A 56,414-nucleotide genomic window follows, 5' to 3' on the forward strand; every position below is an offset into this window, starting at 1 on the left:
GCTGAAGCAGAGGCCGGTCGACCAAAGGCAGCATTTCCTTTGGAATCGCCTTGGTCGCCGGCAGAAAGCGCGTACCGAGACCGGCGACGGGGAACACCACCTTGCGCACAGGCTTTCGCATTGGGGTTCTCTTGTGGTTGCTTGAGGAAATACTTCGAATATGGAGACGATTCGCAGGTTTGCAAAACGCTCGTCCAGCTTTCTGCCACAGGCAATTCGGTGACGCAACTCCCCTTCCGTAACCCGGCAAAAGGTTAGTTGCGCAGCAGCAAATCCTTCGCTTGGTTGATCTTGGCTGCCAAATAGGTGGACCCCCCATGATCTGGGTGCACTTTCATCATCAGCCGTCGGTGGGCGTCCTTTACCTGTTCGGGTGTGGCGCCGGGCGACAACCCCAAAATCTCATAGGCCTCGTCGCGGGTCATGGAACCGCCGCCACGACCACCGCCGCCGCCCGCCGAACCGGCATCGTTCGCGCGTCCGGCGGATTGCTCTTCAGCGGCTTGCCAGTCGGGATGGGCGCGGTCCAACCACGCCTCCAGCACGGAGGTCGATTGCGCATCGTCGCGCCGGCACTCGTCCAGCAGCGCCAGCAATTGCCCCAGGGTCAGCGACTCCAGCGTCCGCCCGCGCCACGGCCCGTGCAGCACCTCCCCCGCCATCGCCCCGGTGTCGTGCTGCAGCGTCATCCGCAGATAGAGCGTCTCGATCTGCGAGGTCTGTCCGCTGCCCGAGGAGGCTCCATAGGACGACGGGCGGAAGGCGTCGCGCAGCGTCCGCCAGCGCGTCAGCAGCGGAAAGGCCAATGCCCCCAGCATCATGGCGGTGCCGAGCCGTCCGGTCAGGGTCAGGACGACAACCGTCACGGCCGCGAGCGCGATGCCGCCATAACGCACCGCCGTGGCCAGCGTGCGCGGGTCCGCGGACACGAAGACACGGGCCAGCATGGCAAAGCCGGCCACCAGAGCGATGCCCAGGAGAAAAAACCCAAACATCCCGCTCTGCCCCATCTCTAGCCAAATCCTGCTTTATGATGCATGGCTTTGCCCCCCGCGTCCCCCCTGACCGCTCCCGAGCTGGCTGGTGAGCAGCCGCACCGCGTCGCCACGCCCGCGGCTGTAATGCTCCAGCGCCGCCCGGCCGCCCGCCGCATAGACGGCGACCGCGCTCAGCAGGTCCCGCAATTGCTGGGCGGACGAGCCGTCGAACGGGCAATAGGCGCCACCGCTCAGCCGCGCGATCGTCTGGAAGGCGCGTTTGGCAATCAGGTCCCCACGCTCGTGAAAGATGAAGACCGGGACGCCTAGCAGCCCCAACTGGCCCGCCTGATGGGCGAGCTGATCGACGTCCTCCTCCATGCAATCGCCGACGAAGACCAGCGCGTTGACCTTGCGGTCCCGCGTCTGCTTGATGCAGTGCCCCAGCACCCGCGCGATCTGGGTCTGGCCGGCCATACAGGACACCGCGGTCATCCGCCGCAGCAGGTCCTGCGCGTTGCCCACCCAGGGGCTGGCCTGGCACTCGCGGAACCCCCGGTAGTAGACGAGCTGGATGTCCAGTCCGCCCAGCGCGGAGGTCGCCTGAAACATCTCGCCCTGGATCTGGCAGGCGCGGTCCCAGGTCGGCTCGCGGCTGGCCGTGGCGTCCATGGCGAACATCAGACGCCCGCGCGGCCCCCCCGTCGCCCGAGGAAGGGCCGCCACACGGCTCAGGAAATCGTCCACCTCGGTCTGGGTGGACCGCTGCTGCGCCGGCAGATTGTCGCGTTCAGCCATCGCCCGTATCCCCTCGCCACGGTGATCTGTCATTCCGTAAAGATGGGCGGCGCGGCGGCATGGGTCCAGACTTGTCCAAGACTTGTCCACGGCGCCGCCCGTTGGGCAACAGAGCGTCCGCCGATGTGGTTCCGCGACGCGGGAGCCGCCGGCGGGCTTGCCCCTCTCCCCGCACCGTGCTTGGGTGGCGCCCATGAGCGACGCCGGTACCACCTTCACCCCCACCACGCTGCGCGCCCGAATCCTGCACGAGGACGAGGACGTCTTCATCATCGACAAGCCCGCCGGGCTGGCCGTGCACAAGGCCGGGCGGATCACCGACCATCTCGACCTCTACCTGCCTTTCCTGGCGGAGGGGGACGGCACGCCGCCGCGGCTGGCCCACCGGCTGGACCGCGACACGGCGGGCTGCCTTGTGCTCGGCCGGTCACTCTGGGCGCTGAAGCGGCTGGGCGACATGTTCGCCGCCGGCCATGTCGAGAAGACCTACTGGGCAATCAGCGAGGGCATCCCGGAGACGGCGGAGGGGGTCATCGACTTCCCGCTGCTGAAGCTGCTGATCCCCGGCGCCTGGAACATCGTGACGCACCCCACCGGCCAGCCCGCCGTCACCGAATACAAGGTGCTGGGAACCGGCAACGGGCGGGCATGGCTGGAGCTGCGGCCGCGGACCGGGCGCACCCACCAGCTCCGCGTCCACAGCGCGGCCATCGGCTGTCCGCTGGTGGGAGAGCCCTATTACGGTCCGGTGCGCGTGCCGCCGGGAAACCTGCATTTGCTGGCGCGGTCGGTCACCTTCACCATGGCTTTTGACCGCGAACCGGTCACCGCCGTGGCACTGCCTCCGCCGCACATGCGGGACGCGCTGATCGCCTGCGGCTGGACCGAACGAAGCGGGACGTAACAGTCAGCGCCCGACCTCGGTGACGCCGTCGGCCAGCCAGACCATCCGGCCAAGCTCCGCGTCGCCGCCACGCAGCGCCTTGCCCTTGGCGACCACCGTCCGTCCGGTGTTGTCCTGGATCGGCCCGCGGAAGACGGCGGCGTTGCCGTTGGCGAGCTGCATGCGCGCCGCGTCGGCGTGGGCCCGCGCCTCCACCCCCACCGCCGGACCATAGGCGGTGTTGCGGACGAAGCCCTGGTCGAAGCCGCCCTGGCGCAAATGCTTCCACGGCTTTCCCGCCGCAATCAGCGCGACGGTCTCGGCATAGGCCTTCTCCCAGGCCCATTCGGCTCCGGTCAGGAAGCCCTGCGGCGCGAAGGCCGACAGGTCGGTGTGCAGGCCGCAGCACAGGATGCCGTGGGCCTCCGCCACCTCGCAGACCGGGCGGGCCCCGTCGAGCTGGGCGGCCAGCACGTCGGCCCCGCCGTCGGCCAGGGCGCGGGCGGCCTCCGCGACTTGCCGCGGCGTCGCCGCCTCGCCGACGAAGACGACGCGCAGCGCGGTGGCGGAATCGGCGCGCCGGGCGCCCAGCGCGAAGGCGTTCACGCAACGCAGCACGTCCGGTGCGGGGTGGGAGGCGACGAGGCCGATCGTTTTGCCCCGGCTGGCGTAGCCGGCGACAAGGCCGGAGATGTGCTGAGCTTCCTCCAGATAGCCTTCAAAAAAACCGGTGTTGATCGGCAGCCGGTCGCGGTCCAGCGGCGCGCCGGAAAACAGGAACACCGTGTCGCGGTGGGCGTCGGCCTGGGCCAGCAGCCCCGGCAGGGCGTCGCCCGCGGCGGTGACGATGACGATCCGGCAGCCCTCGGGGCCGACCAGCTCCTCCGCCGTGGCGGCCAGCGTGCCGGCGGCGTGCTCCCGCTCCTCCAGCCGCAGGCCGGGCAGGCCGGTCAGGGCGCGGGCGGCCTCCGCATGGGCCTGGTTGAAGCCGAAATCCCCGCGGTCGCCGCAGTAGAGGACGCCGACTCCCAAGTCGGGCGATCCAAGGGCGGACGGTGACGAGGGTGCCGATTGCCCCAACGCCTGGGGCGCCGTCAGAAGCATGGCCGCGGCCCCGAACACCCGGAGGACATCCCGGCGGTTATGGGTCAATGTCTTCATGCCCGCCTCCCGATGACGGGGGACTATAACCTCCGGATGGCGGTCGAACCAAGCAATTCGCCTCAATTCCCGCGCCAGAGCCCGTCCGGAGCCTCAAAACGGCGCATTGCGCAGCGGAATTGGCGCCCCGTCCGGCCAATGCAGCAGATGGCTGGCGCAGCGGCGGCAATCGCTGCTGCCGAAGCCGGGAACCGGCACCGGCAGGCCGGACAGCGCCGCGACCAGGGCGCATTCGTTGCCACCGGGAACGATCCAGGCGCCGAGCATCCGGCCCGCCGCGGTCAGCCGGTCGATGTGCCAGCGCTCCGGCTTGCCATGGCGGAAATGGCGCCCGACCCGTGCCCGCAGCCCGCCCGGCCCCCGCGCGCTGCCGCAATAAAGATAACGGCCCGGTGTCAGTACACGCTCCGGCTTGCCGGGCAGGCGAAGCGGGAGTTCGCATTCCAGCGCGATCAGCAGCACATAGGCGCCGGGCTCGGGCGGCAGGGTGTCGGGACGGTCGTGGAATTGCGGATCGGGCGGCATGGCCACGCCAGTCTACCGCCGTCGAGGCGCCGGAGCACCGGTTGTTAATCGGACCTTTCGCCCCAGCGGCGCGCTCTGCTATCACGCCCGCATCATGTCCCTGCTCGACCCGCTGTTCCGCCAGCATCTCGACCGCCTCGACCGGCGCCACACGCGCCGCACCCTGCTGCCCGTGCGCCTGGAGGGGGCGGGGCGCATCCGGCGCGGCGGGCGGACGCTGCTGAACTTCTCCAGCAACGACTATCTCGGCTTGGCGTCCCACCCCCTGCTGGTGGAGCGCGCCGGCGACTGGGCGCGGCGCTGGGGTGCCGGGGCGACGGCGTCGCGCCTCGTCTGCGGCACGCTGGAGCTTCACGCGGAGGTTGAGGCGAAGCTCGCCCGGCTGAAGGGCACGGAGGCCGCGCTTCTGTTCAATTCCGGCTGGCAGGCCAACGCCGCCGTCCTGCCCGCCCTGTTCGACCGCGAACTTCTGGGCGCGGAGGCCCTGGCCTTCACCGACCGGCTGAACCACGCCAGCCTGCACCATGGCTGCGCCGCCGCCGGGGTGCGGCAGATCCGCTTCCGCCACAACGACCTCGACCATCTGGAAACCCTGCTGGCCCAGCGCGCGGGCGAGCCGGGCACGCGCTTCATCGTCACGGAAAGCGTCTTCAGCATGGACGGCGACCGCGCCGACGTGCCGGCGCTGGCCGCGCTGGCGGAGCGGCACGGCGCCTTCCTGTACCTCGACGAGGCGCACGCGACCGGCGTGCTCGGCCCGCGCGGGATGGGGCTGGCGGCGCTGGGCGGCGGGCGCGTGGACCTTGCCATGGGCACCTTCAGCAAGGCGCTGGGCGGCTTCGGCGCCTATGTGGCGGGGTCGAGAGCGCTCTGCGACTATCTGGTGAACCGCTGCGGCGGGCTGATCTACGCCACCGCCCTGCCGCCCGCCGTGCTGGGGGCGATGGACGCGGCGCTCGACCTCGTGCCGACGCTGGACGCGGAGCGTGCCCGGCTCCAGGCCATGGCCGAACGGCTGCGCGCCGCCTTCCACGGGCTGGGCATCGCCACGGCGGGGTCGAGTACGCAGATCGTCCCGGCCATCACCGGCGCGGAGGAGAACGCGCTGGCGCTCAGCCGGCGGCTGGAGGAGCGCGGCATCCTGGGCATCGCCATCCGCCCGCCGACCGTGCCGCCGGGCACCAGCCGCCTGCGCTTCGCCCTGTCCGCCGCCCACACGGACGCCGACCTGGAGACGTTGATGAGCGCGGTGGCCGACGCCTGGAGCCCGCGATGAACGCGCCGCTGTTCGTCCTCGTCCATGGCTGGGGCTTCGGCCCCACCATCTGGGACGGTGTGCGGGCCGCCCTTCCGGAGGGCAAGAGCGTGGCGATTGATCTGGGCTTCTACGGCCCGCCATCGATTCCCGCACTTCCCCGCGGGCGCCGCGTCATCGCGGTCGGCCATTCCTTCGGGGGGCTGTGGCTGCTGCACGAGCGGCCCTTCGCCTGGGACGGGCTGGTGCTGGTCAACGGCTTCCCCCGCTTCACCGAGGGCGACGGCTTCACCCCCGCCACGCCGCGCCGGCTGCTGGACCGCATGATCGCCCGCTACCACACCGCGCCGGAGGCGGTGACCGCCGACTTTCTGCGCCGCTGCGGCTGCGAGGTCCCACCGCCTGAGGGCCTGGATGCGGCCCGGCTGGGCGAGGCGCTGCGGGCGCTGCGCGACTGGGACGCCCGCGCTGCGCTCACCGGCCCGGTGCTGGCTCTGGCGGGCGGGCAGGACCCCATCGTCCCCCCGGCCATGACCGAACAGGCGTTTCGCGACCACTCTGTCCCTCGCCCCTCCGGGGAGAGGGGGGCGCCGAAGGCGCCGGGTGAGGGGGTTCTCGGGGAACCGGACGATCAGGCATTGCGCAATTCTCGGGAACCGGACGATCAGGCATTGCGCAACCCCCTCACCCTAACCCTCTCCCCAGAGGGGAGAGGGGATGGTGGATGCGGTCAGATTTCGGTCGAGTGGCACCCCGAAGGCGGGCATCTGCTGCCGCTGACCGCGCCGGGCTGGTGCGCGGAGCGGATCGCTGCCTTCGCCGCCGGACTGATGGCATGACCGCCGACCCGCGCAAGGCCGCCATCGCCGCCGCCTTCGGCAAGGCCGCCCCCCGCTACGAGGAACACGCCGCCGTGCAGCGCATCGCGGCGGAGCGTCTGGCGGAGCGCGTCGCCCGCCTGCCCTTGCCGCCCCGCCCCCGCGTGCTGGAGATCGGCTGCGGCACCGGCTTCCTCAGCTGCGCCCTGCGCGAGCGGATCGGCCCGGCCGACTGGCTGCTCACCGACCTGTCGCCGGACATGCTGGCGCGCTGCCGCGCCGCGCTGGGCGACCCGACCGATTCCGCGTTCCGGATCGTGGACGGGGAACAGCCGGACCTCGACGGTCCCTTCGACCTCATCGTCTCCAGCCTCGCCCTTCAATGGTTCCGCGACCCCGCTGCCGCCCTGGCGCGCTGGGCGGGGCTGCTGGCGCCGGACGGACGAATCGCCGTCGCCACGCTCGCCACCGACAGCTTCCGGGAGTGGCGGGAGGCCCACCACGCGCTGGGGCTTGAGGCCGGGATTCCCACCTACCCCACCCGCCACACCCTCGATCGGCTGTGGCCCGCCGGGGGCAGCGGATCGGTGGAGGAGGAGCGGCTGCTCCGCCGTCACGCCGACGGGCTGGAGTTCCTGGCCGAACTGAAGGGCATCGGCGCCCATCTGCCGGCGGAGGGCCGCCGCCCCCTGCCTCCGGGCGCCCTGCGCCGCGTGCTGCGCCGGCTGGAACGGCCGGAAGGACTGACCATGACCCATCACATCGCCTACGGCCTGTTCCGCAAGGACGGCGCCCAGCCCCGCGGGGTGTTCGTCACCGGCACCGACACCGGCGTCGGCAAGACGCTGGTCTCCGCCGTGCTCGCGCGGGCCTGGGACGCCGCCTATTGGAAGCCCTTGCAAACCGGCCTGAAGGACGAAGCCGGCGACACCCCCACGGTCACCGCCCTCGCCGCCCTGCCCGTGGAGCGCGTCCACCCCCCGGCCTACGCCCTGGCCGAGCCGCTGTCCCCCCACGCCGCGGCGGAGCTGGAGGGAGTCGCCATCGACCCCGACGCGCTGTCCTTGCTCGACACCGACCGTCCGCTGGTGGTGGAGGGGGCCGGCGGGCTGATGGTGCCGGTGACGGAGGACGTCTTCATCATCGACCTGATCGCCCGCTTCGGCCTGCCAGTGGTGCTGGTGGCGCGCAGCACGCTCGGCACCATCAACCACACGCTGCTCAGCCTGGAGGCGCTGCGGGCGCGCGGGCTGGCGGTGGCCGGGGTGGTGCTGAACGGCCCGCCCAACCCCGGCAACCGCGCCGCCATCGAGCGGTTCGGCAAGGTCCGCGTGCTGGCCGAAATCCCCACCCTGCCCCGCCTCGACGCCGAAACCGTCGCCGAAGCGGCGGCCCTCATTCCGTCCTTCGACAGCGTGTTTCCATGACCGACACCATCGTCCTCGACCACCGCCACGTCTGGCACCCCTTCACCCAGGCGCAGACCGCGCCGGAGCCGCTGGCCGTCACTCACGGCAAGGGAGTCAGCCTGTTCACCGAGGACGGGCGGGAAATCCTCGACCTCATCTCCTCCTGGTGGGTGAACCTGCACGGCCACGCCCACCCGGCCATCGCCGGGGCCATCGCGGAGCAGGCGCACCGGCTGGAGCAGGTGATCTTCGCCGACTTCACCCACAGCCCCGCCGCCCGCCTCGCCGCCCGGCTGGCGGAAGTGCTGCCGGGCGGCCTCGACCGCGTCTTCTACTCCGACAACGGCTCGACCGCGGTGGAGGTGGCGCTGAAGCTCGCCTGGCAGTACTGGCGCAACAAGGGCGAGGGCCAGCGCCGCCGCTTCCTCGCCTTCGAGGGCAGCTACCACGGCGACACCTTCGGCGCCATGGCGGCGGGAGTCGGCTCCGGCTTCTACGCGCCGTTCCAGGAGCTGCTGTTCGCCGTCGACCGCATGCCCTACCCGGCCACCTGGGACGGCGACCCGAAGGTCGAGGCCAAGGAGGAGGCGGCGCTGGACTGGCTCGACCGCTGGCTGGCCGCCAACGGGGCGGAGCTGGTCGCCGTCATCATCGAACCGCTGGTCCAGGGCGCGTCCGGCATGCGCTTCTGCCGTCCGGAGTTCCTGCGGGCCATGGCGGCGCGGGTGCGGGCGGCGGGCGGCCTGGTGATCTTCGACGAGGTGATGACCGGCTTTGGCCGCACCGGCGCCCTGTTCGCCAGCCAGAAGGCCGGGGTCGCACCGGACCTGATCTGCCTGTCCAAGGGGCTGACCGGCGGCTTCCTGCCGCTGTCGGTCACCGCCTGCGGCGCTTCGATCTACGAGGCGTTCCTCGGTGCCGGCTTCGACCGGGCTTTCGCCCACGGCCACAGCTTCACCGCCAACCCGCTGGGCTGCGCCGCCGCCCTGGCCTCGCTGGAGCTGACCACCTCGGCGGAGACCGCCGCCAACCTCGCGCGCATCGAGGAGCGGCACCGCGCCGCCATCGCCGACCTGTCCGGCCACCCCAAGCTGTCGCGCGGGCGCGTGCTGGGCACCATCGCCGCCATCGAGGTGACCGACGCGCAAGGCTACACCGCCGAGGTCGGGCAGACGCTGAAGCGCTTCTTCCTGGAGCGGGGATTGCTGCTGCGCCCGCTCGGCCCCGTGATATACCTGCTGCCGCCCTACTGCGTGACGGATGGGCAGCTGGACCGCGCCTACGCCGCGATCCGCGACGCCGCCGATACCCTTCTCTGATTCGCTTTTCCCCCGAGGACCGATCATGCCCGACACCGCCATGCAGACCGCGGACTCCGCCTCCACCACCATCGCCCGGCGCTGGACCCGCGAGGACATCCTGGCCCTGTTCGAGCTGCCCTTCATGGAGCTGCTGCACCGCGCCCACGAGACGCACCGCCAGCACCACGACCCGAACAAGGTCCAGCTCTCCACCCTGCTGAACATCAAGACCGGCGGCTGCCAGGAGGACTGCAAGTACTGCGCGCAGAGCGTGAAGTACGACACCGGCGTCGGGGCGGAGAAGCTGCTCGACCGCGCCCAGGTGCGCGCCGCCGCGGAGAAGGCCAAGCAGGCGGGCGCCGGCCGCTTCTGCATGGGCGCCGCGTGGCGCGAGCTGAAGGACCGCGACGTCGAGAAGCTGGCGAACATCGTCCGCGACGTGAAGGACCTGGGGCTGGAGGCCTGCATGACGCTGGGCATGCTGACCCGCCCGCAGGCCGACGCGCTGAAGGACGCCGGCCTCGACTACTACAACCACAACCTCGACACGTCGGAGGAGTTCTACGAGCAGATCGTCTCCACCCACAGCTACCGCGACCGGCTGGACACGCTGGCCAACGTCCGCGACGCCGGGCTGAAGGTCTGCTCCGGCGGCATCGTCGGGCTGGGAGAAAGCCGGGTGGACCGCGCCGGCCTGCTGGAGACCCTGGCGAACCTGTCGCCGCAGCCGGAGAGCGTGCCGATCAACAAGCTGGTCTCGGTCGCCGGCACTCCGCTGGGCGGCGTCGACGCTCTGGACGCCTTCGAGTTCATCCGCACCATCGCGGTCGCCCGCATCCTGATGCCGCGCTCCTACGTCCGTCTGTCGGCGGGCCGCCGCTCGCTCAGCGACGAGGGTCAGGCGCTCTGTTTCTACGCCGGCGCGAACTCCATCTTCTATGGGGACAAGCTGCTGACCACCGGCAACCCGGAGCATGAGGCCGACCGGCGGCTGTTCGACCGGCTGGGGCTGGAGGCCGACGGCGGCGCCCACTGACGCGCCGGCGTCCCCGGTCCCTGCGCCAAGAAAAGCCAGGGGAGGACGCCGAGCATGGACAACATCGCCGCCAAAGCACCCAAGACCAACTATACCTCGGCCGAGGTCGCGGCCCTGTCGCATCTCTACAGGGCCGAGATCTACCGCAGCACCGTCTGGCGCACCCGGCTGGACGCCACCACCAACTGGGCGGTGGTGACCACCGGGATCGCCCTGTCGCTGACCTTCAGCAGCGCCACCGCCTCCCCCCTGCCGCTGGTGCTGGTGGGGCTTCTGGTCGCCGTGTTCCTCTACATCGAGGCGCGGCGCTACCGCTTCTTCGATTTCTGGCGAATCCGCGCCCATGTGCTGGAGCTGTACTTTCTCGGCCCCATCCTGCGCGGCCAGGGCGACCAGTTCGCCCGGGGCTGGAACGAGACGCTGTTCCAGGACTACCAGCACCCCAACCTGCACATCACCTACCTGGAGGCTGTGGGCCGTCGGCTGCGGCGGAACTACGGCTGGATCTTCCTGATCCAGGTGGTGGCCTATCTGGGCAAGCTGATGATCCACCCGGTCCCGCTGTCGAGCCTGGGCGAGCTGTTCGCGCGGGCGACCATCGGGCCGGTGCCGGGGGAGATCGTCCTGCTCTGCGGCCTCGCCTTTCACGGCACCTGGATGGCCATCGCCTTCCGGACCTTCCGCAGCCGCCGCGGCGCCGACCGCGAACGTCCGCCCCCGCCGGCCACCGACGCCGTGCTCGATCTGGCGCGGGGGCCGTGAGAGCCATGGCAAATTTCCCTTTTCGCGCAAGGTATAAGGGGTAGTTTTCCGTCCGGCCTGCCCCTTTTGCGCGCCGTGGCATAAATGGGATCAGCACCGTCGCGCTCACGCTATGCAACGGATCGTCTTGTGTTCTCCTTCCGCGGGGGGCTAGAAGGGGCTCCATCGGATGCGGTTGCGCGGTCATACCAGAAGGACACCCGTTCGCCGGGCTGATCTTCACCGGTTCCCCGCACAGCCGACGGCCGGACGACCATAGAGGTGAACGAGGATTTCACGATGGCGAGCCAGGGCGAGAACAAGTGGGTTTACTGCTTCGGTGCCGATGCCACCGAAGGCCGGGCGGACATGAAGAACCTGCTCGGCGGCAAGGGAGCCAATCTGGCCGAGATGGCCAATCTGGGCCTCCCGGTTCCTCCGGGTTTCACCATCACGACTGGGGTCTGCACCTATTTCTATGCCAACGGCCGCAACTATCCGCCGGAGCTGAAGGCCCAGGTGGAAGCCGCGGTGAAGGGGCTGGAGCAGGCCATGGGCGCCACCTTCGGCGATCCGGCCAACCCGCTGCTGGTCTCGGTGCGCTCCGGCGCCCGCGCCTCCATGCCGGGCATGATGGACACGGTGCTGAATCTCGGGCTGAACGACGCGACCGCCGCCGGCCTCGCCAAGCGCTCGGGCGACGCCCGATTCGCCTACGACAGCTACCGCCGCTTCATCCAGATGTACTCGAACGTGGTGCTGGACGTTGACCACCACCACTTCGAGGAGATCCTGGACAACCACAAGCGCGACAAGAACCACAACCTCGACACCGACCTGAGCGCCGCCGACTGGCAGGCCGTCATCGAGGACTACAAGAAGGCCGTCGAGCACGAGCTCGGCAAGCCCTTCCCGCAGGATGTGCAGGAGCAGCTGTGGGGCGCCGTCGGCGCCGTGTTCGGCTCGTGGATGAACGCCCGCGCCATCACCTACCGCAAGCTGCACGACATCCCCGCCGACTGGGGCACCGCCGTCAACGTGCAGTGCATGGTGTTCGGCAACATGGGCAACGACTGCGCCACCGGCGTGGCCTTCACCCGCAACCCGTCCACCGGCGAGAACGCCTTCTACGGCGAATACCTCGTCAACGCCCAGGGTGAGGACGTGGTGGCCGGCATCCGCACGCCGCAGCACCTGACCATCGCCGGCAAGCAGGCCAACAAGTCCGACCTCCCCGCCATGGAAGAGGTCATGCCGGAGGTCTTCAACCAGCTGAACGAGGTCCGCCTCACGCTGGAGAAGCACTACCGCGACATGCAGGACATCGAGTTCACTGTCCAGCAGAACAAGCTGTTCATGCTGCAGACCCGCAACGGCAAGCGCACCGCCCCGGCGGCGCTGAAGATCGCCGTCGACCTCGCCGAGGAAGGGCTGATCGACAAGGCGGAGGCCGTGCGCCGCATCGATCCGGCCTCGCTCGACCAGCTCCTCCACCCGACGCTGGACCCGAAGGCGGAGCGCAAGGTCATCGCCAAGGGCCTGCCGGCGTCGCCGGGTGCCGCCTCGGGCAAGGTCGTCTTCACCGCCGACGAGGCGGAGACTCTGGCCGGCCAGGGCGAGGCGGTCATTCTCTGCCGCGTGGAGACCTCGCCTGAGGACATCCACGGCATGCACGCTGCCCGCGGCATCCTGACCACCCGCGGCGGCATGACCAGCCACGCCGCCGTGGTGGCCCGCGGCATGGGCCGCGCCTGCGTGTCGGGCGCCGGTGACCTGCGCGTGGACTACAAGTCCAAGATCATGTCGGTCCGCGGCGTCACCATCAAGGAAGGCGACATCGTCACCATCGACGGCTCGACCGGCGAGGTGATGCTGGGCCAAGTCCCGACGATCCAGCCGGAGCTGTCGGGCGACTTCGCCACGCTGATGGGCTGGGCCGACTCGCTGCGCCGCATGAAGATCCGCACCAACGCGGAGACCCCGCTGGACGCCCGCACCGCGCGGAAGTTCGGCGCGGAGGGCATCGGCCTGTCGCGCACCGAGCACATGTTCTTCGACCCGGACCGCATCCTGGCGGTGCGCGAGATGATCCTGGCGGAGACCGAGGCCGGCCGCCGCGCCGCGCTCGCCAAGCTGGAGCCCTTCCAGAAGAAGGACTTCGCCGAGCTGTTCACGATCATGTCGGGCCTGCCGGTGACCATCCGCCTGCTCGACCCGCCGCTGCACGAGTTCCTGCCCAACACCGAGGCGGAGATGGCGGAGGTCGCCAAGGCCACCGGCACCGACCAGCTCAAGGTGAACCACCGCGTGGTGCAGCTCCACGAGGCCAACCCGATGCTCGGCCATCGCGGCTGCCGCCTCGGCATCACCTACCCCGAGATCTACGAGATGCAGGCCCGCGCCATCTTCAGCGCGGTCGCCGAGGTCTCCCAGACCACGGGCGAGACGGTGATGCCGGAGGTCATGATCCCGCTCATCGGCACCAAGAAGGAGCTGGACATCCTCAAGGCGGTCGTCGACCGCGTCGCCAAGGAGGTCATGGACTCGACCGGCGTCACGTTCGAGTACATGGTCGGCACCATGATCGAGCTGCCGCGCGCCGCGCTGAAGGCCGGTGAGATCGCCGAGACGGCGGAGTTCTTCTCCTACGGCACGAACGACCTGACCCAGACGACCTTCGGCCTGTCGCGCGACGACGCCGGCGCCTTCCTGCCGGAGTACCAGCGCCAGGGCATCCTGGAGCACGACCCGTTCCAGACGCTGGACCAGGACGGCGTCGGCGAGCTGATCGCCATCGCCACGGAGCGCGGCCGCAAGGTCCGTCCGAACATCAAGCTCGGCATCTGCGGCGAGCATGGCGGCGACCCGGCCTCCATCTCCTTCTGCGAGAAGGTCGGTCTGGATTACGTGTCCTGCTCGCCCTACCGCGTGCCGATCGCCCGTCTGGCGGCCGCCCAGGCGGCGCTCGACGCCGACACGGTGAAGCGCGACTGATCCGGACCACGGCCCGCCTCACCGGGGCGGGCCGTTTCAGGGTTGAGCGGGCCGCCTCATCGGGGCGGCCCGTTGCGTGTCAGACGTTGCGCGTCATATCCGGCCGCTGCAGGCGGTCAAAGTGCTCTTGGCGTTCCGCAGGGCCTGGGCGTGGCCGGGTTGTCCCGCCGCGATCTTTTCGGAGATCGCCGCCATGGCCGCCTTGTAGCTCCTGTTCGGCTCCTGGTTCCCCCTCAGTTCCACCCTCTTCAGGCTCTCGAAACGAGAAAGGGTGTCCGAAAACGCCTTTTCCGTCGCGGTGCGCCGGACGACGCAATTGTTCCAGGCTTCCCGCCGCCGCTGGTTCTCCTGCACCCCGGCATTGGCCTGACAGGCCGGCGCCGAGCAGGCGTCCTGGGCGTGAAGCCCGGCGTTGGCTTCAATGCATCGGCCGCGCAGATCCGCGAACGGGATGAGCTGGCATCCATCCTCACCCATGGCCTTCTTGAAATCGCTGAGATTTGGCAGCTCCGTGGCAAATCCGTAAGAAGGAATGCCCATTGTCAGGGCGGCTCCCAGCGCCGCGGCAACCAATCGTTTGCGATGCAGCATCATCTGCTCCTTTTGGTCGGTTCAACGACAGGCAGACGTGCAGGCGGACCATGGCGTGAAGCCGGCACGGCCCGGTGCGGCCGTTATGGCGTCGCCATTCGCCCGGCATGGCCGTACTATCCGGGAATTCCTCACCGGAGGACCCGCGAGGCATGGATCGTTACACCGCCGATCGATTGACCCGGCTTCTCGACGAAGGCGATGGCCCCGCCGCGGCCCGCGCCGCCGTGGTGGCGGTCCGTTCGGGTCCGCACTCCTGGACCACCGGCCTCGCCCGCAGCGGCGCGCCGCTCCCGCCGGCCACAGCCCGCTTCCTGATCTACAGCATCACCAAGACCCTGACCGCCGCCGCGCTGCTGCGGCTGTGCGAACGGGGCCTGATCGACCCCGACGCTCCGCTGGACCGCTGGCTGCCGGACTTCGCGGCGGCCGGCCGGATCACCCTGGCCCAGCTTCTCGCCCACCGCGCCGGCCTGCGCAATTACGGCGGCAGCCCCGCCTACCACGCCGCCGTGCGGGCGGGCGAGGAGCCGTGGAGCGAGGACGGCTTCCTGGAACACTGCCGCGCCAGCGACCTGTTCGCCCCGCCGGGCCGGGAATTCTCCTATTCCAACATCGGCTATCTGCTGGCGAAGCGGGTGCTGGAGCGGGCCTCCGGCCTGCCCTTCGCCCAGGCCCTCGACCGCGAGCTGTTCGGCCCGCTGGCCCTGACCGGCTGGTCGGTGCCGACGGAACGCGGTGACCTCTCCGGCCTGTGGACCGGTCCCAGTCCCTATCTCGGCGGGAAGGACGGCCTGCCCGCCGATGTGGCGGCCCGCTACCATCCCGGCTGGGTGGCCCATGGCGTGGTGGCCGCGACGGCGGCGGACATCGCCGATCTTCTGCACGCGCTGTTCGCGGGCGGTCTGCTCCCCGGCGCTGCGGCGGCGCGCATGCAGGAGTCCTTCCCGGTGCCGGGAACGATGCGCGGGCGACCCTGGGTGGAGCCGGGCTACGGCCTCGGCCTGATGGTCGAGCGCGACGGGCAGGCCGGACCCTACTGGGGGCACACCGGCGGCGGGCCGGGCGGGTCGGCCTGCGCCTATCACTTCCCCGCCCGCAAGCCGGGAGAGGAGCCGGTGACCGTGGCCCTTTTCACCGACGGCGAGGACAACGACCAGGCGGAGTGGATGACCGTGGAGGCTGTGGAAAGCCTGCGGGAATGACCCGTCAGCGCCGGTCGAACAACTCCATCTCCCCCTCGACGGGGGTGCGCCGCAGCGCCTGGAGATAATCCATCTCCTGATGCACCGTCTCCCGCTCCGCCTCGGGGCGCAGCAGACGGCGGAAGGCCCGCCCGGTGGCCGGGAAGAAATGGACGCGCCGCCCCTTGTCCCCTCCCAGATCCCGAACGGCCAGCGCCAACCCTTCCCGCCGCACATAATCCACCGCGAAGGCGGCGTTGGCGGCGCCGACGTCCAGGCTGGTGTCGATGACGCGGGCCGCCCCGAACAGCTTGACCTCCATCCGCTCGCGGCGGGCGCCGCGCGCCAGCAGGTCGTTGATCAGGCGTTCCATCGCGACGCTGCCGTAGCGGGTGGCGACTCCGAAGCCCTCGCCGCCGGACGGGGAGCCGGGCAGCAGGAAGTGGTTCATGCCGCCGACCTGGGCCACCGGATCGTTGATGCAGGCGGCGACGCAGGAACCGAGCGTGGTCACCAGCATGTCGTCGTCACGCCCGGAAATCCGGTGATGGCCCAGCACGACCGGCACCACATAGGCCCCGAACTCACGGTCCAGGTAGCTGCCGTCCGCGCGCGGCCCGTCACCGTCCGCGCCGCGGCCGTCGAATCCGGCGGAGGATTGGAAGTGAAGCGATCCGGACAGAGGCATCACCGTCAGCCTGAAAGGGACAAAGGCTCGGCGATGGTAATCAATGGCAATTAAAGAAAATACAATAAGTCCGTATGCCCCGCCGACCTTCTAGCGTCCACGACCGCGTCACAGCAGCACGACCCAGGACGCCTCCCGTCCCTTCGGCGCGGCGCGCACCCGCAGCAGCACCCGCTGTCCGGACTCCAATCCGGTCAGATTGCAGCGGCGCAGAACGCTCTTGTGGACGAAGACGTCCTTGGCCCCGTCGTCCGCGATGACGAATCCGAAGCCCTGCTCCGGCTTGAACCACTTCACGGTGCCCGTCAGTTCCTCCTCGGCGCCGGACGCCGCGTCATGGCGCGCGTTGCGGCTCTCGGCGGTCGTGCCGGTGCTCAGAACGTCCAGGATGTCGGCCACCTGCGGCCCCTTGGCACCCGGAACCACCCGGCACAGAAGCTCCGCCCCCTCGCCGATCTCGTGCAGCCCGGCCCGGTTCAGGACGGAAATGTGCAGGAAGGCGTCGGTCGTCCCGTCCTGCGGCGCCACGAAGCCGAAGCCCTTGACCGGATCGAACCACGTCACCGAAGCGCGGAGCGGGGCCGCTTCGCCAGGATCGGAAACATCCAGAACGTCGCTGGGATGCGAATCGGCTGAAGGCAAGGGTCCGATCCTTTCGGTCAAGGCGCCAAGCGTGGAAAGCGGATCGTCCGCCGAACATGAATTTAGCCACACAGAAAATAGGGTTTCCAGCGTAATTTTTTCTTCACAACCGCCCTTTGCCTCTGGCGGCGGCACCGTCACAGGGACCATTTCTCCGGATGACGGGTTACAAAAAGGGCTACTATGAGCCAAAGGCCCCCGAACCTGATTGGAACAAGCCCGAACGGGCACCGGGGCCGAACAAACAAGAATCGAACATGGGAGGGACGACGATGATGGGGGATGCGGCCCGCAAATTGCCGGACCAGAGCTGGACCCTGGGCTACCCGCCCGACGTGGACTGGAACGCGCCGCTTCCGGTGAAACCGCTGACCGCGCTGTTGGAGGACGCGGCGGCCCGTTTCGCGGAGCGGCCCTTCCTGGATTTCATGGGCAAACGCTCGACCTACGCGGAGGTGGCGCGGATGGTGGACCGCGCCGCCCGCGGCTTCCAGGCGATTGGCGTCGGCAAGGGCGTGCGCGTCGGGTTGTTCCTGCCCAACACACCCTATTACGTGATCTGCTACTTCGCGATCCTGAAGGCCGGCGGGACGGTGGTGAACTTCAACCCCCTCTACGCCGAGCGGGAACTGCACCACCAGATCACCGACAGCGGCGTCGAGCTGATGGTCACGCTCGATCTCACGGTGCTTTACGGCAAGATGGCGCGGATGCTCGCCGAATCGGGGCTGAAGCGGCTGGTGGTCTGCCCGATGGCCGATATCCTGCCCTTTCCCAAGAACTGGCTGTTCCCCATCGTGAAGCGGGCGGAGGTCGCGCGCATCCCCGCGGACGACCGCCACCTGTCCTTTCGCCGCCTCGTCGCCAACGACGGCGCCCCGAAGCCGGTCGCCATCGACCCGGCGGAGGACGTGGCGGTGCTGCAATACACCGGCGGCACCACCGGCGTGCCCAAGGGCGCCATGCTGACCCACGCCAACCTGTTCGCCAACACCGAGCAGTGCGGCCTGTGGTTCGTCGGCGCGCGGCAGGGGGAGGAGCGGATGCTGGGCGTGCTGCCCTTCTTCCACGTCTTCGCCATGACCGTGGTGATGAACTTCAGCATCCGCATCGGGGCGGAGATCGTCATGCTGCCCCGCTTCGAGCTGGACCAGGTGATGGAGACCATCCACGCCAAGAAGCCGACGCTGTTCCCGGCGGTGCCGACCATCTACACGGCGATCAACCACCACAAGCATCTGGAGAAATACGACCTTTCCTCGATCCGCTACTGCCTGTCGGGCGGTGCTCCCCTGCCGGTGGAGGTCAAGGAGGCGTTCGAGCGGAACACCGGCTGCGTCCTGGTGGAGGGCTACGGCCTGTCCGAATCCTCCCCCGTCGCCACCGCGAATCCGATAACCGGGCTGAACAAGGCCGGCTCCATCGGCCTGCCCCTGCCCGGCACGCTGATCGAGATCGTCAGCCTGGAGGAGCCGCGCCGCGTCCTGCCCATCGGCGAGAAGGGCGAGGTGTGCATCCGCGGTCCGCAGGTGATGAAAGGCTACTGGAACAAGCCGTCGGAAACGGCGCTGACCCTGGTGGACGGCCGGCTGCACACCGGCGACGTCGGCTACATGGACGAGGACGGCTACACCCACATCGTCGACCGCATCAAGGACATGATCCTGTGCAGCGGCTTCAACGTCTACCCGCGCAACGTGGAGGAGGCGATCTACCTGCACCCCGCCATCGCCGAATGCGTGGTCGCCGGACTGCCCGACGAGTACCGCGGCCAGACGGTGAAGGCCTACATCCGCGTCGACGACGGCAAGACCCTGACGCGCGAGGAACTGATCGACTTCCTCAAGGACAAGCTCTCCCCCATCGAGATGCCCAAGGCGGTCGAGTTCCGCGGCGAACTGCCCAAGACGATGATCGGCAAGCTGTCGCGCAAGGCCCTGCTCGACGAGGAGGCGGAGCGGCGGAAGGGCTCGTAAGGCACCGCGCGCCCTTCCGGAACCGCAGGGTGGCCATACGCCCCACCCCACCTTGCGGCCCCGCCCCCCGGACCCTATAAGGACGCTCGTCCTTTCTTTCGGTCCGGCGGCAAGGAAAAGCGCATGATCGTGGTCACCGGTGGGGCCGGTTTCATCGGCTCGAACCTCGTGGCGGCCCTGGCCGCGCGCGGGATCACCAACGTCGCGGTGATCGACCGCTTCGGCGACGGGGAGAAGTGGCAGAATCTCGCCAAGCGGGAACTCGCCACCCTCGTCGCTCCGGAGAACGCGCTGGCCTTCCTCGACCAGCACGCCGCCGAGATCGACGTGATCTTCCACCTCGGCGCCATCTCGGCGACGACGGAACGCGACGTGGACAAGATCGTCGCCAACAACGTGGCGCTGACGCTCGACCTGTGGCGCTGGTCCTCCTGGCGAGGGGCGCGGCTGATCTACGCCTCGTCCGCCGCGACCTACGGCGACGGCTCCGCCGGCTTCGACGACGACGGGTCGCCGGGGGCGCTGGCGACCCTGCGCCCGCTCAACGCCTATGGCTGGTCCAAGCACCTGATCGACCGCCGCGTCGCCCGCGTGGTAACGGAGGGCGACATCGTGCCGCCGCAATGGGCGGGCCTGAAGTTCTTCAACGTCTACGGCCCGAACGAGCGGCACAAGGACGACATGATGAGTGTCGTCGCCAAGTTGCACCCCAAGCTCAAGGCCGGCGAGCCGGCGCGCCTGTTCAAGTCGCACCGCCCGGAGTTCGAGGACGGCGGACAGCTCCGCGACTTCATCTTCGTCGACGACTGCGTGGCGGTGATGCTGTGGCTCTACGACAACCCGCAGGTCAGCGGGCTGTTCAACGTCGGCACCGGCAAGGCCCGCAGCTTCAAGGACCTGGCGCTCGCCACCTTCGCCGCTCTGGGGCTGGAGCCGCGCGTCGAGTATTTCGACATGCCGGCCGAGCTTCAGGGCAAATACCAGTATTTCACCGAGGCGCGCACCGAACGCCTGCGCGCCGCCGGGTTCGAGCAGCCCTTCACCGAGCTGGAAGAGGGCGTGCGCCGCTACGTCCAGGATTTCCTGTCGCAGCCCGACCCCTACCGCTGACGGTTCCGCCTCCCCCATCGACGGGGGAAACGCCGAAACAACATAAGGCACCCGCCGCGCATGCTCGCCATCGCCTTCCCCGCCATCGACCCCGTGGCGTTCGAACTCGGGCCGATCGTCATCCGCTGGTACGCGCTCGCCTATCTGGCAGGCTTCGTGCTCGGCTGGCGCTACTGCCTGGCGCTGGCCCGCCGCACGCCCGGCCGCCCCTCGGCGGAGGATTACGACGACTTCCTGACCTGGGCCGTGGTCGGCGTCATCCTGGGCGGGCGGATCGGCTACGTGCTGTTCTACAACCTGCCCTTCTACCTCCAGAATCCGCTCGACGCGCTGATGGTCTGGCACGGCGGGATGTCCTTCCACGGCGGTCTGATCGGCGTGTTGGGCGCGATCCTGCTGTTCTGTTGGAAGCGCGGCCTGTCGCCGCTGGCCTTCGGCGACCTGATCGCCGCGGCGGCCCCCATCGGGCTGTTCTTCGGCCGCATCGCCAACTTCATCAACGGCGAGCTGTACGGCCGCCCGGCGCCCGACGTGTCCTGGGCGGTGGTGTTCCCGCGCGACCCGCTGCAGGTGCCACGGCACCCCAGCCAGCTCTATGAAGCCTTCCTGGAGGGGGCGGTGCTGTTCGTCCTCCTGGCCATCCTGGTGCGGATGCCCGCCGTGCGCGGGCGGGCCGGCATGACGGCGGGTATCTTCTTCATCGGCTACGGCCTGTCGCGCATCATCGCGGAGTTCTTCCGCGAGCCGGACGCGCAGCTCGGATTCCTCTATGCCGGGGCGACGATGGGACAACTTCTGTCGGTGCCGATGGTTCTGTTCGGTGTGTGGCTGGTCGCCCAGGCCCGCCGCCGCCCCGCCGCCGTCTGAGTTCGGAAGGTACCGTCATGAGTGATGCCGCCCCGGACAGCCTCGCCCGCCACCTCGCCCGCCGCATCCTGATGGACGGGCCGCTGTCGGTCGCCGCCTTCATGGCGGAGGCGCTGGGGCATCCGCGCTTTGGCTACTACATGCGCCAGGACCCCTTCGGCGTGTCCGGCGACTTCACCACCGCCCCGGAAATCAGCCAGATGTTCGGCGAGCTGGCCGGGCTGTGGTGCGTCGATACCTGGGCGCGGCTGGGCGGCCCCGCCCCCTTCCATCTGGTGGAGCTGGGGCCGGGCCGCGGCACGCTGATGCAGGACGCCCTGCGCGCCGCCGCGCTGGTTCCCGCCTTCCGTGAGGCCGCCCAGGTCCATCTGGTGGAGACCAGCCCGACGCTTCGCGCCCGCCAGAAGGAAACCCTGGCCGGCACTCCGGTCGCTTGGCACGACCGGCTGAAGGATGTGCCCGAAGGCCCGACCCTGATCCTCGCCAACGAGTTCTTCGACGCCCTGCCCATCCGTCAGGTCCAGAAGACCAACCACGGCTGGTTCGAGCGGCTGATCGACATCGACACTGCGGCTCCCGCCGAAACGCCCCGCTTCCGCTTCGTCCTGGAGGCCTTCGGCAGCGCCGGCGCCCGGCTGATTCCACCTGCCCTGCGCGACGCGCCGGAGGGCAGCGTGGTCGAGGTCTCCCCGGCCTCCCAGGCGGTGGCCCGCGTGATCGGGGAGCGTCTGGCCGCCCACCCCGGCGCGGCGCTGGTGATCGACTACGGCTACCGCGGCGGTCCGGCGGTCGGCGACACGCTCCAGGCGCTGCGCCGCCACGCCTACGCCCCGGTGCTCGACGCGCCGGGCGAGGCCGACCTGACCGCCCATGTGGATTTCGCCGCCATCGCCGCCGCGGCCCGCGAGGGCGGGGCGGAGAGCTTCGGTCCGGTGGACCAGCGCGACTGGCTGGTCCGGCTGGGCATCCAGCCGCGCGCCGCCGCGCTGAAGCGCAGCGCCACGGCGATGCAGACCGCGGACATCGACTCCGCACTGGCCCGCTTGATCGGGCCCGACCAAATGGGCACCCTCTTCAAGGTTCTGGCCCTCGCCTCCCCCGGCCTGGGGCCTCCGGCGGGCTTCGAAAGCCCGGATCTGGCAAATTAACAAGAGACCGCGACAGCAAAGGGACGGGTTCGTGATTACGCTTGGCGCGCTGAACGACATCACCCACATCCGACACGCCTTCTTCACCCGCACCGGTGGCGTGTCGACGGGGCTGTACGCCTCGCTGAACGTCGGCTTCGGCTCCGGGGACGCGCCCGCCGCCGTGGCGGAGAACCGCGCGCGCGCCGCGGCCCGCATGGACGTCCCGCCGGAGCGGCTCGTCACCTGCTATCAGGTGCACAGCCCGACCTGCGTCGCGGTCACCGAGCCTTGGACGCCCGATCAGGCGCCCCACGCCGACGCCATGGCGACCGACCGTCCGGGCATCGCGCTGGGCATCCTCACCGCCGACTGCGCCCCGGTGCTGTTCGCCGACGAGAAGGCCCGCGTCATCGGCGCCGCCCACGCCGGCTGGAAGGGCGCCAAGGGCGGCGTGCTGGAGGCAACCATCGCGCGGATGGAAGAACTGGGCGCCAAGCGCAACCGCATCGTCGCCGCCATCGGCCCCTGCATCGCCCAGCGCTCCTACGAAGTCGGGCCTGAATTCCCCGCCCCCTTCCTGTCGGAAGACCCGCGCAACCGCGATTATTTCGCGCCGGCCCGCCGCCTGGATCATTTCCTGTTCGATCTGGCCGGCTACATCACCCGCCGCCTGGGCGATACCGGGGTGCAGATCATCCAGCGCTGCCCCAACGACACGGTGGTCGAGGAGGACCGCTTCTTCAGCTACCGCCGGTCCTGCCTGCGTGGTGAGAAGGACTATGGGCGCGGCCTCTCGGCCATCGTCCTTCAGGGCTGAACACGACAGAAAAGTTCCCGCCCGAAATTTGTTCTTACCTCTGACTGATTGCGATACGACCCATTTCGGGTAAGATCGATTCTCAAGGGTGAGGGCATTCCGGAGAGGGAGACGCCGGCATGACGATGGACGCGCACCGGGAAGACACGCATCGGGCCGATGGGCGGGGCGGCGACGGGCGAAGCGATTGGCGCAGCGCGCGGATGGTGCTCGACAACGGCGGGCTGGACGCCGATCACCGGATGCAGCACGAACTGATCCGCCGCTTCGTCGCCTTGCCGGGTGAGGAAGCGGAGCGCAAGCCGGCGCTGGCCCTGCTGAACGAGCTGCGCCGCGTCTCGGTCCGCCACTTCCTGCGGGAGGAGCGGGTCCAGGCCTCCATGCGCTACCCGCATCTGGAGGAACACCGGGCGCAGCACCGCCGGCTGGCCACCCTTCTGGACGACATCATCGGGCAGGTGGACGCCGAGGAGTCGGCCTTCGAATACAGCTATGTGAAGGCCAAGGCGGACGAGCTTCTGCAGTTCTGGTTCTTCGACCATTTCGTGAAGGCCGATCTGCCCATGAAATCGCACCTTGCGAAGTTCGCCGTGCGGTGATGCGCAGGCGTCCTGCCGCCACGCTTGCGCCATGCGGGAATCGCAGGGCCGGCTGGCTGCGGCGTCTTGAACCGCCCGTCATGGAACGTTTACATAGGTGCGCCCCTTTGTTATGGTCCGCCGCGTTTTCAAGGGGCGGCGTCGGCAAGGGACTGACGGGCGCACCGGAACCTATTCCCTGCAGAGAGAGCCGACTGCGATGAAGGTGCTTGCCGGCAACAGCAACCGTCCGCTGGCCGAGGCCATCTCCACCTGTCTCGGCGTGCCGCTGACCAAAGCGAGCATCCGCCGTTTTTCGGACATGGAGGTGTTCGTCGAAATCCTGGAGAACGTGCGCGGCGAAGACGTGTTCGTGGTCCAGTCGACGTCGTTCCCGGCCAACGACAACCTGATGGAGCTGCTGGTCACCATCGACGCCCTGCGTCGCGGGTCGGCCCGGCGCATCACGGCGGTCCTCCCCTACTACGGCTATGCGCGCCAGGACCGCAAGACCGGCCCGCGCACGCCGATCTCGGCCAAGCTGGTCGCCAACCTGATCACCCAGGCCGGCGCCAACCGCGTGCTGACCATGGACCTGCACGCGGGCCAGATCCAGGGCTTCTTCGACATCCCGACCGACAACCTGATGGCCGCCCCGGTGTTCGAGAAGGACATCCGCGCGACCTTCGAGGACATCGGCGAGGTGACGATGGTGTCGCCCGACGTCGGCGGCGTGGTGCGCGCCCGCTCGCTGGCCAAGCGGCTGGACGCCGATCTCGCCATCATCGACAAGCGGCGTGAGCGCGCCGGCGTGTCGGAGGTGATGAACATCATCGGCGACGTCAAGAACCGCCGCTGCATCCTGCTCGACGACATCGTGGATTCGGGCGGCACGCTGTGCAACGCCGCGGTCGCCCTGATGGACGCCGGCGCGAAGTCGGTCCACGCCTATTGCACCCACGGCGTCCTGTCCGGCGGTGCGGTGGCCCGCGTGGCCGTGTCGCCGCTGGAGCAGCTCGTCACCACCGACAGCATCCAGGCGACCGAGGCCGTGCGCGTGTCCCGCAACATCCGCCAGCTCACCATCGCCCCGCTGCTCGCCGACGCGATCACCCGCATCAGCGAGGAGCGTTCGGTGTCGAGCCTGTTCTCGTAACGGCGCCGGACCACACGCGAAAAGCCCTTCCCCTTCGCGGGGGAAGGGCTTTTTTCATGGGCGTCATCTTTTCATAAGGGCCATCCGGGCGTTTCCGGACTCTGTCCTTGACGCCGCGCCCCGCATGGCTTAATCACCGCGCCCACGCGTCAGCACCCCTGGAGGCTGGCGCTTTTTTCCGTTCAAGGAGTTCTTCCGATGACGCAGATCGTTCCGCTCAGCGCCGAAGCGCGCGACCGGGCCGGCAAGGGGACCGCCCGCCAGACCCGTCGTGATGGCCGTATCCCGGCCGTGATCTACGGTGGCAAGCAGGCCCCCATTATGATTTCGCTGGAGAAGTTCACGTTCACCCGTGTTCTGAACCAGGCGGGCTTCTTCACGCACCTGTTCGACGTCACCGTCGATGGCGCCACCCACCGGGTCCTGCCGCGCGACGTGCAGTTCCATCCGGTCACCGACGTCCCGCTGCACGTCGACTTCCTGCGCGTCTCCGCCGAAACCCGCACCACCGTGCAGGTTCCGGTCGAGTTCGTCGACCAGGAGAAGTCGCCGGGCCTGAAGCGCGGCGGCGTGCTCAACATCGTCCGCCACGAGCTGGACGTGACCGTCTCCGCCGGCAACATCCCGGAGCAGATCACGATCTCCTGCGAGGGCTACGACGTCGGCGATTCGATCCACATCTCTTCGGTGAAGCTGCCGGAGGGTGTCGCCTCGACCATCACCGACCGCGACTTCACGATCGCCACGATCGTCGCCCCGTCGGGCCTGAAGTCCGAAGAGGGCGAAGCCACCGAGGCCGCCGCTTCCTGATCGGAAGCCGCCTTTGGGGTTGCGACAGGGGGCTTCGGCCCCCTGTTTCGTTTCCGGCCTACGCTGTTTCGAGATGAGGAGAATGCGCCATGCTGCTGCTGGTGGGATTGGGCAACCCTGGCGCCGAGTACGTGCGCAACCGGCACAACATCGGCTTCATGGCGGTGGAGGAGATCGCCCGCCGCCACGGCTTCGGCCCCTGGCGCAAACGCTTCCAGGGTCAGACCGCCGAGGGCACGATCGGCGGCGAGAAGGTGATCGCCCTGGAACCGCTGACCTTCATGAACCTGTCCGGCCAGTCGGTCACCGCGGCCGTGCAGTTCTTCAAGATGAAGCCCGAGGACGTCGTCGTCATCCATGACGAGCTGGACCTGCCGCCCGGCAAGATCCGGGTGAAGAAGGGCGGCGGGCATGGCGGGCACAACGGCCTGCGCTCCATCGACGCGCATCTCGGCAAGGAGTACTGGCGCATCCGCCTGGGCATCGGCCATCCCGGCGACAAGGACCGGGTCAGCGGCTATGTCCTCCACGACTTCGCCAAGGCCGAGCAGAGCTGGCTCGACCCGCTGATCGACGCCGTTGCCGACGCCTTCCCGCTGGTCGTGAAGGGGCAGGCCGAAAATTTCATGAACAAGGTCATCCTGGCGACCGCGCCCACCAAGTAGACGGGGTTACGCCTCCGCCGGGGCGCCGCCGCGGCCGGTCCAGACCGCCAGCAGGCCCTTCTGCAGCAGGATGAAGACGAACAGCAGGACGCCGATGGCGATCTTCGTCCACCAGCTGCTCAGGCTGCCGTCGAAGGTGATGTAAGTCTGGATCAGCCCCTGGATCAGCACGCCGATGAAGGTGCCGATCACATAGCCGTAGCCGCCGGTCAACTGCGTGCCGCCGATCACCACCGCGGTGATGGTGTCCAGCTCCACCCCGGTCGCCGCCAGCGAATAGCCGGCCCCGGTGTAGAGCGAGAAGACGATCCCGGCCAACCCAGCCAGCAGCCCCGACAGGGCGTAGACCGCCACCGTCGTGCGGCCGACCGGCACGCCCATCAGCTCCGCCGACTGGCGGTTGCCGCCCAGCGCGTAGAGGTTGGCGCCGAAGCGCGTCCAGTGGGCGCAGACCACCGCGGCGGCCACCACCCCCAGCATCAGCAGCGCCGGCAGCGTCAGCTTGCCCCCGCCGTCGAAACGCAGCGCCCAGTCGCCCAGTTCGGCGTAGAGCGGGTGGTTGATCGGAATGGAATCGGTGCTCAGCACGAAGCCGAGGCCGCGGGCGACGAACATGCCGGCCAGCGTGACGATGAAGGGCGGCATCTGGAAGACATGGATGACGGCGCCCATCGCCGCGCCGAAGCCGCCGGCCACCGCCAGCGCCACCGCGAAGGCGGAGACGGGGTGCCAGCCGCCCTGCTCGATCAGCACCGCCAGCAGCACCGTGGTGAAGCCGATCACCGCCCCCACCGACAGGTCGATGCCGCCCGACAGGATCACGAAGGTCATGCCGACCGCGGTGATGCCGAGGAAGGCGTTGTCGGTCAGCAGGTTGCCGACGACCCGCAGCGAGGCGAAGTTGGGGAACTGCGCGGCGCAGAGCAGGAAGCCGACCACTAGGACGGCGCTGGTCACCAGCAGGGGAAGGAAGCGGTGGATCATGGCGTCACGTTCCCGCGCTCGGGCTTCGGCTCTCGGGCTTGGCCCGTGGCGGTGTCGACGCCCGGACGGGCCGGGGTGCCGGACGCGGCAGGAACAGCGTCAGGGTCGGCGACTGCAGCAGCAGGACGACCATCAGGACGCCCGCCTTGACGATCAGGTTGAACTCCGGCTTGAAACCGCTCAGCAGGATGCCGGTGTTCATCGCTTGGAGGATCAGCGCGCCCACCACCGATAGCAGCAGCCCGAACCGGCCGCCGAGCAGGGACGTGCCGCCGACCACCACCGCCAGGATGGCGTCCAGCTCCAGCCACAGACCGGCGTTGTTGGCGTCGGCGCCGCGGATGTCGGCGGCGACCACCAGACCGGCGACCGCGGCGCACAGGCCGCACCAGACATAGACGGCGATCAGCACGACCGGCGTGTTGACGCCCGCCCCGGCGCTGGACAGCCGGTTGACGCCGACCGCCTCGATCATCAGCCCCAGCGCGGTCGTCCGGACCAGCAGCGCGGTCGCCCCCAGCAGGACGGCGGTGATGACCACCGGCATCGGCACGGTCAGGAACGACCCGCTGCCGATGAAGGCGAGGCCGGGGCTGGTGAAGGTGACGATCTGCCCCTCGGTGACCAGTTGGGCGATGCCGCGGCCGGCGACCATCAGGATCAGGGTGGCGACGATCGGCTGGATGCGCAGGACCGCCACCAGAAGCCCGTTCCACAGGCCGCAGAGCAGGCCGGCCGCCAGCGACGCCGCGAGCACCGGGAGCAACCCCCAGCCCGCCTGGGTCAGGGTGGCGGCGACCGCGCCGGAGATTGCCATCACCGCGCCCACCGACAGGTCGACGCCGCGGATGGCGATGACCATGGTCATGCCGATGGCGAGCAGCGCCACCGGGGCACCACGGTTCAGCACGTCGATCAGGCTGCCGAACAGCCGGCCGTCCTGCAGGCGGATGGAAAAGAAGTCGGGGAAGAGCAGCCAGTTGGCCAGCAGCACGGCGGCGAGCGCGCCGTATTGCGGCAGGTTGCGCGACGGGCCGGGGGCCGACCGCGTCATGGGCGCGGCTCCACGGGAGCGGACTCCGACGCGATGGCGGCGACGATGCGGTCCACGGCGACCTCCCCTCCCCTCAGCTCCGCCACGTGGCGGCGGTCGCGCAGCACGACGACGCGGCGGCTGTAGGCGACGATCTCCTCCAGCTCCGACGAGACGACCAGCAGGGCCATGCCGTCGGCGTACAGCCGCTCGATCAGGCGGATGATCTCGGCGTGGGCGCCGACGTCGATGCCGCGCGTCGGCTCGTCGAGAATCAGCAGGCGCGGCTCGGTCGCCAGCCAGCGGGCGAGCAGCGCCTTCTGCTGGTTGCCGCCGGACAGGAGCTGGATCGGCTGCTCGGCGTGGGGCGTGCGGATGTCGAGCAGGCGAATGAAGCGGTCGGCGATCTCCTCCTGGCGGCGGCGCGGGATCGGCCGCAGCCAGCCCTGGCGGGCCTGGAGCGCCAGGATGATGTTCTCGCGCACCGACAGCGCGCCGACGATGCCCTCCTTCTTGCGGTCCTCCGGGCAGAAGCCGAAGCCAAGCCGGATGGCGTCGCGCGGACCGCGCAGCCGCACCGCTTGACCGTCCACCGCCGCCTCGCCGCGGTCGGCGCGGTCCATGCCGAAGACCAGCCGCGCCGTCTCCGTCCGGCCGGAGCCGAGGAGCCCGGCGAGCCCCACCACCTCGCCGGGGCGGATGGCGAGGTCGAAGGGCTCGACGCTGCGCGCCTTGCCGTAGCCGCGGAAGCGGACCAGCGGCGGCCGGGCGTCCTCCTCCCCGTCGTCGGCCGGCGGGGCGATGCGGTGGGCCGCCGCTTCCAGCTCCCGCCCCAGCATCATGGCGACGAGGTCGAGGCGCGGCAGCTCCGCGGTGCGCCGCTCCCCCACCAGACGGCCGTTGCGCAGCACGGTGATGCGGTCGCACAGCGCGTAGACCTGATCGAGGAAATGGGTGACGAAGACGATGCCGATGCCGCGCGAGCGCAGGGTCCGCATCACCTTGAACAGGACCGCCACCTCCTGCGCGTCGAGGCTGGCGGTCGGCTCGTCGAGGATCAGCACCTTGGCCGACATGTCCACCGCGCGGGCGATGGCGACGATCTGCTGCGTCGCCACCGAGAAGCGGCCGAGCGGCGCCGTCACGTCGAGGGTCAGGCCGTAGGGGATCAGCACCGCCCGCGCCCGCCGCCGCATGGCGCCACGGTCGACCAGACCGAACCGCATCGGCTGCCGGCCGAGGAACAGGTTCTCCGCCACCGACAGGTTCGGCAGCAGGTTCACCTCCTGATAGACGGTGCCGATGTGCAGGCGCTGCGCCTCCTCCACGCCGCGGGGGGCGATGGCCCGCCCCTCCAGCGTCACGGTGCCGGCGTCGCGCTGGTAGACGCCGGTCAGCGTCTTGATCAGCGTCGACTTGCCGGCGCCGTTCTCGCCGAGCAGCGCGTGGATCTCGCCGTGGCGCACGGTGAAATCCACGCCGTCGAGCGCCTGGACGCCCAGGAAAGCCTTGGACAGGCCGCGGATCGCCAGAAGCGGCGGGGACGCGGTGAGGGTGGAGTCCGTCATGCGGGGGCCTCGCCGGCGGTTCCGTGGGACGGCCGGGTCAGTAGGCGTCCTTGCGGCGTTCGTACTCGGCCTTGGCGGTGTCCGGGGTGAACAGGGCCGACTCCGTCTGGATCCACTTCGGCGGCGCCTTGCCATCCTTCTTGAAGGCGACCAGCGCGTCGAAGGCCGGGCCGGCCATGTTCGGGGTCAGTTCCACGGTCGCGTTGGCCTCGCCCTCGGCCATCGCTTTGAAGATGTCGGGCACGCCGTCGATGGACACGACCAGGATGTCCTTGCCCGGCTTCAGCCCGGCCTCCTTGATCGCCTGGATGGCGCCGACCGCCATGTCGTCGTTGTGGGCGTAGACCGCGCAGATGCCCTTGCCGCCGTTCTCCGCCTTGATGAAGCTCTCCATCACCTCCTTGCCCTTGGCGCGGGTGAAGTCGCCGGACTGGGTGCGGACGATCTTCATGCCGGGATTCTTGGCGACGACCTCGTCGAAGCCCTTCTTGCGGTTGATGGCGGGGGAGGAGCCGACGGTGCCCTGGAGTTCGACCACGTTGCAGGTGCCGCCGGTCTGCTTGGCCAGCCACTCGCCGGCGACCCGGCCCTCAAGCACCGTGTCGGAGGTGACGGCGGTCATGTAGAGGCCGGGGTCCCGGGTCTCGATCTGGCGGTCGAGCAGGACGACGGGGATCTTCGCCTCCTTGGCCTCCTTCAGCACCGAATCCCAGCCGGTCGCCACCACGGGGGCGATGAAGATGGCGTCCACGCCCTGGGCGACGAAAGAGCGCACGGCCTTGATCTGGTTCTCCTGCTTCTGCTGGGCGTCGGAGATCTTCAGGTCGATCCCGCGCTTCTCGGCCTCCGTCTTGGCGGTCTTGGTCTCGGCGGCGCGCCAGCCCGATTCCGAGCCGATCTGCGAGAAGCCGACCACCAGCTTCTTGTCGGCGGCCTGCGCACCGCCGAGCCCGATCAACAAGGCCGCGGCGGCGGCGGCGGAGATCAGCCATGTCCTGGACATACCGTTTCACTCCCCTGGGGTGTCTTGTCATCGATCCGGGCGGCGCCCGTTCGCATCTGTTCGTTGCGCAAACATTAGGCGCCGAAAACCATATCTGTCCAATACGATTCTCGACCGAAGCGATACCGAAACCGACATGATCGCCCGATGCGGGCAATGCGTTGCCGGTCCTTCCCTCACGCCCGTCCTTTTCTCAGGCTTGGGCGGGCGCGCCGTCGATCCGCCGCCACAGGCCGAGCGGGTTGCCGTCGCGCAGCGCCTCCGGCAGCAGGGCGACGGGAATGTCCTGGTAGCAGACCGGGCGCAGGAAGCGCCGGATCGCCAAGGTGCCGACCGAGGTGGTCCGGCTGTCCGAGGTCGCCGGGAAGGGGCCGCCATGCACCATGGCGTGGCAGACCTCGACGCCGGTCGGCCAGCCATTGGCCAGGATGCGCCCCGCCTTGCGCTCCAGCGTCGGCAGCAGGGCGGCCACGGCGGCGCCGTCCGCCGGCTCCATCTGCACGGTCGCGGTGAGCTGGCCCTCCAGCCGCTCGGCGACGGTCCGCATCGCCGCGACGTCCGGGCAACGGATCAGCAGCGACGCCGCCCCGAACACCTCGTCCTGCAAGGCCGTGTCGGCGAGGAAGGCGTCGGCCGTCGTGCCGAACAGGGCGGCCTGCGCCTGGTTCGGGCCGGAACAGGCCAGCCCGCGGGCGAGCGTCGCCACGGCGGCGCTGCCGGACAGCCGCGCCACCCCCGAATCATAGGCGGCGTGGATACTTGGGGTCAGCATGGTCGAGGCGGCGCTGCCGCCCAGCGCGTTCACCGCGGCGGCCACGAAGCGGTCGAGGTCCGGCCCGTCGACGCCCAGCAGGATGCCGGGGTTGGTGCAGAACTGGCCGGCGCCCATGGTCAGGGACGCCACGAAGCCCTTGCCCAGCGCCTCGGCCCGCGCCGCCAGCGCCGCCGGCATCAGGAAGACCGGGTTGATGCTGCTCATCTCCGCGTAGACCGGGATGGGTTCGGGCCGTCGGGCCGCCGCTTCCATCAAAGCGAGGCCGCCGCCGCGCGAGCCGGTGAAGCCCACCGCCCTGATGCGCGGGTCGGACACCAGCGCCGTTCCGATGGGGTTGCCGACGCCGAACAGCAGCGAGAAGACGCCCTCAGGCAGTCCGCAGGAGGCCACCGCCGCCCGGATGGCCCGGCCGACCAGCTCCGACGTGCCGGGATGGGCGGAATGGCCCTTGACCACCACCGGGCAGCCGGCGGCAAGGGCCGACGCGGTGTCGCCGCCGGCCACCGAAAAGGCCAGCGGGAAGTTCGACGCGCCGAACACCGCGACCGGGCCGAGTGGGATGTGGCGCTGCCGGACGTCGGGGCGCGGCAGCGGCTTGCGCTCCGGCTGGGCCGGGTCGATGCGGGCCTCCAGCCAGCCGCCCTCGCGCACCGTCTGGGCGAACAGGCGGAGCTGGCCGACCGTGCGGCCCCGCTCCCCCTCCAGCCGCGGGCGCGGTAGGCCGCTCTCGGCCATGCCGCGGACGATCAGCGCGTCGCCGAGATCGAGGATGTTCGCGGCAATGGTTTCCAGGAAGGCGGCTCGCGCCTCCAGCCCGGTCTCGCGAAAGGCGTCGAAGGCGGCCCAGGCCAGCGCGCAGGCGCGCTCGACCTCCGCCGCCCCGCCACCGCCGAAGACCGGCTCCAGTTCCGCGCCGGTGGCGGGATCGACGGCGCGGAAAGCGCCGTCGATCCCGCGGTGGCACTCGGCGCCGATCAGCATCTCGCCGGTGATGGTCATCATGGGTCTCCCGGTTTGGCGAGGGGTGGCGCTGTTCTCAGCGCGCCCAGCGCAGGACCAGCGGGTCGAGGCGGCGGGCGGCGTCGAGCAGGCCGGCGCGGCTGGCCGGGTGCGGGTCGGCCAGCGGGTGGCGCACGGCGTCGCAGGCGATGATGCCGCCCTCCTTCATCAGGATCTTGGCGGTGGCGAGGCCGCACTGGCGGTTCTCGTGGTTGATCAGCGGCAGCCAGCGCCCGTAGGCCGCCACCGCCGCCTCGCGGTCGCCGGCCAGGAAGGGATCGATGATCTGGCGGATGCCGTCGGGATAAGCGCCGCCCGTCATCGCGCCGGTGGCCCCGGCGTCGAGGTCGGCCAGCAGGGTGATCGCCTCCTCGCCGTCCCACGGCCCCTCGACGGCGTCGCCGCCCAGCTCGATCAGCCGGCGCAGCTTGGCGGCGGCCTGCGGCACCTCGACCTTGAAGTAGGCGACGTTGGCGATCTCCCGCGCCATGCGGGCCAGCAGCTCCGCCGACAGCGCGGTGCCGCTGACCGGCGCGTCCTGGATCATGATGGGGATGTCGATGGCGTCGGACACCCGCTGGAAGAACGCGACGATGCCCGCCTCGGGCACGCGGATGGTGGCGCCGTGGTAGGGCGGCATGACCATCACCATGGCGGCCCCCAGCTCCTGGGCGCGGCGGCTGCGCGCCGCGCAGGCGGCGGTGCTGAAATGGGTGGTGGTGACGATCACCGGCACCCGGCCGGCGACGTGGCCGAGGATGGTCTCCATCAGCAGCTCGCGCTCGGCGTCGGTCAGCACGAATTGCTCGGAGAAATTGGCGAGGATGCACAGGCCGTCGGAGCCGGCGTCGATCATGAAATCGACGCAGCGCGTCTGCCCGGCGAGGTCGAGGTCCCCCGTCTCGGTGAAGATGGTGGGAACGACGGGAAACACTCCCCGATAGGGGCGGGCGCTGGGGGCCATGGCCGTTGGGGTCCTTCTGTCGGGTATGCGGAGGGGGGCCGGGTCAGCCCGGCGGATGCCCGAAGCGGCCGGGCGGCAGGCCGCGAACGCCGCCGGGATCGCACTCGAACAGCGCGCCGGCCAGCGGTTCGTCCGGCCGGCCGTCACGGCCGATGCCATGCGCCGCGGTGGTCACGAACAGCCGGTCGAGGGCGGGGCCGGCGAAGACGCAGGAGGTGACGCGCGACACCGGCAGCGCGATCGCACGGTCGAGCGTGCCGTCGGGCCGGAAGCGGCTGACCCGTCCGCCGTCCCAATGGGCCACCCACAGGCCGCCCTCGGCGTCGCAGGTCATGCCGTCGGGATAGCCGTCGGCCTCGGCGAAGCGGATGTGGGCGCGCTTCCCGGATAGCCGTCCCGCGCCGTCCAGATCGAAGGCGTGGATCGTCCGCGCCGCGCTGTCGGTGTGGTAGAGCGTCCGCCCGTCCGGGGACAGGGCCGGGCCGTTGGCGACGGTGTAGCCCTCGTCCACACGTACGATCGCCCCATCGGGGTCGAGCCGGTGGAAGGCGCCGGACGGCGCTTCCTCCCCGTCGTCCATGCTGCCGATCCACAGGCGCCCCTGCGCGTCGGCCTTGGCGTCGTTCAGCCGGTTGCCCGGCCGGTCGGGGTCGATCCGGGTCAGCTCCCCGGCAATCACCGCGCGGCCCGGCTCCAACCGCAGGCGGACCACCCGGCGCGAGCGCAGCCCGGCGATGAAGCCGTCGCCGTCGACGCATTCCACCAGCCAGCAGGCCGCATCCTCCAGCGCCCAGTCCGTTCGGGACCCGTCGTCGAGCCCGTGGCGCAGAATCCGCGATCCGTGGATGTCGACGAAGAAGACGGCGCCCTGCCCCGGCGACCACAGCGGGCCTTCGCCCAGGAGCGCCCGGGCGGGCCAGACGCAACGAACCTCCTGCGGCATGCCGTGTCGCCTCCCCCTCGCGGTCCCGTTCTGAATTTTGTTGACCATGCCAACAATAGAGAGCGTTCTGATAATCGTCCAATACGAATATCGGCGCCGGCGATACGAGATTTCGTATGTCGGCGCCTCGCCAGACCGGAGGCCCCCGCCCGTGACCCCCCACCGTTTCCCGGCCAACTGGTTCCTCAAGGCCCGGCTGAAGCTGCGCCATCTCCAACTCTTCGTGGCGCTGGACGAGCACCGCAACCTGCACCGCGCCGCCGCCAGCCTGACCATGTCGCAGCCCGCCGCCTCGAAGCTGCTGGGCGATCTGGAGGAGTCGCTGGGCGTCACCCTGTTCGAGCGCCATGGCCGCGGCGTCGAGCCGAACTGGTACGGCGGCCTGATGATCCGCCACGCGCGGGCGATCCTCAGCGGCCTGCAGGAGGCGGGGGAGGAGCTGAACGACCTGCTGGCCGGCCACAGCGGCAGCGTCTCCATCGGCACGGTGATGGCTCCGGCGGTGGAACTGGTGGTGCCGGTGATCACCACGCTGACCCGCGATCACCCCGACCTGAAGATCGCCGTGGCGGTGGAAACCAGCGACGTGCTGGCCGAGCGGGTCCGGCAGGGCGTCATGGATTTCGCGATCGGCCGCCTGCCCGACCACGTCGACGCCGCGTGCTTCGACTATCAGGAAATCAGCAGCGAGGAGTTGTGCTTCGTCTGCCGCGACGGCCACCCGCTGCTGCGGCTCGGCCGCCCGCTGACCGCCGCCGATCTGGTGGACGCCACCTGGATTCTCCAGCCCCTGGGGAGCCTGCTGCGCAGCCGGGTCGAGGCGCTGTTCCGCGCCGAGGGGGTTCCGCCGCCGCGCAAGGTGATCGAAAGCGCCTCGCCCGTCATTTCCCTGGCGATGGTCGCCGAGAACGATTCGGTCACCGTCTTCGCCCGCGCGCTCGCCCAGGTGTTCTCCCCCACCGGCAGCTGCACCATCGTGCCCTTCCACAAGCGCTTCAGCGTCGAGCCCTACGGCATTTTCTGGCTGAAGGACCGCCCGCTGTCGCCGGGCGCCCGCACCGCCCTGGCCGCCTTGCGGGCGGCGTCCGACGCGAAGATGCGCCGCGCGCAGGAAACGCCACAAGCGGGCCCTTCAAGTGATATCGAAATGTGTATGGATTCCGCCAATAATCGTATTTGACAGTTATGGTTTTTCGGCCGATTGCTAGCCTTACAAACATTGCGCCACCCGACACCCGTTCAAGAGCCGCGGGTGTGGTCAACCCGGTGCCGCAGAAGGGGGAGGAAATCGGCCCATGTCTTCTTCGTTCACGACCACACTGGCCGGGATGGCCGTCGGCGTGCTGGCCCTCACCGTCGCCGCCACGCCGACGCTGGCGCAGGACAAGCCCACCGTCGGCATCGCGATGCCCACCAAGTCCTCGGCCCGCTGGATCGACGACGGTAACAACATGGTCAAGCAGTTCCAGGCCAAGGGCTACAAGACCGACCTGCAATACGCCGAGGACGACATCCCCAACCAGCTTGCCCAGATCGAGACGATGGTCGCCAAGAACAGCAAGGTTCTGGTGATCGCCGCCATCGACGGCACGACGCTGACCGACGTGCTTCAGCAGGCCAAGGACCGCGGGGTCAAGGTCATCGCCTACGACCGGCTGATCCGCGGGTCGGAGAACGTGGACTATTACGCGACCTTCGACAATTTCCAGGTCGGCGTGCTCCAGGGCAGCTACATCGTCGACGCGCTGGGCCTGAAGGACGGCAAGGGTCCCTTCAACATCGAGCTGTTCGGCGGCTCCCCCGACGACAACAACGCCTACTTCTTCTACAACGGCGCCATGTCGGTGCTGCAGCCCTACATCGACAGCGGCAAGCTGAAGGTGGGCAGCGGCCAGGTGGGCATGGACAAGGTGTCCACCCTGCGCTGGGATGGCGCCACCGCCCAGGCCCGCATGGACAACCTGCTGAGCGCCTTTTACGGCAACCGCCGCGTCGACGCCGTGCTGTCGCCCTACGACGGGATCAGCATCGGGATCATCTCCTCGCTGAAGGGGGTCGGCTACGGCTCGCCGTCGCAGCCGATGCCGGTGGTGACCGGCCAGGACGCCGAGGTGCCCTCGATCAAGTCGATCCTGGCAGGCGAGCAGCGCGCCACCGTCTTCAAGGACACCCGCGAGCTTGCCCGGGTCACGGTCGAGATGGTCGACGCGGTGCTGGGTGGCGGCACGCCGCCGGTCAACGACACTAAGACCTACGACAACGGCAAGAAGGTCGTCCCGGCCTACCTGCTGAAGCCGGTCAGCGTGGACGCGTCGAACTGGAAGAGCACGCTGGTCGGCAGCGGCTACTACACCGAAGCCCAGTTCAAGTGACGAAGCGGCGCGGGGTGGGCGCATTTGGCTTTCATAACCCTCTACCCTCTGGGGAGAGGGTGGCCCGAAGGGCCGGTGAGGGGGATGCGCGTGACGGTGCGTCCGGCAAAAGCGCAACCCCCTCACCCCAACCCTCTCCCCGCTTTCGGCGGACCAAAGGTCCGCCTGCCGCGTCAGCGCAAACTTCGTTTGCGCGTGAGCGGAGGGTAGAGGGGATTGAAAATGCGAGCGACCCGCCACCGGACTGAGGTGCGCTCGGGCGATCGCAGGTTCCTTGGAGGATTCTCATGGACTCCATCCTGGAGCGGTCCAGTCTGGCGATGCCGATCCTGGAGATGAAGGGCATCACCAAGACGTTTCCCGGCGTGAAGGCGCTGGACGACGTCAACCTGTCGGTCCGCGAGGGCGAGATCCACGCGCTGATCGGCGAGAACGGCGCCGGCAAGTCGACGCTGATGAAGGTGCTGAGCGGGGTCTACCCGCAAGGCAGCTTCGACGGCGAGATCCGCTTCCGCGGCCAGCCCCAGGCCTTCCGCGGCATCGCCGACAGCGAGCGGCTGGGCATCATCATCATCCACCAGGAACTGGCGCTGGTTCCCCTGCTGTCGATCACCGAGAACCTGTTCCTCGGCAACGAGCAGGCAAGCCGTGGAGTGATCGACTGGGACGCCGCCACCCTGCGGGCGCGGGAGCTGCTGCGCCTCGTCGGGCTGCACGACCCGCCGGAGACCCTGATCACCGACATCGGCGTCGGCAAGCAGCAGCTCGTGGAGATCGCCAAGGCGCTGTCCAAGGAGGTCAAGCTGCTGATCCTGGACGAGCCGACCGCCAGCCTGAACGAGAGCGACAGCGACGCCCTGCTGGACCTGCTGCTGCAGTTCAAGGCGCGCGGAATCGCCTCCATCCTCATCTCGCACAAGCTGAACGAGATCGCCAAGGTTGCCGACCGGGTGACCATCCTGCGCGACGGCGCGACAGTGGAGACGCTGGATTGCCGCGAGGCCGTGGTCAGCCAGGACCGCATCATCCGCGGCATGGTCGGGCGCGCCCTGTCGGACCGCCATCCCAGGCGGACCACCGTGCCCGGCGAGGTGCTGTTCGAGGTGAAGGGCTGGAGCGCCGACCACCCGGCCCATCCCGGCCGGCGCGTCGTCCGCGACGTGAACCTGACCGTCCGCCGCGGCGAGGTGGTGGGCATCGCCGGGCTGATGGGCGCCGGCCGCACCGAGTTCGCGATGAGCCTGTTCGGCCGCTCCTACGGCCGCAACATCCGCGGTCGGGCCTTCCTCGACGGTCGGGAGATCGACGTCTCCACCATCAGCCGGGCCATGGCGAACGGCCTCGCCTACGCGACGGAGGATCGCAAGCATCTCGGCCTCGTGCTCGACAACGACATCCGCCACAACGTCACTCTGGCGAACCTCAGGGGTGTGGCGAAACGCTGGGTCATCGACCATGAGCGCGAGGTCCAGGTGGCCGAGGAGTTCCGGCGCCGGCTGCGCATCCGCTGTGCCGACGTGTTCCAGGAGACGGTGAACCTGTCGGGCGGCAACCAGCAGAAGGTCGTGCTCAGCAAGTGGCTGTTCGCCGGCCCGCAGGTGCTGATCCTCGACGAGCCGACCCGCGGCATCGACGTCGGCGCCAAGTACGAGATCTACACCATCATCAACCAGCTGGTCGCCGAGGGCCGGGGCGTCGTCCTGATCTCCTCGGAGATGCCGGAGCTGCTGGGCGTCGCCGACCGCATATACGTGATGAACGCCGGCGAAATGGTCGCCGAGATGCCGGCGGCCGAGGCCAGCCAGGAGAAAATCATGGGAGCGATCATGCGCTCCGGCGAGACGCTGATGTCCGGGGAGGCTCTGCCATGAGTGCCGAACTCAACCTGCCGGCGCGCGGCCCGCGGGTGTCCATGGGACGGTTCGTGAAGGCGCACATGCGCGAGTACGGCATGCTGCTGTCGCTGGTCGCCATCGTCCTGTTCTTCCAGTACATGACCGACGGCACGCTGCTGCAGCCGCTGAACCTGACCAACCTCGTGCTGCAGAACAGCTACATCGTCATCATGGCGCTGGGCATGCTGCTGGTGATCGTCGCCGGGCACATCGATCTGTCGGTGGGCTCCGTCGTCGCCCTCATCGGGGCGCTGGCGGCGACGCTGATGGTGCGGCTCCACCTGGACTTCGTCACCACGACGCTGCTGTGCCTGCTGGCCGGGGCGGCGATCGGGGCGGTGCAGGGCTTCTGGGTCGCCTATCTGCGCATCCCCTCCTTCATCGTGACGCTGGCCGGCATGCTGGTCTTCCGCGGCCTGTGCCTGATCCTGCTGGCCGGCCAGTCGGTCGGTCCCTTCCCGGTGGAGTTCCAGCGCCTCAGCTCCGGCTTCATCCCGGACTTCCTGGCGCTGGACGCCCTCAACCTGGGCAAGTTCCACCTGACCAGCCTGCTGCTCTGCGCGGCCGTGGCCGCCGCGATGGTGGCGATGAACACCAAGGCGCGCCTGCGCCGGCAGAGCGTCGCCATCGAGCAGGAGCCGCTGCCGCTGTTCATTGCGAAGAACGTCGCGCTGGCCGCCGTGCTGATCTATGTCGGGCAGTTGCTGGCCTCCTACCGCGGCCTGCCCAACGTGCTGATCATCATGAGCGTGCTGATCGCGCTCTACAGCTTCGTCACCCGCAACACCACGGTGGGGCGGCGCGTCTACGCGCTGGGCGGCAACGAGAAGGCGGCCAAGCTGTCCGGCATCGACACCCGGCGGCTCAGCTTCTACACCTTTGTCAACATGGGGGTGCTGGCGGCGCTGGCCGGTCTGATCTTCGCGGCAAGGCTGAACACCGCCACGCCGAAGGCCGGCGTCTCGTTCGAGCTGGACGTGATCGCCGCCTGCTTCATCGGCGGCGCCTCGGCGTCTGGCGGCGTGGGCCGGGTGACCGGAGCGGTGATCGGCGCCTTCATCATGGGCGTGATGAACAACGGCATGTCGATCCTGGGGATCGGCATCGACTGGCAGCAGGTCATCAAGGGCATGGTGCTGCTCGCCGCCGTCACCATCGACGTCTACAACAAGAACAAGGCGTGAGAGCCGTCATGACACGTTCCATCACCCTCGGCATCGTCGGCCTCGGCAAGATCGCCCTCGACCAGCATGTCCCGGCCATCGCCGCCACCGGCCTGTTCCGCCTCGCTGCGGTGGTCAGCCCGCACGGCGCCACCCCGGAGGAAACCGGCCTCGGCGACGTGCCGGTCTTCCGCAGCCAGGGGGAGATGCTGGCCGCCCTGCCCGGCCTCGACGCCGTGGCGATCTCCACGCCGCCCGCCGTCCGCCACGCCCTGACGGTGGAAGCGCTGCGCGCCGGCAAGCATGTCCTGATCGAGAAGCCGCCGGCCGCCACCCTGACGGAGCTGCGCCTGCTGCTCGACGCGGCGGAGGGCGCCAAGCGCACGCTGTTCGCCGCCTGGCACTCCCGCTTCAACGCGGCGGTGGACGACACGCGGCGGCGGCTGGCCGGCGCCACCGTCCGCCACGTTGCCATCACCTGGAAGGAGGACGTGCGGCGCTGGCATCCCGGCCAGGACTGGATTTTCGCGGCGGGAGGCTTCGGCGTCTTCGATCCGGGCATCAACGCTCTGTCGATCCTGACCGAAATCCTGCCCGGCCCCGTCGTCGTCCGCGACGCCGAACTGCGGGTCCCCGCCAACCGCGACACGCCCATCGCCGCGACGCTGAGGATGGAGGGCGTTGCGGGCTCCGCCGTCGGGACGGTCACGGCCGCCTTCGACTTCCTCCAGGAGGGTGAACAGACCTGGACCATCGCCATTGAAACGAACAGCGGGCGGCTCGACCTGACCCACGGCGGCACACGGCTGAGCGTGGACGGCGTGCCCGTGCTGGCCGAGCCCGACGCCGAGTACCAGGGCATCTACCGCCGCTTCCACCATCTGATCGCGGACGCGGCCGGCGAGGTCGACGCCCGTCCTCTGCAACTGGTCGCCGACGCCTGTCTGGTCGGGCGCTGGCGCACCACCGACGCCTTTCACTGGTAAAGCGCCGGACACACCGCCCGGCCGACTCCCAACGACGCCCGAACGAGGCTCCGAACGACCCCGGCGCCGGCCGCCCCCGGTCCGCGCCCCCAACCCGAATTGGTGCCGACATGTCCGATACGAAACCCTCCTCCCAGCACCCGGAAATCGGCTCCGGCCGGCGGCTGCGGTCGCGCGCGTGGTTCGACAACCCCGACATGACCGCGCTCTATCTGGAGCGCTACCTGAATTTCGGGCTGACGCGGGAGGAGTTGCAATCGGGCGCGCCGATCATCGGCATCGCCCAGACCGGGTCCGACCTCAGCCCCTGCAACCGGCACCATCTGGTCCTGGCCGAACGCCTGCGCGAAGGCATCCGCACCGCCGGCGGCATCGCCATCGAGTTCCCCGTCCACCCGATTCAGGAGACCGGCAAGCGGCCGACCGCCTCGATCGACCGCAACCTCGCCTATCTCGGCCTCGTCGAGGTGCTGCACGGCTACCCGCTCGACGGGGTGGTGCTGACCATCGGCTGCGACAAGACCACCCCCGCCTGCCTGATGGCGGCGGCCACCGTGAACATCCCGGCCATCGCCCTGTCGGTCGGCCCCATGCTGAACGGCTGGTTCCGCGGCGAGCGCACCGGCTCGGGCACCATCGTGTGGAAGGCCCGCCAGATGATGGCGGCCGGCGAGATCGACTATCAGGGCTTCATCGAGCTGGTGGCATCGTCGGCCCCCTCGACCGGCTACTGCAACACGATGGGCACGGCCTCCACGATGAATTCGCTGGCGGAGGTGCTGGGCATGCAGCTCCCCGGCTCCGCCGCCATCCCCGCCCCCTACCGCGAGCGCCAGCAGGCCGCCTACGAGACCGGCAAGCGCATCGTCGGGATGGTCCGCGAGGACCTCAAGCCGTCCGACATCCTGACCCGCGACGCCTTCCTCAACGCCATCGTCGTCAACTCCGCCATCGGCGGCTCGACCAACGCGCCGATCCACATCAACGCCATCGCCAAGCACATCGGCGTGCCGCTGACGGTCGAGGACTGGCAGACCCACGGGCACGACGTGCCGCTGCTGGTCAACCTCCAGCCGGCCGGCGAGTATCTGGGCGAGGACTTCCACCGCGCCGGCGGGGTACCCGCGGTCGTCGCCCAGCTGATGGGCAAGGGGCTGATCCACGAGGGGGCGCCGACCGTCAACGGCCGGACCATCGGCGAGAACTGCCGCCAGCAGCCGATCCTCGACACGCGGGTGATCCACCCCATCGACGAGCCGCTGATGCCCAACGCCGGCTTCGTGGTGCTGCGCGGCAACCTGTTCGGCGCCGCCATCATGAAGACGAGCGTCATCTCCGACGAGTTCCGCGAACGCTACCTGTCCAACCCGCAGGACCCGGAGGCGTTCGAGGGCAAGGTCGTCGTCTTCGACGGGCCGGAGGACTACCATCACCGCATCGACGACCCCGGCCTGGGCATCGACGCCTACACCATCCTGGTCATCCGCGGCACCGGCCCCATCGGCTATCCGGGGGCGGCGGAGGTGGTCAACATGCGGCCCCCCGCCACGCTGATCAAACAGGGCGTCCATTCCCTTCCCTGCATCGGCGACGGCCGCCAGTCCGGCACCTCGGGCTCGCCCTCCATCCTCAACGCGTCCCCGGAGGCGGCGGCGGGCGGCGGGCTGGCCCTGCTGCGCAGCGGCGACCGGGTGCGCATCGACCTGCGCCGCGGCAGCGCCGACATCCTGATCCCAGAGGGCGAACTGGCCGACCGCCGCGCCGCTCTGGAGGCCGCGGGCGGCTACCCGATCCCGCCGTCGCAGACCCCCTGGCAGGAGATCCAGCGCGGCATCGTCGACCAGCTCGACGAGGGCATGGTGCTGAAGCCCGCCGTCAAGTACCAGCGCGTCGCCCAGACCATGGGCATCCCGCGCGACAATCACTGACCCAGGAGGCGGGGGCGTCAGCCCCCAACCTTGAACCGGTCATCCAGCCAATCGAGGACGCGGAGGTTCAGGAGAGAGCGGTTACCCATCTCGCAATGCCCGTCAGCGCCCTCGGCGGCGGTGAAGCGCATCAGCGTCTTCGGTCCGACGAGCGCGTCGAAGAAGGCGCCCGCGCCGGCCGACAGGGCGTCACCCTCCGCCTGGGTGATCAGGGTCGGGCAGGCGATGAGCTGCGCCCGCCCCCGCATGGTGAACCGCTCCGCGGAGGCGAGGTAGGAGCGCAGGTCGGCGACGCCATGCACCCAAAAACCGCGCTGCACGACCTTCCAGTTCAGTTGGCGGTGGCTGCGGATGAAGGCGTTCATGCGGTCGATCACGCCTTGGTCCAGGGCGCCGAGATCGGCCGCCGCCTCCGGCGCGACGCCGAGCTTGTGCACCACCACATCGCGGAAGCCGTCGGCGATGCTCCAGGTGCCGGGATCGGCGATCAGCGCCGCGATGCGCGGCTCGCCCGACGCGGCGCGCGGGGCGAGATGCCCGCCCAGGCTCCAGCCACTGAGCGCGATGCGCTCCGCATCGACGAGCGGCAGGGTTTCGGAGAAATCGACCACCGCCGCGATCACCGTTTCCCAGTCCGGCCGCAGCGGGACGCCGTGCTCGTAGAGCATCGCCCCCTGGCCGGGGCCGTCGAACAGCAGGCTGTGATAGCCGCGCCGCGAGGCCGCCACCGCCGACGCGAAATACATGTCGGTGATGGTGCCGTCGTAGCCGTTGGTGAAGACGATCAGCGGGCGGACCCGGGTCTCGAAGCCCTCCGCCAGGATGAAGCGGCCGGGCATCGCCATCCCGCCGAAGGGAATGGCCAGCGGGATGGCCGGGCGCGGTCCGAGCGAGAGTCCCTTGTCGAGCGCCGCCGTCCCCTTGCGGAAGGCGGCGATCAGGCGCGGATCGACGGGCGCGCCGTAGAGCGGGTGGAAGGAGGCGTTGTGGAAGGCGCTCGCCCGCAGATAGAGGGCACGGGCGGTCGCCTTGTGGCCCTTGGACAAAGCGATATCGGCCTCGTGCGCCAGCCGGTCGCCCGCCGCGGTCCAGGCGTCGTAATAGGCGCCGTCGTCACCATCGCCGATGGCCTCGGCGACCGCCTTGATCTCGCCGAACTCCGCCCCGCCATAGGAGATGTAAGCGATGGGCCAGGTGCCGAAATCCTCGTGCAGAGCGTCGTGAAAGAGGGTGGTCACGGCTGTCCTCCCCAGTCCCGCCGGCGGTTCGCGGCGCCCCGGCAACCCTCGAGTGTCGCGTCGCCGTCATCATCACACCACCACGCAGAAGGTGAGACGCCCGAACGGACGTGACGTTGCTCCACCGACCTTCTCCATCTTGTTGTGTGCGGCAAAAGCGCCCACTCCGGCGTCGGGCGCCTTTCTCCTTTCGCCCCAATAACTGATATATTAATATATCCAATATCCTTCCGGCATCCTCCGGTCCAAGGGGCACCCACGCCATGACGCCTTATGCCGACCTCCGGCGCGAGGACTTCCGCGCCACCATCGACGGCACGCCGACCGACCTGTTCACCCTGCGCAACCGCCGGGGCATGGCCGTCCGCATCACCAATTACGGCTGCAAGATCGTCCAGATCCTGGCGCCCGACCGCGACGGCGCCCTCGGCGACGTGGTGCAGGGCTACGAGACGCTGGAGCAAACGATGGCCGGGCAGCCCTCCATGGGCTCCTTCATCGGACGCTATTGCGGGCGCATCGGCGGTGGACGCTTCACGCTGGACGGGGTGGAGCACCGCACCGCCGTCAACGCTCCGCCCAACACGCTGCACGGCGGCCAGCGCGGTTCGCGCTTCCGCACCTTCGCCGCGCGGCAACTGGACGAGGCGAGCCTGGAGCTGACCTACGTCTTCCAGGACGGGGAGGAAGGCTTCCCCGGCACCCTGCCCGTCCGGCTGGTCTATACGCTGGACGAGGACAACGCCCTGACCATCGCCTGGACCGCCGTGGCGGCGGACAAGGCGACCGTGGCGAACTTCACCGACCACACCTTCTTCAACCTGTCAGGCGACGCCGGGTCCTCCATCCTCGACCATGTGGCGACGGTCAACGGCAGCCGCTATCTGGCGCTCGACGCCACTGCCGTCCCCACCGGGGAGCTGGTGGACGTGACCGGCACCCCCCTCGACTTCCGCAGCCCCGCCGCCTTTGGCGCGCGGATCGCTGCCGACCACCCAATGCTGGCGCTCGGCAAGGGTTACGACCTGCATTACGCGGTGGACAAGCCGGCGGGCGCGCTCGGGCTGCACGCCCGCGTCGTCCATCCCGGCAGCGGACGGGTGCTGGAGGTCCTCTCCACCGAACCCGGCGTGCAGGTCTACACCGGCAATTTCCTCGACGGCCAGACGCCGCGCGACCTGGGCAAGGGCGGCACGCTCTACACCCGGCACAGCGCCTTCTGCCTGGAGCCGTCGCACTTCCCCAACGCCGTCAACATTCCGTCCTTCCCCTCCACCGCGCTGGCCCCCGGCCAGTGGTATGCGGGCCGCATCGTCTACCGCTTCGGCGTCGCCTGAACTCCGATCCCCAAAGGACCCTCCGTCATGCCTCTTCTTTCCCGTGAATCGCTCGCCGCCGACGCCTTCAATGTGACGCACACGGCGGGCGCCCCGCGGCTGCCCGTCACCGTCCTTCAGATCGGCGACGGCAACTTCCTGCGCGGCTTCGTCGATTGGATGGTGGACGTCGCCAACGGTGCCGGGCTGATGAGCGCCGGGGTCGCCGTCGCCCAGCCGCTGGACCAGGGCGTCGCCAGCCTGCTGAACGCGCAGGATGGGCTCTACACCGTCCTGCTGCGCGGCATCGAGCAGGGCAAGGAGGTCGAATCCCGCCGGGTGGTGAGCTGCGTGTCCGACGCGCTGAACCCTTACGCGGAGTGGGACCGCATGCTGGCCCTCGCCACGTCCCCGGCGCTGCGCTTCCTGGTGTCCAACACGACGGAGGCCGGCATCGCCGACGTGGCGGAGCCCTACACCCCCGGTGCCTGCCAACAGAGCTTCCCGGCCAAGGTCGCGGCGCTGCTGCACGCCCGCTTCACCGCACTGGGCGGCACGCCGGAGAGCGGCCTCGTCCTGCTGCCCTGCGAACTGATCGAGGCCAACGGCGCCAAGCTGAAGCGGATCGTCCTCGCCCACGCCAAGCGCTGGGGCCTGGAGTCCGGCTTCGCCGCCTGGGTCGAGACGCACAACCACTTCCTGAACACGCTGGTCGACCGCATCGTCCCCGGCTACCCGCGCGACGAGGCCGCGACGCTCGCCGCCAAGTGGGGTTATGAGGACCCGCTGGCCGTGGCCGGCGAGCCCTTCCACGTCTGGGTCATCGAAGGCCCGGCAGCCCTGGCCGAGGAGTTCCCGCTGCACAAGGCCGGGCTGAACGTGGTCTGGACCGACGACCTGCAGCCCTACCGCACGCGCAAGGTGCGCATCCTGAACGGCGCCCACACGGCCAGCGCGCTCGCCGCCTTCGTGGCGGGGGTGGACACCGTGAAGGGCATGATGGACGACGCCACCCTGTCCGCCTACCTGAACACGGTGATGTTCGGGGAGATCGTCCCCTTCGTCCCCCTGCCGGACGCCGAGCGCCAGGACTACGCCCGCACCATCATGGAGCGTTTCGGCAACCCCCACATCCGGCACGAGCTGATCGCGATTTCGCTGAACTCGGTGTCGAAGTGGCAGGTGCGCGTGTTGCCCAGCCTGAAGGATTACGCGGCCGCCCATGGCGAGGCGCCGGACGGCCTGTCCTTCTCGCTGGCCGCCCTGCTGCGCTTCTACAAGGTAACGCCGGCGGCGGACGGCGCCTGCACCGGCACCCGCGACGCCGGCCCTTATCCCATCCGCGACGACGCGGCGGTCCTGGCGGCGCTGTCCGACGCCTGGGCCGCGCATGGCGGCGAGCCGGCGGCGCTGGTGAAGGCCGTGCTGTCCAACGCCGCGCTGTGGGGCGAGGACCTGACCCGCATCCCCGGTCTGGCCCACCGCACCGCCACCCATCTGGCAGTGATCGAGGAACGCGGCATGCGCGGCGCTTTGGAAGCGCTGGTGAGCTGAGTCCCTTAAGCCACACGGCTCTTCATAACCCTCTCCCCTCTGGGGAGAGGGTGGCCCGCAGGGCCGGTGAGGGGGATGCGCATGGCACTAACGTCCGGCACAAGCGCACCCCCCTCACCCTAACCCTCTCCCCGGAGGGGAGAGAGGAGCACCCCCCACCCGCAACCGCTATATACCTTCGCGTACAACGGCCTGTTGACAGCGTCCATCCAGCGCAGTATCCGAATCGATACAGCGTCGGGCGAGTCACCATTCCGCAACGAGCCGAAGGAACCGTGTCCATGCGTTTGAAAGCTCTCGCCCTCGCCTTCGGGCTGCTGGCCCTCCAGACCGCCGCCCAGACTGCCACGGCCGCGGCCCAGGACCTCCACGCCTATGTGGGCGCCGGCCTCCGCCCGCCGGTGGACGCGCTGATCGAGGCGTTCCGCAAGGAAACCGGGATTGCCGTGACGGCCGAGTATGGCGGGTCGGGCCAGCTTCTTGCCCGCTTCGCCGAGACGAGAACCGGCGACCTGTTCATCCCCGGCACGACCTTCTACACCGACAAGCTGAAGGAACTGGACGCCGTCGCCGACCTCAAGGTGCTGGTGGTGCACGGCCCGGTGCTGGCCGTGGCGCCAGGCAAAGCCGAGGTGATCCGCGGTTTCGCCGACCTCGCCAAGCCGGGCGTCCGCGTCGGGCTGGGCGACCCGCAGGCCATGGCGCTGGGCCGCACGGCGGAGGACATCCTGGACAAGTCCGGCCAGGGCGAGGCGATCCGCCGCAACGTCACCGTCCGCGCCGCGACCGTGAAGCAGCTCGCCCTCTATGTGCTGGACGGCAACGTGGACGCCGCCATCATCGGCGCGTCGGAGGCCGCGCAGAATCCCGGCAAGCTGTCGGTCCTCGCCATCCCGCCGGACTGGTACGAGGCCGAATACGCCCCCGTCGCCGTGCTGAAGACCAGCGCCGCGCCGGACGCAGCCAAGCGCTTCGCCGACTTCCTGGCCTCGGACGCCAGCCTTGCCACCTTCCAGCGCTTCGGCTTCCCACCCGCCCCGAAGATGTGACGGATGGGCTTCGCCGCCCTGCTGGCCCTGCCGCTCGCCATTGTCGCGCTGACGATCGCGGGCGTGCTGGGCGCCCTTCTGGCCCGCCTGCCCCCGGACGATCTCTGGGCCGCCCTGAGCGCGGCGGAAACGCTGTTCGCGCTGCGGCTGTCGGCGCTGACCTCCGTCGCGGCGCTGGGGATCTCGCTGGCCCTCGGCCTGCCGGCGGCTTACCTGATGGCGCGGCGGCGCTTTCCGGGGAAGGTCCTGCTCGACACGCTGCTCGACGTGCCGCTGGTCATGCCGCCGCTGGTCGCCGGGCTGGGGCTGCTGTTCCTGCTCGGGCGCAACGGGCCGGTCCCCGCGCTGGGGATGGAGCTGCTGTTCTCCCCCGCGGGCGTGGTGGTGGCGTTGGCCTTCGTGTCCACCGCGGTGGTGGTGCGCACCGCCACGGCCGCCTTCCGATCCGTCGACCGTGGCTACGCCGTCGCGGCGCAGTCGCTGGGCGCCGCCCCCTGGGCGGTGTTCTGGCGGGTGGAGCTGCCGCTGGCCGCCAGGGGCATCGCGGCGGGCGCCGTTCTGGCCTGGGCGCGGGCGCTGGGCGAGTTCGGCGCCACGCTGATGGTCGCCGGGGCCACCCGCCTGAAGACCGAGACGCTGCCCATGGCCGTCTTCCTCAACATCGCCACCGGGGAAACCGGCATCGCCGTGGCTTGCGCCATCCTGCTTCTGGCGGCGGCTCTGCTGATGCTGGTGGCGATGCGGCTGCTCGGCGCGCGACGGGACGACCGAGTGCGAAAGGGCCGGATCAACCGCGGGTCCGCAGCCGGTTGCGGACCCGCTTGAGCGGCTGCTTCAGCTCCATGGCGTCGAGCAACCCCACCGCCGCCTGCCGCAGCGACGCGGCGGCGCCCTTCATCGCCCGGACAGGACGGGGTTCGGGACGATCAATATCCGGCTGGATGGCGTGCACCCGCTCCTTCAGCCGCTCCAGCCATTCCCCCTCGACCGCGTGCTGGCGGGCGTAGTCGAGGATGGAGCGGAGTTCCGCCGCCTGCGGCTCGTTGCGCACGGGGATGCCGGCGATGCGCGCGGGGTCGAGCGGCCCGTCGAAGCAGTCCGGGGCAAGCACCCCAGCGGCGGCGAAGTTCATCCGGGTGCGCACGCATTTCTCGCAGACGCCGCAGTTCCGGAACTGCTCCGCCCCCTCCCAGCAGACGCGCAGAGAGCGCACCGCCTCCGGATAGGCGGCGACCGCCGCGGCCTTCTCGGTGCGGGAATAGGCAGCCCCGTCATGGACGATCGAAAAGCCGTCGCCGGACAGCAGATGGTCGGCGATCGGCGTGGTGCCGTAGGGGATGACCAGCGCGTCGTAGGGCTTGGTGCTGCCGATCAGCCCGAACTCGAACTCCGCCTCGTAGAGGTGCAGGCAGGCCGCAAGCTCCGCCGCGTGGGAATCCTGCCAGTTCTGGAGATGCAGCTCCTTGCTGTTAGTGCGCACCACCCGCAGGTCCAGCCCGACCAGATCGCGGAAGGGCCGGGTGCGCTCGACCAGCCGCTCGAAATCCTCGGCCCGGTCCAGCTCCACGTCGAAGCCGTGCACCATCAGCAGCGCGCCGACGGTGTGGCGCCGCTCCGGCGGCAGGAGAAGCCGGTGGCGCAGGATGGTGAAGGTGCTGTCCAGCCCGCTGGAATAGGCGGCGATGGCCCGCCGCCCCGGCTTGGGCGCGTTGCGGTCGACCACCGTCTCCGGGATGATCTCCACTGTCCGGTAGCGGTCGGGACGCCAGCGCCGCCACACCCCTTGGAGCGCGTCGATGTTGTGCAGCGCCGTGCGGGTCAGCGGCCCGTGGACATGGACGGGAAGGCCCCGCTCCATGGCGTGGAACAGGACGGCCATGACCGACCCGTCCATCGGCCGGTCCGCCGCGGTCCCGGCCGGGTCCTCGAACTCGTAAACGACGCGGTGCCGGCGGCGGGTGCCGTCCTCGGACAGCAGGACGGTGCGGCGGACCAGACCGCCGCTCGCCGTCTCCTCGAATCCGATGTGCAGCCCCTTGCCCGCCATACCCGCCGACACCCTCTTCAGCCCATGTTCCGGGATGACAGACGGATGCGGGGCGCAAACGTTCCCGGAGCCCTCAGCGTTTCCAATCGGCGAGCCAGCTGTCGATGTAGTTGGTCAGCTTGCCGTAGGAGTTGTCGCGCACCTGCACCGGCAACCCCATCATCAGGGCCAGCAGCATCCCGTGCAGGCGGTTGGTGACCACGGCGTTGGCCGCGCCGAAATGGGCGACGGCCTTGCGGACCAGCCGGTCGCGGATGGGATACCAGCCGCGCAGCGGATCGGCGGGCAGCGGCACCGCGTCGTCCAGCCGGATCAGCCGGGCGGCCAGCGCGAAGCCAGCGAAATCCTCCGGCCCGCACAGGTCCTCCCAGTCGAAGACCGGCGAGTCCTGGCGCAGCCAATGGCGCCCCGCGCATTCCTGGTCGCGCCGGGCCATGACGAGCAACGTCGTGTCATGGGCCGAACGCACCGGCGTCAGCCGCGTCGGATAGCGCGTCAGGTAATGGGCGAGGTCCGGCACCTGGATCGCCCGCTCCCCCAGAAAGGGCCGCACCAGATCGAGCGACGGCGCGTCGCGCGCCATGAAGACCAGGTTGCGGTGGGCCGCCCAGCGCTTCATGTCATGGCGCAGCCGGTCGCGGTCGCGGTAGTAGACGGTCTGCGGCAGCAGCACGATGCGGCTGGACGGAAAACTCTCCAGCACCTTCTGCCGGAACGTCTCGTGATGGGGGTAGAGGTCGCCGAAATTGCCGCCGCCGTGCAGCAGGATCGCCGCCTGCCCGTCGCGCTGGCGGCGCAGCAGGCGCCGGGCGTTGCCCAGCGTCACCCGCTCCCGAATGTCCACACCGCCATCGGTGAACAGGGTTTCCGCCGCTTGGTTGATCAGCAGGTCCCCGACGTTCAGATGGACCGGGATGTCCGCATAGACGGCCGGTCCGCTGCCCAGATGCGGCAGAACCAAGTCCCGCACCCGCAGCGACAGCGCCTCCAGGGCCGCAAGATCCGGGTCCAGCCACAGGTCCGCCGCACCGGCGGCACCGCCGGCAGACCCGTCACCAGACCCTGCGGCTGAGCGCCCCCCGGCACCGCCGTCATAACACCACGTATCCATGGCCAATGGCCGCCCCCGCAGAAGATTGGTCCCGGAACATTGGTTGCCGCCCCCGGAGATGGAAGAGAAGTGACACGTCCCGGTCCAATGTGAATGGGAGTGATGCGTGAAAGTTCGCTCCCAAAGGAATGCGTCTGGATTTGCCGGTTTCATCCGTCCGAACCGGCGCGGGGCTTTTGCGGTACCCGTTCCGGCGCGGTCGGTCCGCGCTGGAATCTTCGTGTTCATATGGTTTGTTCACACACCAATTCGGTCATCATCCCCGTCGCCATGTGCAAAAGATTGTGACAGTGCAACGGCCAGCGCCCGGGATTGTCGGCGTCGAAGGCAATGGTGGCGGAACCGTTCATCGGCACCAGCACCGTGTCGCGCACCGCCCCGGCCAGCGCCGTCCCGTTGAGCGCCGCCACCTGGAAATGCTGGCCGTGCAGATGCATCGGGTGGGCCATCGGGCTTTCGTTGACCATGGTGACGGTCACCCGCTGCCCCTTGAGGACGGTCAGCGGCCGATGCTCGCCGAAGGGACGGTCGTCGATGGTCCAGACATAGGGAGCCATGCCACCGGTCAGCCGGATGGTGAAGGCCGCATCCGTGGGGCGCAGCGCCAGAGGGGCGAGCGCCGTCAGCCGCCGCTCCAGCGACAGGTCCACCGGACCGGCGGCGCCGTCCGCGAGGCCGGCGACCTTGTTCACCGTGGCGCCAGGGGTGGCGAGGATGATGCCGGTGCGCTGACGCTCCCCCTCCCGCTGCGCCAGGACGGGGAAGGCGCCGCCTTCGTCGGGAAGCCGGACGAGGATGTCCAGCCGCTGGCCCATGACCATGCCGAAGCGCCGCCCGGTCACCGGCTGCACCGGGTTGCCATCCGCCGCGACCACCGTCCCGTCGAGGGCACCGAGTTCGATGTGGAAGGCCGTCGAGGTCGCCCCGTTGATCAGCCGCAACCGGACCCGTCCGCCGCGCTCCACCCGCACCACCTCCGGGTCGTCGAACGTGCGGTCGTTGGCGAGGTAGGCGTCGTACTCCACGTCGTTCAGGTCCATGGCGGCCATGGTCATGCCGCCCATGCCCTTCATGTCCCCCATCCCCTTCATGTCCATGGAATGGTTCATCATCGGCATGGCCCCACCATGACCGCCGCCATGACCGCCGCCGTGATTCATATCGCCATGATCCATGGTGCCGCCGGTCAGCCCGGCGAGCACCTCGGCAGGGTCCTTGAAGGTGAAATCGTGCAGCAGCACGGTGACCTCCTGCGCGTCCTCGCGCCGGTCTTCGACGGTGCGGACGATCAGGGGGGCCGCCATCAGCCGCTGTTCCTGGAGGCCATGGTGCGAGTGCATCCAGTGCGTGCCGGGCCGCGGCTCGAAATCGTAGCCCTGGCTGGCGCCGTCGCGGATCAGCGGCCGGTTCGCGTCGGCCACGCCGTCCTGGGCGTAGGGCGGGGTCATGCCGTGCCAGTGGATGACGGCGTCCTCCCCGGCCCGGTTCGCCAGATCGACCAGGAAGCGCTGCCCCGGATCGAGGAACAGGCCGGAGGTGCCGTCCGGTTGGCGGATGCCGAAGACGGAGGCGGGTTTGCCCATCACCTCCAGCACGCGCCGCTCGACGGCGAGGCGGAGGGGGGCCGCGGCCCATGCGGGGCGCACGGCCCCAGGAATCAGGGCGGGAAGAAGGGTGGACAGGCCGCCCAGCGCGGCGGCCGAAGCCGCGGACGCCAGGAAACGGCGGCGGGTCTGAAGAATCGTCATGATGCGGTGGTCCGTTTTTGCGAAATGCCGGCCCGGAGCGCGCGGAAAAGGCGCACCTCGGGCATGGAGTCCGGTCAAACGGCCAAGCGCGGTGGCCTGAGGGCCGGCGGCGGGCCGATACCCTCCGGCAACAGGCCGGCGGGCCGGAAGGGCGCGGACGCGCGGAGCGGCGGCGTCGGAAAGGCCGCCGTGGTGGCGATGCCCGACAGCATCATCGGACAGGTGCCGCCGCAGGACAGCCCGTTCCTGCCCGCGCAGGCGTCGTCCGCCGGCGGCGCGTGGTCGGCATCCCCCACCCAGACGCTCCCGGCCGGCGTTGGAGCCGAGGATGCGGCATGGCCTTGAGCATGGGGGCTAGCATGGGGGCCAGCATTGGCGCCGGCATGGACATGCGCCTGCGCGACGGACGGCGCGAACAGCGCCAGCGCGGCCAGCAGCAGCAGCCCCGCCACCAGCCGCCCGATCGGCGGCGTCCCGCCAAGGGGGCATCCACCCCGCGCCATCGCCGTTTCCCGTTCCTGCATCGGCATCACACCGCACAGTCTCCACCTTCCAGCGGCGGGAAGGTCAAGCGCTAATTCGCGCCCCGATCACCACCCTGGACAGCCTGAACGCACCGTGGTATCTCCAGCCCGAACAAGGTGAGTTAGTACTCACTTATGCTATAAGGTTAATCATGGGACGGCTGGACAACTCGGCCCGGCGCGCGGCGATCATCGACGCGGCCCTTCCACTGTTTGCGCGCAAGGGGTTCGCCGCCACCACGACGAAGGAGATCGCGCAGGCTGCCGGCGTGTCGGAGGCCTTGATCTTCAAGCATTTCCCCAGCAAGGCCGCTCTCTACGAGGCGATCTTCCGCTCCTGCGTGGACGGAGACGAGGATCTGGCGAAGCTGCTGGCGATGCCGCCGAGCACGGAGACGCTCGCCGCCTACGTCCAGGCGATGGTGAGCTGCTACGTCAGCGAACTGCCGAGCGACCGCGACACCATGCTCCCCCGCTACCGGCTCTACTTCATGAGCCTGCTGGAGGACGGGGAATTCGCCCATATGGTGCGCCGCTGGATGTCGGAGCACATCGCGCCGCCCTTCGTGGCCTCGCTGCAGGCCGCACGCGACTCAGGCGACCTCATCCCCTCGGCCCCGGTGACGGAAAACGCCTTCTGGCTGGCCGAGATGCTGGGCTCGACCCTGGCGACCATTCACCTGCCGCCGACACCGCTCGTCCCGTCCCTGGCCGAGCCGCGGCGCACCATCCGCGACGCGGTCGCCTTCATCCTGCGCGGCCTCGGCCTGCGGGAGGAGGCGGTCGCCCTTTACACGCCTTTATTGCATTGCACCCAATCAACAGAACCAGAACAGACCTGTTCGAGAGAGGCTGATCGTGACGAGTGACATCCACCATTCCGCTCACGCGCCAGAGCGGACCACCGCACGCCGTCCGGTCACCCGCGGGCGGCTGGCGTTCCGCATCATCATCATGGCCGTCATACTGGGCGTGCTGTTCGGCGGCCTGTACGCCTTCAACAATTTCCGGAACAAGGCCATTGCCGACTTCTTCGCCGGCAACAAGCCGCCGCCGACCCCCGTCTCGGTCGCCGAGGCGACGGCGCAGTCCGTTCCCAAATACACCACCGCCATCGGCACCCTGACCGCCAGCCGGCAGGTCACCGTGGCGCCGGAGGTGGTCGGGCGCGTGACCCAGATCTTCTTCGAATCGGGCGCCCGCGTGAAGGCCGGCGAGCCGCTGGTGCAGCTCAACGACGCCACCGAGCAGGCCGACCTGCTGGCCTTCCGCGCCCAGGCGAAGCTGGCTGAGAACAACCTGCAGCGCGCCCGCAACCTGCTGCGCAACCAGGCCGGCCCGCAGGTCACCGTGGACCAGAACCAGGCCCAGCTCGACGAGGCCAACGCCAACATCAAGAAGACCGAGGCACTGATCGCCCAGAAGCTGATCCGCGCGCCCTTCGACGGCGAGCTGGGCATCCGGCAGGTGAATGTCGGCGAGTATGTCAGCGCCGGCGGCCCCGTCGTCACGCTGACCGACCTGTCCAACCTGTTCGTCGACTTCACCCTGCCCGAGCAGGCGCTGAGCCAGATCCGCATCCGCCAGCCGGTGCTGATCTCCGCCGACGCCGCCCCCGGCGCCACCTTCGACGCGGTGATCTCGACCATCGAGCCGCAGGTCAGCCCGGACACCCGCGCCATCAAGGTGCGCGCGACGCTGCAGAATCCGGAGCGCAAGCTGCTGCCCGGCATGTTCGCCAACATCCGCGTCGTCCAGCCGCCGGCCGCGAACCGCATCGTCATTCCGGAAACCGCGGTGGACTACACGGTCTACGGCGACAGCGTCTTCGTCGTCGCGGCCCAGAAGGACGGCGAGGGCAAGGACGGCCATGTCGCCAACCGCGTCCCGGTGAAGACCGGCGACCGCTTCGACGGCAAGGTGGAAATCCTCGACGGGGTGAAGCCCGGCGACCGGGTGGTGTCCTCCGGCCAGCTCAAGCTGAACAACGGCGCCGCCGTGGTGCCGACGGAAGCGAGCGCGCTGGTGCCGCCGCAGACCGTTCCGCGCAACTGAGGACCCGGCCATGTCATTCACCGACATCTTCATCCGACGGCCGGTCCTGGCTCTGGTGGTCAGCCTGCTGATCCTGCTGGTTGGCGTCCGGTCGCTGACGGATCTGCCAATCCGGCAGTATCCGGAGCTGCAGAACACCGTCATCACCATCACCACCTCCTACCCCGGCGCCTCTCCCGACCTGATGCAGGGCTTCATCACGACGCCCATCGAGCAGGCGGTGGCGACGGCGGAAGGCATCGACTACATCACCTCCTCCTCCACCCAGGGGGTGAGCCTCGTCACCGCCTACATCCGGCTGAACTTCAACCCCAACGTCGCGATGACCGACGTGATGTCGAAGGTGCAGCAGGTCAAATACCAGCTTCCGCGCGAGGCCAACGACCCCGTGATCCTGAAGTCCACGGGCGAGACGACCTCCATCCTCTACATGGGCTTCGCCAGCCCGGAGCTGTCCGGGGCGGCCATCTCCGACTATCTGACGCGCGTGGTGCAGCCGCTGCTGTCCACCGTGTCCGGCGTCGCCGAGGCGCAGATCCTGGGCGGCCAGACCTTCGCCATGCGCGTCTGGCTCGACCCCGACCGGATGGCCGCGCGCAACATCGCCGCCGCCGACGTGCGGGCGGCGATCCAGGCCAACAACTACCAGTCCGCCCCCGGACAGGCGAAGGGTGTCTTCGTCGTCTCCAACATCACCACCAACACCGGCCTGACCGACGTCGAGCAGTTCCGGCAGATGGTCGTGAAGTCCAAGGACGGCGCGCTGGTCCGCATGAAGGACATCGCCGAGATCGAGCTGGGCGCGCAAAGCTCCAACGCCAGCGTGTCGATGAACGGCCAGCAGGCGATCTTCATCGGCATCAACTCCACGCCGACCGGCAACCCGCTGACCATCGTGGAGGACATCCGCAAGCTGGTGCCGGAGCTTGAGCGCAACCTGCCGCCGTCGCTGAAGATGGAGATCGTCTACGACTCCACCCGCTTCATCCAGGCCTCCATCGACGAGGTGCAGAAGACGCTGCTGGAGGCGGTCGGCATCGTCATCGT

General features: G+C 69.5%; 51 protein-coding genes (2 of these 51 cut by a window edge). 31 read left to right on the top strand and 20 right to left on the bottom strand.

The window, feature by feature from the left end:
- The 3 genes from galU to ABAZ39_RS30795 all read right to left on the bottom strand — a co-directional run.
- Positions 1-121 carry the 5' end (the start) of a UTP--glucose-1-phosphate uridylyltransferase GalU gene (galU, locus tag ABAZ39_RS30785; protein WP_040138141.1) on the bottom strand. It extends 749 nt beyond the left edge of the window, so 121 of the gene's 870 nt are visible here — the first part of the coding sequence; its start codon is at positions 119-121; the stop codon falls past the left edge of the window.
- Positions 122-254: 133 nt separating this feature from the next.
- Positions 255-1,010 (bottom strand): DnaJ domain-containing protein, encoded by a 756-nt coding sequence (locus ABAZ39_RS30790; RefSeq protein WP_081863460.1) that lies wholly within the window; start codon positions 1,008-1,010, stop codon positions 255-257.
- Positions 1,011-1,028: 18 nt separating this feature from the next.
- The gene (locus ABAZ39_RS30795; RefSeq protein ID WP_040138142.1) at positions 1,029-1,775 is read right to left on the bottom strand and encodes a hypothetical protein; all 747 of its coding nucleotides are present in this window, start codon (positions 1,773-1,775) and stop codon (positions 1,029-1,031) included.
- A gap of 193 nt (positions 1,776-1,968) precedes the next feature.
- Here ABAZ39_RS30795 and ABAZ39_RS30800 point away from each other — a divergent pair, with 193 nt between their 5' ends.
- A complete protein-coding gene (locus ABAZ39_RS30800) occupies positions 1,969-2,679 on the top strand; it encodes an RluA family pseudouridine synthase (protein WP_040138143.1) in 711 nt (236 codons plus the stop codon).
- Between the two features lie 3 nt (positions 2,680-2,682).
- Here the strand turns inward: ABAZ39_RS30800 and ABAZ39_RS30805 are convergent, their stop codons facing one another.
- Together ABAZ39_RS30805 and ABAZ39_RS30810 are read right to left on the bottom strand one after the other, a co-directional pair.
- Complete coding sequence (locus ABAZ39_RS30805) at positions 2,683-3,819, bottom strand: BMP family ABC transporter substrate-binding protein (protein ID WP_081863461.1); 1,137 nt, start codon at positions 3,817-3,819, stop codon at positions 2,683-2,685.
- A gap of 93 nt (positions 3,820-3,912) precedes the next feature.
- A complete protein-coding gene (locus ABAZ39_RS30810; RefSeq protein ID WP_051658770.1) occupies positions 3,913-4,344 on the bottom strand; it encodes a GIY-YIG nuclease family protein in 432 nt (143 codons plus the stop codon).
- Positions 4,345-4,438: 94 nt separating this feature from the next.
- Here ABAZ39_RS30810 and bioF point away from each other — a divergent pair, with 94 nt between their 5' ends.
- From bioF to ppdK, 7 genes are all read left to right on the top strand, one after another.
- Positions 4,439-5,620: an 8-amino-7-oxononanoate synthase gene (gene bioF, locus ABAZ39_RS30815; RefSeq protein ID WP_040138146.1), complete on the top strand. Its 1,182-nt coding sequence runs from the start codon at positions 4,439-4,441 to the stop codon at positions 5,618-5,620.
- A complete protein-coding gene (locus ABAZ39_RS30820) occupies positions 5,617-6,438 on the top strand; it encodes an alpha/beta fold hydrolase (RefSeq protein WP_051658771.1) in 822 nt (273 codons plus the stop codon). The genes bioF and ABAZ39_RS30820 overlap by 4 nt, the downstream gene beginning before the upstream one ends.
- Complete coding sequence (gene bioD, locus ABAZ39_RS30825; protein ID WP_040138148.1) at positions 6,435-7,844, top strand: dethiobiotin synthase; 1,410 nt, start codon at positions 6,435-6,437, stop codon at positions 7,842-7,844. Before ABAZ39_RS30820 ends, bioD begins: the two co-directional genes overlap by 4 nt.
- Positions 7,841-9,145, top strand: a complete 1,305-nt coding sequence (gene bioA / locus ABAZ39_RS30830; RefSeq protein ID WP_040138151.1) for an adenosylmethionine--8-amino-7-oxononanoate transaminase — start codon at positions 7,841-7,843, stop codon at positions 9,143-9,145. Before bioD ends, bioA begins: the two co-directional genes overlap by 4 nt.
- Before the next feature lie 25 nt (positions 9,146-9,170).
- The gene (bioB, locus tag ABAZ39_RS30835) at positions 9,171-10,163 is read left to right on the top strand and encodes a biotin synthase BioB (RefSeq protein ID WP_051658772.1); all 993 of its coding nucleotides are present in this window, start codon (positions 9,171-9,173) and stop codon (positions 10,161-10,163) included.
- Positions 10,164-10,217: 54 nt separating this feature from the next.
- A complete protein-coding gene (locus ABAZ39_RS30840) occupies positions 10,218-10,925 on the top strand; it encodes a DUF2270 domain-containing protein (protein ID WP_040138152.1) in 708 nt (235 codons plus the stop codon).
- Between the two features lie 279 nt (positions 10,926-11,204).
- Entirely contained in the window at positions 11,205-13,898 is a 2,694-nt protein-coding gene (ppdK, locus tag ABAZ39_RS30845; protein ID WP_040138408.1) for a pyruvate, phosphate dikinase, read from the top strand.
- Between the two features lie 93 nt (positions 13,899-13,991).
- Here ppdK and ABAZ39_RS30850 read toward each other — a convergent pair whose 3' ends face one another.
- A complete protein-coding gene (locus ABAZ39_RS30850; protein ID WP_051658773.1) occupies positions 13,992-14,492 on the bottom strand; it encodes a hypothetical protein in 501 nt (166 codons plus the stop codon).
- A 149-nt stretch (positions 14,493-14,641) separates the two neighbouring features.
- Between ABAZ39_RS30850 and ABAZ39_RS30855 the strand changes: the two genes are divergently transcribed.
- Positions 14,642-15,694 carry a serine hydrolase domain-containing protein gene (locus tag ABAZ39_RS30855; protein ID WP_040138153.1) on the top strand — a complete coding sequence of 351 codons (1,053 nt, stop codon included), beginning with the start codon at positions 14,642-14,644 and terminating at the stop codon, positions 15,692-15,694.
- 4 nt (positions 15,695-15,698) lie between these two features.
- Here the strand turns inward: ABAZ39_RS30855 and ABAZ39_RS30860 are convergent, their stop codons facing one another.
- Positions 15,699-16,361, bottom strand: coding sequence for a chemotaxis protein (locus ABAZ39_RS30860; protein WP_040138155.1), 663 nt, complete (start codon positions 16,359-16,361; stop codon positions 15,699-15,701).
- 108 nt (positions 16,362-16,469) lie between these two features.
- Complete coding sequence (locus tag ABAZ39_RS37610; protein WP_051658775.1) at positions 16,470-17,003, bottom strand: cold-shock protein; 534 nt, start codon at positions 17,001-17,003, stop codon at positions 16,470-16,472.
- A gap of 275 nt (positions 17,004-17,278) precedes the next feature.
- Here ABAZ39_RS37610 and ABAZ39_RS30870 point away from each other — a divergent pair, with 275 nt between their 5' ends.
- From ABAZ39_RS30870 to pth, 9 genes are all read left to right on the top strand, one after another.
- Positions 17,279-18,979, top strand: a complete 1,701-nt coding sequence (locus tag ABAZ39_RS30870) for a long-chain-fatty-acid--CoA ligase (protein ID WP_040138411.1) — start codon at positions 17,279-17,281, stop codon at positions 18,977-18,979.
- A 123-nt stretch (positions 18,980-19,102) separates the two neighbouring features.
- Positions 19,103-20,089: an ADP-glyceromanno-heptose 6-epimerase gene (rfaD, locus tag ABAZ39_RS30875; RefSeq protein ID WP_040138157.1), complete on the top strand. Its 987-nt coding sequence runs from the start codon at positions 19,103-19,105 to the stop codon at positions 20,087-20,089.
- Between the two features lie 60 nt (positions 20,090-20,149).
- Entirely contained in the window at positions 20,150-20,956 is an 807-nt protein-coding gene (gene lgt / locus ABAZ39_RS30880) for a prolipoprotein diacylglyceryl transferase (RefSeq protein ID WP_040138159.1), read from the top strand.
- A 17-nt stretch (positions 20,957-20,973) separates the two neighbouring features.
- The gene (locus tag ABAZ39_RS30885) at positions 20,974-22,104 is read left to right on the top strand and encodes a class I SAM-dependent methyltransferase (protein WP_040138161.1); all 1,131 of its coding nucleotides are present in this window, start codon (positions 20,974-20,976) and stop codon (positions 22,102-22,104) included.
- A gap of 31 nt (positions 22,105-22,135) precedes the next feature.
- Positions 22,136-22,903: a peptidoglycan editing factor PgeF gene (gene pgeF, locus ABAZ39_RS30890; RefSeq protein ID WP_040138163.1), complete on the top strand. Its 768-nt coding sequence runs from the start codon at positions 22,136-22,138 to the stop codon at positions 22,901-22,903.
- A 119-nt stretch (positions 22,904-23,022) separates the two neighbouring features.
- Positions 23,023-23,502, top strand: coding sequence for a bacteriohemerythrin (locus tag ABAZ39_RS30895; RefSeq protein WP_040138165.1), 480 nt, complete (start codon positions 23,023-23,025; stop codon positions 23,500-23,502).
- Between the two features lie 199 nt (positions 23,503-23,701).
- On the top strand, positions 23,702-24,637 hold the full coding sequence (locus tag ABAZ39_RS30900) for a ribose-phosphate pyrophosphokinase (protein ID WP_014199935.1): 936 nt from the start codon (positions 23,702-23,704) through the stop codon (positions 24,635-24,637).
- 198 nt (positions 24,638-24,835) lie between these two features.
- Positions 24,836-25,447: a 50S ribosomal protein L25/general stress protein Ctc gene (locus ABAZ39_RS30905; RefSeq protein ID WP_014199936.1), complete on the top strand. Its 612-nt coding sequence runs from the start codon at positions 24,836-24,838 to the stop codon at positions 25,445-25,447.
- A gap of 89 nt (positions 25,448-25,536) precedes the next feature.
- On the top strand, positions 25,537-26,112 hold the full coding sequence (gene pth, locus ABAZ39_RS30910) for an aminoacyl-tRNA hydrolase (RefSeq protein ID WP_040138166.1): 576 nt from the start codon (positions 25,537-25,539) through the stop codon (positions 26,110-26,112).
- A 6-nt stretch (positions 26,113-26,118) separates the two neighbouring features.
- On the opposite strand, the gene yjfF is transcribed toward pth, so the two are convergent.
- The 7 genes from yjfF to ABAZ39_RS30945 all read right to left on the bottom strand — a co-directional run bounded on the left by yjfF (position 26,119) and on the right by ABAZ39_RS30945 (position 34,381).
- Positions 26,119-27,096: a galactofuranose ABC transporter, permease protein YjfF gene (yjfF, locus tag ABAZ39_RS30915; RefSeq protein ID WP_040138167.1), complete on the bottom strand. Its 978-nt coding sequence runs from the start codon at positions 27,094-27,096 to the stop codon at positions 26,119-26,121.
- Between the two features lie 4 nt (positions 27,097-27,100).
- Positions 27,101-28,150, bottom strand: a complete 1,050-nt coding sequence (locus ABAZ39_RS30920) for an ABC transporter permease (protein WP_040138168.1) — start codon at positions 28,148-28,150, stop codon at positions 27,101-27,103.
- Entirely contained in the window at positions 28,147-29,697 is a 1,551-nt protein-coding gene (gene ytfR / locus ABAZ39_RS30925; RefSeq protein WP_040138169.1) for a galactofuranose ABC transporter, ATP-binding protein YtfR, read from the bottom strand. Before ytfR ends, ABAZ39_RS30920 begins: the two co-directional genes overlap by 4 nt.
- Positions 29,698-29,734: 37 nt before the next feature.
- Complete coding sequence (gene ytfQ / locus ABAZ39_RS30930) at positions 29,735-30,700, bottom strand: galactofuranose ABC transporter, galactofuranose-binding protein YtfQ (protein WP_040138170.1); 966 nt, start codon at positions 30,698-30,700, stop codon at positions 29,735-29,737.
- A 193-nt stretch (positions 30,701-30,893) separates the two neighbouring features.
- Positions 30,894-32,474 (bottom strand): aldehyde dehydrogenase (NADP(+)), encoded by a 1,581-nt coding sequence (locus ABAZ39_RS30935; RefSeq protein ID WP_081863489.1) that lies wholly within the window; start codon positions 32,472-32,474, stop codon positions 30,894-30,896.
- A gap of 37 nt (positions 32,475-32,511) precedes the next feature.
- The gene (locus tag ABAZ39_RS30940; RefSeq protein ID WP_040138172.1) at positions 32,512-33,438 is read right to left on the bottom strand and encodes a dihydrodipicolinate synthase family protein; all 927 of its coding nucleotides are present in this window, start codon (positions 33,436-33,438) and stop codon (positions 32,512-32,514) included.
- Between the two features lie 43 nt (positions 33,439-33,481).
- Complete coding sequence (locus ABAZ39_RS30945; protein WP_040138173.1) at positions 33,482-34,381, bottom strand: SMP-30/gluconolactonase/LRE family protein; 900 nt, start codon at positions 34,379-34,381, stop codon at positions 33,482-33,484.
- A gap of 151 nt (positions 34,382-34,532) precedes the next feature.
- On the opposite strand from ABAZ39_RS30945, the gene ABAZ39_RS30950 reads away from it, so the two are divergent.
- From ABAZ39_RS30950 to ABAZ39_RS30975, 6 genes are all read left to right on the top strand, one after another.
- The gene (locus tag ABAZ39_RS30950) at positions 34,533-35,561 is read left to right on the top strand and encodes a LysR family transcriptional regulator (RefSeq protein WP_040138174.1); all 1,029 of its coding nucleotides are present in this window, start codon (positions 34,533-34,535) and stop codon (positions 35,559-35,561) included.
- 148 nt (positions 35,562-35,709) lie between these two features.
- Positions 35,710-36,753 carry a multiple monosaccharide ABC transporter substrate-binding protein gene (gene chvE, locus ABAZ39_RS30955; protein WP_247874937.1) on the top strand — a complete coding sequence of 348 codons (1,044 nt, stop codon included), beginning with the start codon at positions 35,710-35,712 and terminating at the stop codon, positions 36,751-36,753.
- Positions 36,754-37,040: 287 nt separating this feature from the next.
- Positions 37,041-38,624, top strand: coding sequence for a multiple monosaccharide ABC transporter ATP-binding protein (gene mmsA / locus ABAZ39_RS30960; protein WP_144243675.1), 1,584 nt, complete (start codon positions 37,041-37,043; stop codon positions 38,622-38,624).
- Positions 38,621-39,832, top strand: a complete 1,212-nt coding sequence (gene mmsB, locus ABAZ39_RS30965; protein ID WP_040138176.1) for a multiple monosaccharide ABC transporter permease — start codon at positions 38,621-38,623, stop codon at positions 39,830-39,832. Before mmsA ends, mmsB begins: the two co-directional genes overlap by 4 nt.
- 8 nt (positions 39,833-39,840) lie before the next feature.
- Complete coding sequence (locus ABAZ39_RS30970; protein ID WP_040138177.1) at positions 39,841-40,797, top strand: Gfo/Idh/MocA family protein; 957 nt, start codon at positions 39,841-39,843, stop codon at positions 40,795-40,797.
- A gap of 110 nt (positions 40,798-40,907) precedes the next feature.
- Positions 40,908-42,725, top strand: coding sequence for an IlvD/Edd family dehydratase (locus ABAZ39_RS30975; RefSeq protein ID WP_040138178.1), 1,818 nt, complete (start codon positions 40,908-40,910; stop codon positions 42,723-42,725).
- Between the two features lie 17 nt (positions 42,726-42,742).
- Here ABAZ39_RS30975 and ABAZ39_RS30980 read toward each other — a convergent pair whose 3' ends face one another.
- Entirely contained in the window at positions 42,743-43,963 is a 1,221-nt protein-coding gene (locus ABAZ39_RS30980) for an alpha/beta hydrolase family protein (protein WP_040138179.1), read from the bottom strand.
- Positions 43,964-44,226: 263 nt separating this feature from the next.
- On the opposite strand from ABAZ39_RS30980, the gene ABAZ39_RS30985 reads away from it, so the two are divergent.
- The 4 genes from ABAZ39_RS30985 to ABAZ39_RS31000 all read left to right on the top strand — a co-directional run bounded on the left by ABAZ39_RS30985 (position 44,227) and on the right by ABAZ39_RS31000 (position 48,707).
- Positions 44,227-45,300, top strand: a complete 1,074-nt coding sequence (locus ABAZ39_RS30985) for an aldose epimerase family protein (RefSeq protein WP_040138180.1) — start codon at positions 44,227-44,229, stop codon at positions 45,298-45,300.
- A 27-nt stretch (positions 45,301-45,327) separates the two neighbouring features.
- A complete protein-coding gene (locus tag ABAZ39_RS30990) occupies positions 45,328-46,833 on the top strand; it encodes a tagaturonate reductase (protein ID WP_040138181.1) in 1,506 nt (501 codons plus the stop codon).
- A 281-nt stretch (positions 46,834-47,114) separates the two neighbouring features.
- Positions 47,115-47,882 carry a molybdate ABC transporter substrate-binding protein gene (gene modA / locus ABAZ39_RS30995; RefSeq protein ID WP_051658776.1) on the top strand — a complete coding sequence of 256 codons (768 nt, stop codon included), beginning with the start codon at positions 47,115-47,117 and terminating at the stop codon, positions 47,880-47,882.
- Positions 47,883-47,885: 3 nt separating this feature from the next.
- A complete protein-coding gene (locus tag ABAZ39_RS31000) occupies positions 47,886-48,707 on the top strand; it encodes an ABC transporter permease (RefSeq protein WP_063922763.1) in 822 nt (273 codons plus the stop codon).
- Here ABAZ39_RS31000 and ABAZ39_RS31005 read toward each other — a convergent pair.
- The 4 genes from ABAZ39_RS31005 to ABAZ39_RS31020 all read right to left on the bottom strand — a co-directional run bounded on the left by ABAZ39_RS31005 (position 48,670) and on the right by ABAZ39_RS31020 (position 53,318).
- A complete protein-coding gene (locus tag ABAZ39_RS31005) occupies positions 48,670-49,929 on the bottom strand; it encodes a hypothetical protein (RefSeq protein WP_040138182.1) in 1,260 nt (419 codons plus the stop codon). The two genes, ABAZ39_RS31000 and ABAZ39_RS31005, sit on opposite strands and share 38 nt — an antisense overlap.
- A 73-nt stretch (positions 49,930-50,002) precedes the next feature.
- Positions 50,003-51,040 (bottom strand): polysaccharide pyruvyl transferase family protein, encoded by a 1,038-nt coding sequence (locus ABAZ39_RS31010; RefSeq protein ID WP_081863465.1) that lies wholly within the window; start codon positions 51,038-51,040, stop codon positions 50,003-50,005.
- 224 nt (positions 51,041-51,264) lie between these two features.
- Positions 51,265-52,788, bottom strand: a complete 1,524-nt coding sequence (locus tag ABAZ39_RS31015; protein WP_040138184.1) for a multicopper oxidase family protein — start codon at positions 52,786-52,788, stop codon at positions 51,265-51,267.
- Positions 52,789-52,862: 74 nt separating this feature from the next.
- Positions 52,863-53,318, bottom strand: coding sequence for a hypothetical protein (locus ABAZ39_RS31020; RefSeq protein WP_040138185.1), 456 nt, complete (start codon positions 53,316-53,318; stop codon positions 52,863-52,865).
- A 146-nt stretch (positions 53,319-53,464) separates the two neighbouring features.
- On the opposite strand from ABAZ39_RS31020, the gene ABAZ39_RS31025 reads away from it, so the two are divergent.
- The 3 genes in view from ABAZ39_RS31025 to ABAZ39_RS31035 are tightly spaced (at most 10 nt apart) and all read left to right on the top strand, a layout consistent with a single transcriptional unit that may run on beyond the window.
- Entirely contained in the window at positions 53,465-54,181 is a 717-nt protein-coding gene (locus ABAZ39_RS31025) for a TetR/AcrR family transcriptional regulator (RefSeq protein ID WP_040138186.1), read from the top strand.
- The gene (locus ABAZ39_RS31030) at positions 54,171-55,367 is read left to right on the top strand and encodes an efflux RND transporter periplasmic adaptor subunit (RefSeq protein WP_014199961.1); all 1,197 of its coding nucleotides are present in this window, start codon (positions 54,171-54,173) and stop codon (positions 55,365-55,367) included. The genes ABAZ39_RS31025 and ABAZ39_RS31030 overlap by 11 nt, the downstream gene beginning before the upstream one ends.
- A gap of 10 nt (positions 55,368-55,377) precedes the next feature.
- Positions 55,378-56,414, top strand: the start of a protein-coding gene (locus tag ABAZ39_RS31035) for a MexW/MexI family multidrug efflux RND transporter permease subunit (RefSeq protein ID WP_040138187.1). 2,041 nt of this gene lie beyond the right edge of the window; only the first 1,037 of its 3,078 coding nucleotides appear in the window; its start codon is at positions 55,378-55,380; its stop codon lies beyond the right edge, outside the window.

Origin of the sequence: Azospirillum argentinense, assembly GCF_000632475.1 — a bacterium.
GTDB lineage: Bacteria > Pseudomonadota > Alphaproteobacteria > Azospirillales > Azospirillaceae > Azospirillum > Azospirillum baldaniorum.

Bases quoted from the DNA above. Each gene is read 5' to 3' on its own strand.
- ABAZ39_RS30790 (WP_081863460.1), bottom strand. From the start codon at position 1,010: ATGGGGCAGAGCGGGATGTTTGGGTTTTTTCTCCTGGGCATCGCTCTG.
- ABAZ39_RS30795 (WP_040138142.1), bottom strand. From the start codon at position 1,775: ATGGCTGAACGCGACAATCTGCCGGCGCAGCAGCGGTCCACCCAGACC.
- ABAZ39_RS30800 (WP_040138143.1), top strand. From the start codon at position 1,969: ATGAGCGACGCCGGTACCACCTTCACCCCCACCACGCTGCGCGCCCGA.
- ABAZ39_RS30805 (WP_081863461.1), bottom strand. From the start codon at position 3,819: ATGAAGACATTGACCCATAACCGCCGGGATGTCCTCCGGGTGTTCGGG.
- ABAZ39_RS30810 (WP_051658770.1), bottom strand. From the start codon at position 4,344: ATGCCGCCCGATCCGCAATTCCACGACCGTCCCGACACCCTGCCGCCC.
- bioF (WP_040138146.1), top strand. From the start codon at position 4,439: ATGTCCCTGCTCGACCCGCTGTTCCGCCAGCATCTCGACCGCCTCGAC.
- ABAZ39_RS30820 (WP_051658771.1), top strand. From the start codon at position 5,617: ATGAACGCGCCGCTGTTCGTCCTCGTCCATGGCTGGGGCTTCGGCCCC.
- bioD (WP_040138148.1), top strand. From the start codon at position 6,435: ATGACCGCCGACCCGCGCAAGGCCGCCATCGCCGCCGCCTTCGGCAAG.
- bioA (WP_040138151.1), top strand. From the start codon at position 7,841: ATGACCGACACCATCGTCCTCGACCACCGCCACGTCTGGCACCCCTTC.
- bioB (WP_051658772.1), top strand. From the start codon at position 9,171: ATGCCCGACACCGCCATGCAGACCGCGGACTCCGCCTCCACCACCATC.
- ABAZ39_RS30840 (WP_040138152.1), top strand. From the start codon at position 10,218: ATGGACAACATCGCCGCCAAAGCACCCAAGACCAACTATACCTCGGCC.
- ppdK (WP_040138408.1), top strand. From the start codon at position 11,205: ATGGCGAGCCAGGGCGAGAACAAGTGGGTTTACTGCTTCGGTGCCGAT.
- ABAZ39_RS30850 (WP_051658773.1), bottom strand. From the start codon at position 14,492: ATGATGCTGCATCGCAAACGATTGGTTGCCGCGGCGCTGGGAGCCGCC.
- ABAZ39_RS30855 (WP_040138153.1), top strand. From the start codon at position 14,642: ATGGATCGTTACACCGCCGATCGATTGACCCGGCTTCTCGACGAAGGC.
- ABAZ39_RS30860 (WP_040138155.1), bottom strand. From the start codon at position 16,361: ATGCCTCTGTCCGGATCGCTTCACTTCCAATCCTCCGCCGGATTCGAC.
- ABAZ39_RS30870 (WP_040138411.1), top strand. From the start codon at position 17,279: ATGGGGGATGCGGCCCGCAAATTGCCGGACCAGAGCTGGACCCTGGGC.
- rfaD (WP_040138157.1), top strand. From the start codon at position 19,103: ATGATCGTGGTCACCGGTGGGGCCGGTTTCATCGGCTCGAACCTCGTG.
- lgt (WP_040138159.1), top strand. From the start codon at position 20,150: ATGCTCGCCATCGCCTTCCCCGCCATCGACCCCGTGGCGTTCGAACTC.
- ABAZ39_RS30885 (WP_040138161.1), top strand. From the start codon at position 20,974: ATGAGTGATGCCGCCCCGGACAGCCTCGCCCGCCACCTCGCCCGCCGC.
- ABAZ39_RS30895 (WP_040138165.1), top strand. From the start codon at position 23,023: ATGACGATGGACGCGCACCGGGAAGACACGCATCGGGCCGATGGGCGG.
- ABAZ39_RS30900 (WP_014199935.1), top strand. From the start codon at position 23,702: ATGAAGGTGCTTGCCGGCAACAGCAACCGTCCGCTGGCCGAGGCCATC.
- ABAZ39_RS30905 (WP_014199936.1), top strand. From the start codon at position 24,836: ATGACGCAGATCGTTCCGCTCAGCGCCGAAGCGCGCGACCGGGCCGGC.
- pth (WP_040138166.1), top strand. From the start codon at position 25,537: ATGCTGCTGCTGGTGGGATTGGGCAACCCTGGCGCCGAGTACGTGCGC.
- yjfF (WP_040138167.1), bottom strand. From the start codon at position 27,096: ATGATCCACCGCTTCCTTCCCCTGCTGGTGACCAGCGCCGTCCTAGTG.
- ABAZ39_RS30920 (WP_040138168.1), bottom strand. From the start codon at position 28,150: ATGACGCGGTCGGCCCCCGGCCCGTCGCGCAACCTGCCGCAATACGGC.
- ytfR (WP_040138169.1), bottom strand. From the start codon at position 29,697: ATGACGGACTCCACCCTCACCGCGTCCCCGCCGCTTCTGGCGATCCGC.
- ytfQ (WP_040138170.1), bottom strand. From the start codon at position 30,700: ATGTCCAGGACATGGCTGATCTCCGCCGCCGCCGCCGCGGCCTTGTTG.
- ABAZ39_RS30935 (WP_081863489.1), bottom strand. From the start codon at position 32,474: ATGACCATCACCGGCGAGATGCTGATCGGCGCCGAGTGCCACCGCGGG.
- ABAZ39_RS30940 (WP_040138172.1), bottom strand. From the start codon at position 33,438: ATGGCCCCCAGCGCCCGCCCCTATCGGGGAGTGTTTCCCGTCGTTCCC.
- ABAZ39_RS30945 (WP_040138173.1), bottom strand. From the start codon at position 34,381: ATGCCGCAGGAGGTTCGTTGCGTCTGGCCCGCCCGGGCGCTCCTGGGC.
- chvE (WP_247874937.1), top strand. From the start codon at position 35,710: ATGGCCGTCGGCGTGCTGGCCCTCACCGTCGCCGCCACGCCGACGCTG.
- mmsA (WP_144243675.1), top strand. From the start codon at position 37,041: ATGGACTCCATCCTGGAGCGGTCCAGTCTGGCGATGCCGATCCTGGAG.
- mmsB (WP_040138176.1), top strand. From the start codon at position 38,621: ATGAGTGCCGAACTCAACCTGCCGGCGCGCGGCCCGCGGGTGTCCATG.
- ABAZ39_RS30970 (WP_040138177.1), top strand. From the start codon at position 39,841: ATGACACGTTCCATCACCCTCGGCATCGTCGGCCTCGGCAAGATCGCC.
- ABAZ39_RS30975 (WP_040138178.1), top strand. From the start codon at position 40,908: ATGTCCGATACGAAACCCTCCTCCCAGCACCCGGAAATCGGCTCCGGC.
- ABAZ39_RS30985 (WP_040138180.1), top strand. From the start codon at position 44,227: ATGACGCCTTATGCCGACCTCCGGCGCGAGGACTTCCGCGCCACCATC.
- ABAZ39_RS30990 (WP_040138181.1), top strand. From the start codon at position 45,328: ATGCCTCTTCTTTCCCGTGAATCGCTCGCCGCCGACGCCTTCAATGTG.
- modA (WP_051658776.1), top strand. From the start codon at position 47,115: ATGCGTTTGAAAGCTCTCGCCCTCGCCTTCGGGCTGCTGGCCCTCCAG.
- ABAZ39_RS31000 (WP_063922763.1), top strand. From the start codon at position 47,886: ATGGGCTTCGCCGCCCTGCTGGCCCTGCCGCTCGCCATTGTCGCGCTG.
- ABAZ39_RS31005 (WP_040138182.1), bottom strand. From the start codon at position 49,929: ATGGCGGGCAAGGGGCTGCACATCGGATTCGAGGAGACGGCGAGCGGC.
- ABAZ39_RS31010 (WP_081863465.1), bottom strand. From the start codon at position 51,040: ATGGATACGTGGTGTTATGACGGCGGTGCCGGGGGGCGCTCAGCCGCA.
- ABAZ39_RS31015 (WP_040138184.1), bottom strand. From the start codon at position 52,788: ATGACGATTCTTCAGACCCGCCGCCGTTTCCTGGCGTCCGCGGCTTCG.
- ABAZ39_RS31020 (WP_040138185.1), bottom strand. From the start codon at position 53,318: ATGCCGATGCAGGAACGGGAAACGGCGATGGCGCGGGGTGGATGCCCC.
- ABAZ39_RS31025 (WP_040138186.1), top strand. From the start codon at position 53,465: ATGGGACGGCTGGACAACTCGGCCCGGCGCGCGGCGATCATCGACGCG.